General features: G+C 68.4%; 54 protein-coding genes (2 of these 54 cut by a window edge). 39 read left to right on the top strand and 15 right to left on the bottom strand.

All coding sequences use genetic code 11. The features are described 5' to 3' along the window. From tsf to FVP33_RS11405, 8 genes are all read left to right on the top strand, one after another. Positions 1-601, top strand: partial view of a translation elongation factor Ts gene (tsf, locus tag FVP33_RS11440; protein WP_147783799.1) — the 3' portion only. Its footprint begins 227 nt before the window's first position; 601 of the gene's 828 nt are visible here — the last part of the coding sequence; its start codon lies beyond the left edge, outside the window; its stop codon occupies positions 599-601. 304 nt (positions 602-905) lie between these two features. Then, the gene (pyrH, locus tag FVP33_RS11435) at positions 906-1,619 is read left to right on the top strand and encodes a UMP kinase (RefSeq protein ID WP_147783798.1); all 714 of its coding nucleotides are present in this window, start codon (positions 906-908) and stop codon (positions 1,617-1,619) included. Between the two features lie 43 nt (positions 1,620-1,662). Next, a complete protein-coding gene (gene frr, locus FVP33_RS11430) occupies positions 1,663-2,214 on the top strand; it encodes a ribosome recycling factor (protein ID WP_147783797.1) in 552 nt (183 codons plus the stop codon). Then, a complete protein-coding gene (locus tag FVP33_RS11425) occupies positions 2,215-3,201 on the top strand; it encodes a phosphatidate cytidylyltransferase (RefSeq protein ID WP_147783796.1) in 987 nt (328 codons plus the stop codon). It abuts the gene before it with no gap. Positions 3,202-3,243: 42 nt separating this feature from the next. After that, the gene (locus FVP33_RS11420; RefSeq protein WP_147783795.1) at positions 3,244-3,795 is read left to right on the top strand and encodes a DivIVA domain-containing protein; all 552 of its coding nucleotides are present in this window, start codon (positions 3,244-3,246) and stop codon (positions 3,793-3,795) included. 47 nt (positions 3,796-3,842) lie between these two features. Continuing rightward, positions 3,843-4,472 carry an aggregation-promoting factor C-terminal-like domain-containing protein gene (locus tag FVP33_RS11415; protein WP_246142309.1) on the top strand — a complete coding sequence of 210 codons (630 nt, stop codon included), beginning with the start codon at positions 3,843-3,845 and terminating at the stop codon, positions 4,470-4,472. Positions 4,473-4,525: 53 nt separating this feature from the next. Further along, positions 4,526-4,822, top strand: a complete 297-nt coding sequence (locus tag FVP33_RS11410) for a hypothetical protein (protein WP_147783794.1) — start codon at positions 4,526-4,528, stop codon at positions 4,820-4,822. A 6-nt stretch (positions 4,823-4,828) separates the two neighbouring features. Next, the gene (locus tag FVP33_RS11405) at positions 4,829-5,539 is read left to right on the top strand and encodes an alpha/beta hydrolase (protein WP_147783793.1); all 711 of its coding nucleotides are present in this window, start codon (positions 4,829-4,831) and stop codon (positions 5,537-5,539) included. 9 nt (positions 5,540-5,548) lie between these two features. Here FVP33_RS11405 and FVP33_RS11400 read toward each other — a convergent pair whose 3' ends face one another. Then, positions 5,549-6,601 carry an AI-2E family transporter gene (locus tag FVP33_RS11400; protein WP_147783792.1) on the bottom strand — a complete coding sequence of 351 codons (1,053 nt, stop codon included), beginning with the start codon at positions 6,599-6,601 and terminating at the stop codon, positions 5,549-5,551. Between the two features lie 22 nt (positions 6,602-6,623). Beyond that, the gene (locus FVP33_RS11395) at positions 6,624-8,609 is read right to left on the bottom strand and encodes a DivIVA domain-containing protein (protein WP_147783791.1); all 1,986 of its coding nucleotides are present in this window, start codon (positions 8,607-8,609) and stop codon (positions 6,624-6,626) included. Between the two features lie 306 nt (positions 8,610-8,915). Here FVP33_RS11395 and FVP33_RS11390 point away from each other — a divergent pair, with 306 nt between their 5' ends. Beyond that, positions 8,916-10,679 (top strand): DUF8094 domain-containing protein, encoded by a 1,764-nt coding sequence (locus FVP33_RS11390; RefSeq protein ID WP_147783790.1) that lies wholly within the window; start codon positions 8,916-8,918, stop codon positions 10,677-10,679. Then, a complete protein-coding gene (locus FVP33_RS11385; protein WP_147783789.1) occupies positions 10,676-11,590 on the top strand; it encodes a co-chaperone YbbN in 915 nt (304 codons plus the stop codon). The genes FVP33_RS11390 and FVP33_RS11385 overlap by 4 nt, the downstream gene beginning before the upstream one ends. 257 nt (positions 11,591-11,847) lie before the next feature. Here FVP33_RS11385 and glgB read toward each other — a convergent pair whose 3' ends face one another. Both glgB and FVP33_RS11375 read right to left on the bottom strand, forming a co-directional pair. Next, entirely contained in the window at positions 11,848-14,079 is a 2,232-nt protein-coding gene (glgB, locus tag FVP33_RS11380; protein ID WP_147783788.1) for a 1,4-alpha-glucan branching protein GlgB, read from the bottom strand. Then, complete coding sequence (locus FVP33_RS11375; RefSeq protein WP_147784136.1) at positions 14,080-16,056, bottom strand: alpha-1,4-glucan--maltose-1-phosphate maltosyltransferase; 1,977 nt, start codon at positions 16,054-16,056, stop codon at positions 14,080-14,082. It abuts the gene before it with no gap. A 160-nt stretch (positions 16,057-16,216) separates the two neighbouring features. Between FVP33_RS11375 and glgP the strand changes: the two genes are divergently transcribed. The 7 genes from glgP to FVP33_RS11345 all read left to right on the top strand — a co-directional run bounded on the left by glgP (position 16,217) and on the right by FVP33_RS11345 (position 23,153). Beyond that, positions 16,217-18,775 (top strand): alpha-glucan family phosphorylase, encoded by a 2,559-nt coding sequence (gene glgP / locus FVP33_RS11370; protein ID WP_147783787.1) that lies wholly within the window; start codon positions 16,217-16,219, stop codon positions 18,773-18,775. Positions 18,776-19,319: 544 nt separating this feature from the next. Further along, the gene (locus FVP33_RS11365) at positions 19,320-19,892 is read left to right on the top strand and encodes an alternate-type signal peptide domain-containing protein (protein WP_187270685.1); all 573 of its coding nucleotides are present in this window, start codon (positions 19,320-19,322) and stop codon (positions 19,890-19,892) included. A gap of 91 nt (positions 19,893-19,983) precedes the next feature. Next, a complete protein-coding gene (locus FVP33_RS11360) occupies positions 19,984-20,586 on the top strand; it encodes a hypothetical protein (RefSeq protein WP_147783785.1) in 603 nt (200 codons plus the stop codon). Then, positions 20,583-21,143: a hypothetical protein gene (locus FVP33_RS11355; RefSeq protein ID WP_147783784.1), complete on the top strand. Its 561-nt coding sequence runs from the start codon at positions 20,583-20,585 to the stop codon at positions 21,141-21,143. The genes FVP33_RS11360 and FVP33_RS11355 overlap by 4 nt, the downstream gene beginning before the upstream one ends. Further along, positions 21,143-21,607, top strand: a complete 465-nt coding sequence (locus FVP33_RS11350; RefSeq protein WP_147783783.1) for a hypothetical protein — start codon at positions 21,143-21,145, stop codon at positions 21,605-21,607. The genes FVP33_RS11355 and FVP33_RS11350 overlap by 1 nt, the downstream gene beginning before the upstream one ends. Positions 21,608-21,759: 152 nt before the next feature. Further along, a complete protein-coding gene (locus FVP33_RS19530) occupies positions 21,760-22,374 on the top strand; it encodes a hypothetical protein (protein WP_222706726.1) in 615 nt (204 codons plus the stop codon). Continuing rightward, positions 22,371-23,153 carry a signal peptidase I gene (locus FVP33_RS11345; protein ID WP_246142308.1) on the top strand — a complete coding sequence of 261 codons (783 nt, stop codon included), beginning with the start codon at positions 22,371-22,373 and terminating at the stop codon, positions 23,151-23,153. Before FVP33_RS19530 ends, FVP33_RS11345 begins: the two co-directional genes overlap by 4 nt. Here FVP33_RS11345 and ybaK read toward each other — a convergent pair. Both ybaK and glgX read right to left on the bottom strand, forming a co-directional pair. Then, complete coding sequence (gene ybaK / locus FVP33_RS11340) at positions 23,140-23,613, bottom strand: Cys-tRNA(Pro) deacylase (protein ID WP_147783782.1); 474 nt, start codon at positions 23,611-23,613, stop codon at positions 23,140-23,142. The genes FVP33_RS11345 and ybaK overlap by 14 nt on opposite strands. Positions 23,614-23,638: 25 nt before the next feature. Next, positions 23,639-25,714: a glycogen debranching protein GlgX gene (gene glgX, locus FVP33_RS11335; protein ID WP_147784134.1), complete on the bottom strand. Its 2,076-nt coding sequence runs from the start codon at positions 25,712-25,714 to the stop codon at positions 23,639-23,641. 76 nt (positions 25,715-25,790) lie between these two features. On the opposite strand from glgX, the gene FVP33_RS11330 reads away from it, so the two are divergent. From FVP33_RS11330 to gatA, 8 genes are all read left to right on the top strand, one after another. Beyond that, a complete protein-coding gene (locus FVP33_RS11330) occupies positions 25,791-26,957 on the top strand; it encodes a cysteine desulfurase family protein (RefSeq protein WP_147783781.1) in 1,167 nt (388 codons plus the stop codon). Further along, positions 26,950-27,492, top strand: coding sequence for a hypothetical protein (locus FVP33_RS11325; protein WP_147783780.1), 543 nt, complete (start codon positions 26,950-26,952; stop codon positions 27,490-27,492). The genes FVP33_RS11330 and FVP33_RS11325 overlap by 8 nt, the downstream gene beginning before the upstream one ends. Positions 27,493-27,532: 40 nt before the next feature. After that, positions 27,533-28,159 carry a DinB family protein gene (locus FVP33_RS11320; protein ID WP_187270684.1) on the top strand — a complete coding sequence of 209 codons (627 nt, stop codon included), beginning with the start codon at positions 27,533-27,535 and terminating at the stop codon, positions 28,157-28,159. Between the two features lie 183 nt (positions 28,160-28,342). Continuing rightward, entirely contained in the window at positions 28,343-29,452 is a 1,110-nt protein-coding gene (mnmA, locus tag FVP33_RS11315) for a tRNA 2-thiouridine(34) synthase MnmA (protein WP_147783779.1), read from the top strand. A gap of 68 nt (positions 29,453-29,520) precedes the next feature. After that, positions 29,521-31,776 carry an NAD-dependent DNA ligase LigA gene (gene ligA, locus FVP33_RS11310; RefSeq protein WP_147783778.1) on the top strand — a complete coding sequence of 752 codons (2,256 nt, stop codon included), beginning with the start codon at positions 29,521-29,523 and terminating at the stop codon, positions 31,774-31,776. Between the two features lie 280 nt (positions 31,777-32,056). Beyond that, a complete protein-coding gene (locus FVP33_RS11305) occupies positions 32,057-33,373 on the top strand; it encodes an alpha/beta hydrolase (protein ID WP_187270683.1) in 1,317 nt (438 codons plus the stop codon). A 118-nt stretch (positions 33,374-33,491) separates the two neighbouring features. Then, positions 33,492-33,785: an Asp-tRNA(Asn)/Glu-tRNA(Gln) amidotransferase subunit GatC gene (gene gatC / locus FVP33_RS11300; protein ID WP_147783776.1), complete on the top strand. Its 294-nt coding sequence runs from the start codon at positions 33,492-33,494 to the stop codon at positions 33,783-33,785. After that, positions 33,785-35,296, top strand: coding sequence for an Asp-tRNA(Asn)/Glu-tRNA(Gln) amidotransferase subunit GatA (gene gatA, locus FVP33_RS11295; protein ID WP_147783775.1), 1,512 nt, complete (start codon positions 33,785-33,787; stop codon positions 35,294-35,296). Before gatC ends, gatA begins: the two co-directional genes overlap by 1 nt. Positions 35,297-35,299: 3 nt before the next feature. Here gatA and FVP33_RS11290 read toward each other — a convergent pair whose 3' ends face one another. Then, positions 35,300-35,851 (bottom strand): CGNR zinc finger domain-containing protein, encoded by a 552-nt coding sequence (locus FVP33_RS11290; RefSeq protein WP_147783774.1) that lies wholly within the window; start codon positions 35,849-35,851, stop codon positions 35,300-35,302. Between the two features lie 73 nt (positions 35,852-35,924). On the opposite strand from FVP33_RS11290, the gene FVP33_RS11285 reads away from it, so the two are divergent. The 4 genes from FVP33_RS11285 to FVP33_RS11270 all read left to right on the top strand — a co-directional run bounded on the left by FVP33_RS11285 (position 35,925) and on the right by FVP33_RS11270 (position 39,849). Next, positions 35,925-36,896, top strand: coding sequence for an EamA family transporter (locus FVP33_RS11285; RefSeq protein ID WP_147783773.1), 972 nt, complete (start codon positions 35,925-35,927; stop codon positions 36,894-36,896). After that, entirely contained in the window at positions 36,889-38,418 is a 1,530-nt protein-coding gene (gene gatB / locus FVP33_RS11280) for an Asp-tRNA(Asn)/Glu-tRNA(Gln) amidotransferase subunit GatB (RefSeq protein WP_147783772.1), read from the top strand. Before FVP33_RS11285 ends, gatB begins: the two co-directional genes overlap by 8 nt. A gap of 53 nt (positions 38,419-38,471) precedes the next feature. Next, positions 38,472-39,446: a PfkB family carbohydrate kinase gene (locus tag FVP33_RS11275; RefSeq protein WP_147783771.1), complete on the top strand. Its 975-nt coding sequence runs from the start codon at positions 38,472-38,474 to the stop codon at positions 39,444-39,446. A gap of 112 nt (positions 39,447-39,558) precedes the next feature. Then, the gene (locus tag FVP33_RS11270; protein WP_147783770.1) at positions 39,559-39,849 is read left to right on the top strand and encodes an antibiotic biosynthesis monooxygenase family protein; all 291 of its coding nucleotides are present in this window, start codon (positions 39,559-39,561) and stop codon (positions 39,847-39,849) included. Between the two features lie 486 nt (positions 39,850-40,335). Here FVP33_RS11270 and FVP33_RS11265 read toward each other — a convergent pair whose 3' ends face one another. Beyond that, positions 40,336-41,283: a DMT family transporter gene (locus FVP33_RS11265; protein WP_147783769.1), complete on the bottom strand. Its 948-nt coding sequence runs from the start codon at positions 41,281-41,283 to the stop codon at positions 40,336-40,338. A 72-nt stretch (positions 41,284-41,355) separates the two neighbouring features. Between FVP33_RS11265 and FVP33_RS11260 the strand changes: the two genes are divergently transcribed. From FVP33_RS11260 to FVP33_RS11250, 3 genes are all read left to right on the top strand, one after another. Then, entirely contained in the window at positions 41,356-42,270 is a 915-nt protein-coding gene (locus tag FVP33_RS11260) for a LysR family transcriptional regulator (RefSeq protein WP_147783768.1), read from the top strand. A gap of 44 nt (positions 42,271-42,314) precedes the next feature. Next, a complete protein-coding gene (locus tag FVP33_RS11255) occupies positions 42,315-42,752 on the top strand; it encodes an SRPBCC family protein (RefSeq protein WP_147783767.1) in 438 nt (145 codons plus the stop codon). Positions 42,753-42,914: 162 nt separating this feature from the next. Next, positions 42,915-43,535: a PadR family transcriptional regulator gene (locus tag FVP33_RS11250; protein ID WP_147783766.1), complete on the top strand. Its 621-nt coding sequence runs from the start codon at positions 42,915-42,917 to the stop codon at positions 43,533-43,535. A 78-nt stretch (positions 43,536-43,613) separates the two neighbouring features. Here the strand turns inward: FVP33_RS11250 and FVP33_RS11245 are convergent, their stop codons facing one another. After that, positions 43,614-43,901: a YciI family protein gene (locus FVP33_RS11245; RefSeq protein WP_147783765.1), complete on the bottom strand. Its 288-nt coding sequence runs from the start codon at positions 43,899-43,901 to the stop codon at positions 43,614-43,616. 1,054 nt (positions 43,902-44,955) lie between these two features. On the opposite strand from FVP33_RS11245, the gene FVP33_RS11240 reads away from it, so the two are divergent. After that, the gene (locus FVP33_RS11240; protein WP_147783764.1) at positions 44,956-45,507 is read left to right on the top strand and encodes an OsmC family protein; all 552 of its coding nucleotides are present in this window, start codon (positions 44,956-44,958) and stop codon (positions 45,505-45,507) included. 6 nt (positions 45,508-45,513) lie between these two features. Here FVP33_RS11240 and FVP33_RS11235 read toward each other — a convergent pair whose 3' ends face one another. Then, positions 45,514-46,299: an alpha/beta fold hydrolase gene (locus tag FVP33_RS11235; protein ID WP_187270682.1), complete on the bottom strand. Its 786-nt coding sequence runs from the start codon at positions 46,297-46,299 to the stop codon at positions 45,514-45,516. A 67-nt stretch (positions 46,300-46,366) separates the two neighbouring features. Between FVP33_RS11235 and FVP33_RS11230 the strand changes: the two genes are divergently transcribed. Beyond that, the gene (locus tag FVP33_RS11230; protein WP_147783762.1) at positions 46,367-46,951 is read left to right on the top strand and encodes a GNAT family N-acetyltransferase; all 585 of its coding nucleotides are present in this window, start codon (positions 46,367-46,369) and stop codon (positions 46,949-46,951) included. A 3-nt stretch (positions 46,952-46,954) separates the two neighbouring features. On the opposite strand, the gene FVP33_RS11225 is transcribed toward FVP33_RS11230, so the two are convergent. The 3 genes from FVP33_RS11225 to FVP33_RS11215 form a co-directional block, all read right to left on the bottom strand. After that, on the bottom strand, positions 46,955-47,383 hold the full coding sequence (locus FVP33_RS11225; RefSeq protein WP_147783761.1) for a DUF1761 domain-containing protein: 429 nt from the start codon (positions 47,381-47,383) through the stop codon (positions 46,955-46,957). A gap of 39 nt (positions 47,384-47,422) precedes the next feature. Then, on the bottom strand, positions 47,423-48,802 hold the full coding sequence (locus tag FVP33_RS11220) for a pyridoxal phosphate-dependent decarboxylase family protein (RefSeq protein WP_147783760.1): 1,380 nt from the start codon (positions 48,800-48,802) through the stop codon (positions 47,423-47,425). A gap of 206 nt (positions 48,803-49,008) precedes the next feature. Then, positions 49,009-49,908 carry an NYN domain-containing protein gene (locus FVP33_RS11215; protein ID WP_147783759.1) on the bottom strand — a complete coding sequence of 300 codons (900 nt, stop codon included), beginning with the start codon at positions 49,906-49,908 and terminating at the stop codon, positions 49,009-49,011. A 165-nt stretch (positions 49,909-50,073) separates the two neighbouring features. Here FVP33_RS11215 and FVP33_RS11210 point away from each other — a divergent pair, with 165 nt between their 5' ends. The 3 genes from FVP33_RS11210 to FVP33_RS11200 all read left to right on the top strand — a co-directional run bounded on the left by FVP33_RS11210 (position 50,074) and on the right by FVP33_RS11200 (position 52,870). Further along, entirely contained in the window at positions 50,074-50,946 is an 873-nt protein-coding gene (locus tag FVP33_RS11210) for a septum formation family protein (RefSeq protein WP_147783758.1), read from the top strand. Positions 50,947-51,011: 65 nt separating this feature from the next. Next, entirely contained in the window at positions 51,012-52,043 is a 1,032-nt protein-coding gene (locus FVP33_RS11205) for an NADPH:quinone reductase (RefSeq protein WP_147783757.1), read from the top strand. 53 nt (positions 52,044-52,096) lie between these two features. Continuing rightward, positions 52,097-52,870: an alpha/beta fold hydrolase gene (locus tag FVP33_RS11200; protein WP_147783756.1), complete on the top strand. Its 774-nt coding sequence runs from the start codon at positions 52,097-52,099 to the stop codon at positions 52,868-52,870. 20 nt (positions 52,871-52,890) lie between these two features. Here FVP33_RS11200 and FVP33_RS11195 read toward each other — a convergent pair whose 3' ends face one another. Next, complete coding sequence (locus FVP33_RS11195; protein ID WP_147783755.1) at positions 52,891-53,553, bottom strand: NAD(P)H-hydrate epimerase; 663 nt, start codon at positions 53,551-53,553, stop codon at positions 52,891-52,893. 153 nt (positions 53,554-53,706) lie between these two features. On the opposite strand from FVP33_RS11195, the gene FVP33_RS11190 reads away from it, so the two are divergent. Both FVP33_RS11190 and acs read left to right on the top strand, forming a co-directional pair. Next, positions 53,707-54,204, top strand: a complete 498-nt coding sequence (locus FVP33_RS11190) for a tetratricopeptide repeat protein (protein WP_147783754.1) — start codon at positions 53,707-53,709, stop codon at positions 54,202-54,204. Between the two features lie 78 nt (positions 54,205-54,282). Next, positions 54,283-56,259 (top strand): acetate--CoA ligase, encoded by a 1,977-nt coding sequence (gene acs / locus FVP33_RS11185; RefSeq protein ID WP_147783753.1) that lies wholly within the window; start codon positions 54,283-54,285, stop codon positions 56,257-56,259. 135 nt (positions 56,260-56,394) lie between these two features. Here the strand turns inward: acs and FVP33_RS11180 are convergent, their stop codons facing one another. Further along, positions 56,395-57,382, bottom strand: the 3' portion of a protein-coding gene (locus FVP33_RS11180) for an acyl-CoA dehydrogenase family protein (protein ID WP_147783752.1). Its footprint extends 257 nt past the window's final position; the window shows 988 of its 1,245 coding nt (coding positions 258-1,245); the start codon falls outside the window, past its right edge; its stop codon occupies positions 56,395-56,397.

The following is a 57,382-nucleotide window of genomic DNA, read 5'->3' as shown; positions in this document are numbered from 1 at the left end:
GTCCTGCGAGACCGACTTCGTGGCCAAGGGCGAGAAGTTCGTCACCCTCGGCAACACCGTGCTCGACGCGATCGTCGCCGCTGGCGCGACCACGCCGGAGGAGGGCCTCGCGGCTCCCGTGAACGGCGAGACCGTCGCCGACCTGATCGGCAACGAAGCGGCCATCCTCGGCGAGAAGATCGTTCTCCGCCGTGTTGCCGTCATCTCCGGCGAGAAGTTCGCCGTCTACCTGCACAAGACCAACAAGGACCTGCCACCGCAGGTCGGCGTGGTCGTGGGCTACTCGGGTGACGACGCGGAGACCGCTCGCAGCATCGCGCAGCACATCTCCTTCGCCGACCCGCTGTACCTCAGCCGCGACGAGGTCCCGGCCGAGCAGGTCGAGGCCGAGCGTCGCATCGTCGAGGAGATCAGCCGCGGCGAGGGCAAGCCGGAGGCCGCGCTTCCGAAGATCATCGAGGGCCGCGTCAACGGCTTCTTCAAGCAGGTCGTGCTCCCCGAGCAGGACTACGCCCGCGACAACAAGCAGTCCGTCGCCAAGGTGCTGAAGGATGCCGGACTCACCGTGAGCGGCTTCGCCCGTTTCAAGGTCGGCGCTTAAGCACGTCGCACGACGCGAGAGCCCGGACCACGTCTGACCTGGTCCGGGCTTTTTCGCGCCCGCGCCGCATCCGTCGATGCCACGCCCGCATCATCTCTCCGGCCCGCCAGCCGAAAATGCAGGAGATTTCACCCGAAACGACGACGGACGCCGCCGATCGGCGCACGTCGAGCGAATAGTCCTGCGTTTTCAGTGCCGGGGCCGCACGTGAGGCGGCGGGGCGGCGGGGCGGGGAGCGAGACGACGGGGAGTGGGCGGGCCCGCATCCGATAGCCTGTAACGAGCCACAAACGAAGGAGACAGCATGACAGCCGAGCGCAAGAGACGGGTTCTGCTGAAGCTCTCCGGTGAAGCATTCGGTGGCGGCGCCATCGGCGTCAACCCGGATGTCGTGAGCGAGCTGGCGAAGGAGATCGCCGCGGCGGCGCAAGACGTCGAGGTCGCGATCGTCGTCGGCGGCGGCAACTTCTTCCGCGGAGCCGAGCTCAGCCAGCGCGGCATGGACCGTGGCCGCGCGGACTATATGGGCATGCTCGGCACCGTGATGAACGCCCTCGCCCTGCAGGACTTCATCGAGAAGGCCGGCGTGCAGACGCGCGTGCAGTCCGCGATCTCGATGACCCAGGTCGCCGAGCCGTACATTCCGCGTCGGGCGGAGCGCCACCTCGAGAAGGGCCGCGTCGTGATCTTCGGCGCCGGCGCCGGTCTGCCCTACTTCTCCACCGACACCGTCGCGGCCCAGCGCGCCCTCGAGATCGGCGCCGACGTGGTGCTCGTGGCCAAGAACGGGGTGGACGGCGTCTACGACGACGACCCCCGCACCAATTCTGACGCCCAGAAGCTCGAGCATGTCACCTACCAGGAGGCTCTCGTGCAGGGCCTCAAGGTCGTCGACTCGACCGCCTTCAGCCTGTGCATGGACAACAGGATGCCCATGGTCGTGTTCGGCATGGAGCCGCACGGCAACGTGACCGCCGCCATTCGGGGCGATCGGATCGGCACGCTCGTCTCCGTCTAGGCCGATAAACTCAGTTAGTCCCAATCCCCTGAAGGAGACCTCAGTGATTTCCGACGTCCTGGCCGAAGCAAAAGAAAAAATGCACAAATCGGTCGAAGCCGCCAAAGACGACTTCAGCAATGTCCGCACCGGTCGCGCGAATCCGGCTCTCTTCCAGAAGATCCTGGTCGACTACTACGGCTCGCCGACCCCGCTCGGGCAGCTCGCCGGAATGAGCAACCCCGAGGCGCGCACCCTGGTGATCACGCCATACGACAAGGGCGCGCTCCGCGAGATCGAACGGGCGATCGTGAACGCGCCCAACCTGGGCGCCAGCGTCGGCAACGACGGCGTCATCATCCGCGCCACCCTGCCGGAGCTCACCGAGGAGCGCCGCAAGGAGTTCGTGAAGATCGTCCGCGCCAAGGGCGAGGACGCGAAGATCTCGATCCGCAACATCCGGCGCAAGGCCAAGGACGACCTCGACGCCCTCAAGGAGGTCGGGGACGACGAGGTCGCCCGGGGCGAGAAGGATCTCGAGGCCATCACGAAGAGCCACATCGACGCGATCGACGACGCCTTGAAGAAGAAGGAAGCCGAGCTTCTCGAGGTCTAGATGACGGATCCCCCCGAGGGCGAACCGCCCGCGCCGAAGAAACGACTTCGCTTCTTCAAACGCGAAGACATTGAGGCGCGTGCACACGCGTTCGAGGAAGACTTCAAGACCCAGGTCGCCGTGACGCGGGCCCAGATCGACGCGACCAACGTGAAGATCGAGGCGCGAACCGGGCGCAATCTGCCGCTGGCGATCCTCATCGGGGTGGGGCTGGGGCTCGCGCTCGTGTTCAGCCTCGTCGTCAACAAGGCGTTGTTCATGATCTTCGCGGGCGCGCTGGTCGGATTCACCTCGTTCGAGCTCGCGAGCGCGCTGCGTTTCGCCGGCCGGGACGTGCCCCGCTGGCCCACGCTCGTCGCCGCGCTCGCCACGGTACCTGCGGCGTATTACTGGAGCGACGAGGGAAAGTGGCTCGTCACCCTCGCCGGAATCGTCTTCGTGGCCCTGTGGCGCATCGCCGAGCTCGCCGGTGCGAGCCATCGGGCCCGCTCCCGCGAAGTGCTGGCGGATGTCGCGGCCGGTGCCCTGGTGCTGGTCTACGTGCCCTTCCTCGGCAGCTTCGCGGTGCTACTCACCGCCCAGCCCAGTGGCGAGTGGTGGACGCTGGCCTTCCTGCTGCTCGTGATCGCGATCGACACCGGGGCCTACGCGACCGGGCTCTCGTTCGGCAAGCATCCGATGGCTCCGCGCATCAGCCCGAAGAAGACCTGGGAGGGCTTCGCAGGCTCGGTGACGACCGCTCTTGTCGGCGGGGTGCTGCTCGCGGTGTTCATGCTTCACGAACAGTGGTGGTTCGGGCTCATCTTCGGGGCGGTGATCGTCTTCACCGCCACGGTCGGCGACCTCACCGAATCGCTGATCAAGCGCGACCTCGGCATCAAGGACATCAGCACGTGGCTTCCCGGTCACGGAGGGTTTCTCGACCGGCTCGATTCGATCCTGCCGAGCGCGGCGGCCGCCTACATCCTCTATCTCTTCGTGCATTAGGCCCTAGCGCCGGTTCTCTGGCGCATAGGGCAGAATAGGCGCGTGAGCACTACCTTTCCCCGCACCCGAAACTCCCGACGCGGCTACAGCATCGACCAGGTCGAAGACTTTCTCGAGGACGCCCGCCGCGCATACTCCGCCGAGTTGACGGGGCTCGCGGTCGTCACCTCGGAGAGCATCCGCCGGACGGCCTTCGAGATGCAGAAGGGCGGATACTCGCCGGTGCACGTCGACGCGGCGCTCGAGCGCCTCGAGGACGCCTTCGCCAGCCGCGAGCGGGAGCGCGCGATCCAGCTCATGGGTGACGAGGCCTGGTACACCGAGGCCAAGGCGATCGCCCAGGAGATCCTCAATCGTCTCGCGCGGCCGGCAGGCCAGCGCTTCGATCGCGCGAACTTCCTCAGCAACGGGTACAACCGCAAAGACGTGGATGCGTTCGCCGATCGGCTGGTCAAGTACTTCCAGGAGGGCAAGCCGATGAGCATCGAGGAGGTGCGCACAATCGCCTTCCGACCGGGGAAGGGCGGCTACCGCGAGGCGCAGGTGGACCTGCTCATCGACTCCGTCGTCAACGTCATGCTGGCGGTGCGCTGACCCCTCGATGGGCTTTTTCGGCTCTTCTGGGCTAAAATCGAAAAATCGTGGGTAGCCGTCAGAGGATTTCGTCGCCCCAGGTTCCCGCAACCGGGACCGGGGCCGGGCCTCGTGGGCACCACATCGGCCGCCGCAACGTCCTGCCGGCCTTCGCCTTCATGGCCGCCACGGCCTTGATGCTGGTGCTGACTCTCGCCCCCGACCGCACCCCTTCGGTCAGCGCGGAGCCCGCGGCCTTCGCCCCGGGCGAGGTGCAGACCCTCAGCGTCTCCGCCGATCTCGCGGTCAGCATCAGCCGGGACAGCTACAAGGTCACCAAGAAGGTCGTCGCCGTTGCCAAGCCGGCATCCGGGGCCCCGGCCGTCGGAGTGCCGGACCCCGGCACCGCCCAGGCGATCGGCTACGAGCTGGTGCACGCCAGGGGCTGGGGCGACGACCAGTACGCCTGCCTCGTTTCGCTCTTCAACAAGGAATCGCACTGGAACGTGTACGCGAGCAACCCGAGTGGTGCCTACGGCATCCCTCAGGCGCTCCCGGGGTCCAAGATGGCCTCGGTCGGCGCCGACTGGGCCACCAACCCGAGAACGCAGATCACCTGGGGACTCAACTACATCCAGGGTCGCTATCTCACCCCGTGTGGGGCGTGGGGCCACAGCCAGTCGTCCGGCTGGTATTGATCCGTCGCTCGTCTGCTCACCGTTCGGCCGGGTCCAGAGCTTAGAGTTAAGCAATGCCCAGATCCAATCGCCCTCGAGGGGCGCGCCCGGCAGATGACGAGTCGGAGATCGACCTGAATCGCGCCCTCTACGGCAGCCTGCGCTCCGAGACGCAGCGTGACGGCGCCTGGAACGTGCAGCCGGTGTCTGCGACGTCGGCGGCGAAGACCTACATCTGCCCGGGCTGCCGTCTCGACATCACGCCGGGCACGGCCCACATCGTGGCCTGGCGCGCCGACGGTCTCATGGGCGAGGCCGACGACATCGCCGCCCGGCGACACTGGCACGCGCACTGCTGGAAGATCAGGTAGACCGCCGTGGACATCAAGGCTGGCGTGATTCTCCCGGCCCGCCGGGAAAACGTGGAGTTCCGCACCTCGGACGGGCTCACCCTGGTGGGGGAGCTGTCCCTGCCGCTCTCCACGGCCCCTGTGGCCACCATCGTGGCGCTGCACCCGCTGTCGACCCACGGCGGCTTCATGGACTCCCACATCATCCGCAAGGCCGCCGCCCGGCTGCCTGCCCTGGCGGACCTCGCCGTGCTGCGGTTCAACTTCCGTGGGGTCAGCTCCCCGCGCGGGGCATCCGGGGGAGAATTCGGCCACGGCGTCGACGAGCGGCACGACCTGGCGGCGGTGATGGCGTTCGTCGCAGAACGCGGCCTGCCGCACCCCTGGCTCGTCGGCTGGTCCTTCGGCACCGAGGTGGCGCTCAAATACGGCCTCGAGTACCCGATCGACGGCGCGATCCTGCTCTCGCCGCCGCTGCACAGGACCTCGGATGCCGAGCTCGCGGCGTGGGCCGGCAGCGGCAAGCGGCTGGTCGCCGTGATCCCCGAACTGGACGACTACCTGAGGCCCGCCGAGGCGGCCGCGCGCTTCGCAGTGGTGCCCGAGGTCGAGTTCGTGGCGGTGGAGGGCGGCAAACACCTCTGGGTGGGGGAGAGCCAGACCACACGAGTGCTCAGCGAGATCGTGCGGCGGCTCAACCCCGCGGCCCTGCCGTTGCCGGCGACCTTCGACGAGTAACCTCGCCGGTTACAGTTCGTTCTGTCTCGGCACCAGGACCTGGTCGACGATGAGCAGTACGGCGGCGGCCACCGGGATCGCGATGAGCGCCCCGAGAATGCCGAGCAACGATCCGCCGGCCAGGGCGGCGATCACGACGACCGCCCCTGGCACCTTGACCGCTCGCGACATCACCCGCGGGTTGATCACGTAGGCCTCGACCTGCATGTACGCGAGGTAGTAGATCGCGACCCAGAGTGTGATGCCCGGCCCGCTGAGCAACAGGGTGGAGAGCACGATGATCACGCTACCGGTGAGGGTTCCGACGAGCGGCACGAGCGCGAACAGGAACGCGATGAACGCGAACAGCGCGGGGTATTTGAGGCCGTAGATCGACATGATCGACAGGAAGATGAAGCTGAAGAGGCCATTGGCGAAGGCGATGCTGCCCTGGCCGACGACGTAACGGCCGACGGATGCCGTGATCTGCTCAGCGAGGTCGGAGAACGCGGCGCGCTTCGACGCCGGCACGAGACGGTAGAGCCCGCGCTTCATGTTGGAGAGCGACGCGACGAAGTAGAGGGTGAGGATGAGGATGATCACGAACCCCGCCGCCCCGCTGAAGATGCCGATGCCCACGGAGAGGATGCCGCCACCGATCGTCGCCACGTTGTTCTTCAGCCAGGTGCCGGCGTTGGTGAGGATCTCGTTGAGGTTGATCCAGCTCGGGAGGGTCTTCTGGGTGTCGGTGATCCAGGTCGACTCGGTGACCGTCTTGATGAAGTCCGGCAGGTTGGAGAGGAGATTGCTGACCTGGTCGGCGATCACCGGCACAACGGCGAAGACGAGGCCGACGAACACGGCGATGATTCCGAGGAGCACCGTGAGGATGGCCAACCAGCGCGGAAACCTGTGCTTCTCGAGCCATGACACTGCCGGGTCGATCCCGAGGGCCAGGAAGAGCGCTGCGCCGATGTAGGTGAGGATCGTGGAGAGCGTGGTGACGGCGGAGCCGATCCCGATGGCGACGATCACGCCGAGGCCTCCGAGGAGTCCGACCCGAAAAGCGTTCTGAATCTTCACGGCGACTCCCCCGGATCGTGGACTACTTGTCGGTAGCGACCTTCTCGGCCTGGGTCAGAACGCTACGCAGGCTTTCGAAGTAGCCGGCGACCGCTTCGCGTTCGATTCTAATTTGTGAGAGCCGCTCTTCTGCGTCGGACACGAGCTTCGCCGTGCGCTTTTCGGCGTCCTTGACCATGGCCTTCGCGCGCGCCTCGGCATTGGCGAGGATCTCCGCCGCCTCGTCGCTGGTGCTGGCGCGCAAGGCCTTGGCCTCGGCGCGGGCGTCCACGTCCACGGTGTCGGCCTCCTTGCGTTTCGCAGCGGCGGCCTTCGTCGCCTCGGCGAGCTGCGCGTTGGCCTCCTCGAGGTACTTCTGGGTCTGGGCGACCGCCTCCTGGTGCTTGGCCAGGAATTCCCTCTCCGCCTCGTCCCGGCGCGACTTGAGCTCCACATCCAGGTCGGTGCGGGCCTGCTCGGCGTCGAGCGCGAGTCGAGTGCGGGTCTCCGCGGTGTCGTGCTTCAACTGCGCGGCGGTCTGCTCGACCTCGCGGGTGACGTCGGCCAGCTTCTGCTCGACCTCGCGGCTGACGTTGGTGCGCTGCTGCTCGATGTCGTGGGCGAGGCTGGCGCGCTCGGCGGCGATCTCTGCCTCGACGATGGCCTTCGCCTCCGTCACCTCCTGAGCGAGCTGCTTGCGAGTGCGCTTGACCTCGAGGTCGACCTTCGCCCTGGCGGACTTGGTCTCCTGCTCGACCTTGGCGCGGGCGGTCGAGGTCTCCAGTTCGAGGGCGTCGCGTGCCGTCGTGGTCTCGAGCTCGATCGTGGCGCGGGCCGCTGCCGTCTCCTCCTGGAGCGTGGCATGGGCGAGGGCCATCTCCTGTTCGAGGGCGTTGCGCGCCGCGTTCGTCTCCTCTTCGAGGGCGTTCCGCGCGGCGGTGGTCTCCTCCTCGAGGGTGTTGCGCGCGGCGGTGGTCTCCTCCTCGAGGGCGTTCCGCGCGGCGGTCGTCTCCTGTTCGAGGGCGTGCCGCGCGGCGATGCTGTCCTGGTCGAGGGCCGCGCGCTCTGCAGCGGTGTCCTGCTCGAGGGTCGTCCTGGCGAGCGTGATCTCCTGCTCGAGGCTGGACCGCGCCTCGGCGATCTCCTGTTCGAGGGCGGTGCGTGCCGCCGCGGTGTCGTGCTCGAGCTGGGCTCGGGCCTCCTCGATCTCGCGCGTCAGCTCGGCGCGACGGGTCTCCGTGGTCTGCTCGAGCTCCACGCGAGACGACTCGATGTCCCTCGCGAGGTCTGTGCGCTGCTGCTCGACGTCGCGGGCGAGGTCGCCCCACTGCTTTTCGCTCTCGCTCGTGAACTCCGCGCGGCCGATCTCGGTCTCGCGGGCCAGCTTTGCCGCGGCATCCCTCGCCTCGGTGGTCTCGCGCACGGCGACGAGCCTCAGCTCGGCCGATTCGCGCTCCGCCTCCGCCCGCACCGCGGCGGCCTCGCGCTTGGCGGTCGTCCTGGCTTCTGCTGCCTCCGTCGCGACGGCGCCCCGGATGGCCGCAGCCTCGCGCAGGGCGTCCTGGGTGACGATCTCGGCCTCGTCCCGCGTACGTTCGAGCAGCTCCGAGGCCTCGAGCGTCGCGGCGTCGAGGATTCCGTTCGCCTTCGCGTGGGCATCCGAGACGACCTTCTCCGCGTTCTCCACGGACTCGACCCGCAGACGATTGATCTCCGCTTGCACGCCGTTTCGCAGGCGTTCCGCGTCGATGTCCGCCTGGCTGATCAGCCGGGTCGACTGCTCCTCGGCGACCCGGAGGGTGTTCTCGAGTTTGGTGCCCAGGCCACTGTAGGTGGGGCTTCCGGTCTCTTCGATCTCCGCCTGGAGGTCCTCCACGGTCGCATTCAGCCGCTTGAGCTCCTTGGCCGCTTCCGCCTTGTCCTGGTTGGCCTTGATCAGCTCGCGCCGAAGGTCCTGGATGGCACTGTCCACCTCGTCGCGGTTGTAGCCGCGCATTGCAGTGGTGAAGGTTTCGTCGTCGGTAGCCACGGTGTCTCCTCGTGCGTTTGTGGTCGGACGCCGGGCAACCCGGGCCGAGCCATTCGAGTTTAGCCTGAGGCAACGACGGCCATGGGGCCGAATCTGCCGCCCGCCGAGCGGCCGATTCCCCGAATTTCGGGGCCTCAAGGCGTCTCTCAGGGTGGCTGCGCTAGTCTGGGTTGTCTTTGTCTGTTGCCACCCCGGGCACTTTGCCCGTGGCCGCCGGGGCTGAACCCTCGGTGAGAGCCGTCGCCATCATCGCGATTGGGGCTGTCGACCGCCGGTCGAGCACGGCAACACGAGAGGAGTAACCCAGTGCGATTTATCGCGGCCATCGTCACATTCGTGATCGCTTTCGGAATGATCGCCTACGGCATCGCCCAGCGAACCATTCTGGCCGAGCCAGACAGCATCACCGCCTCCACCGTCGTCCCGAACGACGCGACGGTCTCCGTGATCAGCAGCAAGACCCTCAAGGCCCTCGACGGCCGCCAGAGCGTCACCATCGAGGGACCGGGCAAGGTGTTCGCCGCGTACGGCCGCACCGAGGACGTGCTCGCGTGGGTGGGCAAGGCGAGCTACAACCGGATCGGCATCAACTCCGCCAAGACCGCGCTCACCAGCAAGCTGGTCACCGGCACGGAGACCAAGGTGCCCGATCCGCGCGGATCCGATCTCTGGCTCGACGAGTATTCGCGGTCCAAGAGCCTCAACTTCTTCGTCAACGTTCCGGACGACATCTCGATCGTCGTGGTCTCGGACGGCACGAAGCCGGCCCCCAACCACCTCACCATCAGCTGGCCGCTCGACAACCGCACCCCGTGGTCCGGTCCCCTCCTGGTCGGCGGTGGACTGCTGCTGCTCATCGGAATCGGCATCTACCTGTGGGCCCTCGCGCACCTGCGACGATCGCGCGGCCCGCGTCGCAAGTCGCCGAAGATGCCCAAGGTTCCTCGTCAGCGCGGGTACAAGCCGCGAAAGACCGGGGCGATCGCCGCGAAGGGCGGACGCCGGTCGACTTCACGGCGGATGATCGCGATCGTGCCGATCCTGCTCGTGGGCAGTGTGGCCCTGAGCGGATGCTCGGCCGACCTCTGGCCGGAGTTCATGACCGGAGGCTCCAGCCCCTCCGCCACGCCGTCGCCGACCGCGACGGTGCCGGTGGGGGAGAAGCTGCAGGCGCCGTCGGTGACGCTCCCGCAGCTCAAGAACATTGTGGCGCGGGTGTCGGCGGTCGCCGCGAAGGCGGATGCCGCAATCGACCCGGAGCTGCTGAAGAGCCGATTCGAGGGCCCAGCCCTCGAGTTGCGCAGGGCCAACTACGCCATCCGCAAGGTCGACAACACCTACAAGGCCCCGGCGGCCATCCCGGCCGGAGAGGTGAACGTCACACTGCCCCAGCAGTCGAACACCTGGCCGCGCACCGTCTTCACCGTGGTGACTCCCACCGACAAGACCGTGCCGCCGGTGGCGCTGATGCTCGTGCAGGCCACCCCGCGATCCGACTTCAAGGTGGACTATGCCACCGAATTCGAGGCCGGCGCCAAACTACCCGGCGGTGTGGCCCCCGCGAACATCGGGGCTCCGCGACTGCCCGACGAGACGAAGCTCTTCACTCTCGCGCCGGCAAAGCTCGCCCTCGCGTACGGCGACATCATCGAGAAGGGGCCGACGAGCGAGTTCGCGAAGTACTTCGACCTCAAGAACGACGCGCTCCTCACGCAGATCGGTTTCGACAAGCGCAAGGAGCTGCAGGCCAAGGTGCCCGCGACTGCTGCGCTGACGTTCGCCAACGGCAACGGTCCCGGGGAAAACATCACCCTGGGAAGCAACAACGCCGGCGCGATCGTCACGGTCTATCTGAACGAGACCTTCACGGTCAAGCCGGTCGAGGCCGGAGCCTCCGTGAACCCGGAGGGCGCCGTGAAGTCACTGTCGGGCATCACGGGCACCACAAAGGGTACGGTTGCGGTATACGGCGACCAGCTGCTGTTCTACCTGCCGCCTGCGTCAAGCAAGAACAAGATCGTGCTGCTCGGTTTCGCCACTGGACTCATCTCGGCTAAGGAGCTTCCGTGACCAACACCCCGCCATCCTCGGCCAACCTCCGGGGGGCAGTCGACCTGTCCTCCCTCGTTCGGCCGCCTGCCCCGCCCGCGGGAGCTCCGGTCGCCCCCGCGGCCGTTCCCTCCCTCGTCGTCGACGGCACCGATGCCAACTTCACGGGCATCCTGGATCTCTCGCAGACCGTGCCCGTGGTCGTGGAGCTCTACGTGGGCACACCATCGCCAACCCTCACCCGGGTCGTGACGGAATACGCCGGTCGATTCGTCCTGGCCACGGTCGATGCCGCCGCGAACCCGCAGCTGCAGCAGGCGTTCCACGCCACGGCGGCTCCAACCGTCGCCGCGGTGATCGGCGGACGCCCCATCGCCCTCTACGAGGGCGAGCTATCCGAGGCGGATGTCCGGCAGGTGCTCGAGCAGCTCGCGACCCTGGCCGCGCAGAATGGCGTCACCGGCACCGTGTCCCCGGACGCCGCGGGCGCCGTCCCGGCGGAGCCGGAGGAGTTGCCTCTTCCGCCGCACCACCAGGAGGCCTACGACGCCATCGCCGCCGGCGACTACGGCACCGCGATCGCCGAGTACAAGACGGCGATCGCGCAAGATCCGCGCGATCGGCTCGCCGTGGCCGGGCTCGCCCAGGTGTCGCTGCTCGCCCGACTCGGCACGGCGACGGCCGCCGACATCCGTTCGGCCGCCGCCGCAGCGCCCGGCGAACTCCCCGCGCAGCTCGCCGTGGCCGACCTCGACGTGTCCGGCGGCCATCTCGAGGACGCGTTCGCGCGCCTCCTCGACCTGTTCCCGACCCTCGATGCGGCTGGCAAGGATGCGGTGCGCACCCGGCTGCTCGACTACTTCGAGATCGCCGGAGTGGACGATCCTCGGGTGGTGGCGGCCCGCCGTCGCCTCACGACGCTGCTCTACTGACCCGCGCGGACATCCGCCCGCCGTCCCGCCCCGTCCTCTCCGTCCCGCCCTCCCCGGCCTACTCTCTCCGGCCTACTCTCTCCGGCCTGCCCTCCCCGGCCTACTCTCTCCGGCCTGCCCTTCCCGGCCTGCCCTTCCGAAATCCATGCAATCCGGTCTGACTCGCCGCTCAACTAGGCCGCCAGACGGCGTGTCGAGCAGGAATGCATGGATTTCGGAAGGGGAAGAGGGGGGCGACGGGCGCGGGGGAGCGGCGCCTAGCGCTTGAGCTTGAGCCAGAGGCCGGCCAGCGGGGGCAGGGTGAGTTCCACCGAGGCCGGACGCCCGGCCCAGGACTGCTCGACCGCGGTGACCGAGCCATAGTTGCCCACGCCGGATCCGCCGTACTCCGAGGCGTCCGTGTTGAGGATCTCCTCCCACTCGCCGGCGAACGGCAGGCCGACCCGATAGGGGCCGACCGGATTCCCGGAGAAGTTCATCAGGATGGCGATCGGATTGCCGTCGTTGTCCCAGCGCAGGAACGACACCACGTTGTGGGCCGCGTCGCTCGCGTCGAGCCACTCGAACCCGCCCGGGTCGTTGTCGCGTGACCACAGGGCCGGCTGCTCGCGGTACACCCGGTTGAGGTGCCCCACCATGGTGAGCAGCCCGCGGTGCACCGGCTGGTCGAGGATCCACCAGTCGAGCCCGCGCTGCTCGGACCACTCGCTCGGCTGCCCGAACTCCTGGCCCATGAACAGCAGCTGCTTGCCGGGGTGCGCCCACATGAAGGCGAGGTAGGCGCGCAGGTTCGCGAGCTTCTGCCACTGGTCGCCCGGCATCTTGTGCAACAGCGACCCCTTGCCGTGCACGACCTCGTCGTGGCTGATCGGCAGCAGGAAGTTCTCGGTGTACGCGTAGACCATGCTGAAGGTGATCTCGTTGTGGTGATACGAGCGGTACATGGGGTCTTCCTCCATGTACGCGAGGCTGTCGTGCATCCAGCCCATGTTCCACTTGAGGCCGAACCCGAGACCCGGTGCGTCGGTCGGCTTCGTGACACCCGGCCACGCCGTCGACTCCTCCGCGATCATCAGGATGCCCGGATTGCGCTTGTATGCCGTGGCGTTGACCTCCTGCAGGAAGCCGATCGCCTCGAGGTTCTCCCGGCCGCCGAACTTGTTCGGCTCCCACTGGCCCTCCTCGCGCGAGTAGTCGAGGTAGAGCATGGAGGCGACGGCGTCGACGCGGAGGCCGTCGATGTGGAAGTCCTCGAGCCAGTAGAGCGCGTTCGCCACGAGGAAGTTGCGCACGTGCGAATCGCCGAAGTTGAAGACGAGCGTTCCCCAGTCCGGCTGCTCGCCGCGGCGCGGATCGGAGTGCTCGTAGAGGGGCTGGCCGTCGAAGTTGGCGAGCGCCCACTCGTCCTTGGGGAAGTGGGCGGGAACCCAGTCCATGATCACGCCGATGTCGGCGTTGTGCAGGCGGTCGATCAGGTAACGGAGGTCGTCGGGATGCCCGAAGCGGCTGGTCGGGGCGAAGTACCCGGTCACCTGGTAGCCCCACGACCCGCCGAACGGGTGCTCGGCGAGCGGCATGAACTCCACGTGGGTGAAGCCGGTCTCGTGGATGTAGTCGATGAGCTCGTCGGCGAGTGCGCGGTAGCCGAGTCCCGGCCGCCAGGAACCGAGGTGGATCTCGTAGACGCTCAGCGGCGAGTTGTGCGGGTCGCGGGCGCCGCGGGCCGACAGCCAGTCGCCGTCGCTCCACTCGAAGAGAGTCTGTCCGACCTTGGACGCCGTCGCCGGCGGCACCTCGGTGTAGCGGGCCATCGGGTCGGCGCGGGTCACCCAGTTGCCCTGGGCGGTGCGCAGCTCGAACTTGTAGGCGGTGCCCGGGGTGAGCCCGGGAACGAAGAGTTCCCAGACACCGTTGTCGTCGAGTCGGCGCATGGCGTGGCCGACGCCATTCCAGCCGTTGAAGTCACCGAGCACCCGCGCGGCCGTGGCGTGCGGGGCCCAGACCGAGAAGCTGGTCCCCTCGATGTCCTCGTGCGGACGGAAGTGCGCCCCGAAGACCTGCCAGAGCTGCTCGTGGCGGCCCTGGCCCCACAGGTAGAGGTCCACGTCGCCCACCGAGGGCACAAACCGGTAGGGGTCGTCGGTGATCCAGTCCGGTCCGTTCGCGTATTTCGTCTCGAGCGTGTACGCCTGCCCCTCACCGGGAGCCAGTCCCTGCCAGAGACCGTCGGCGAGATGCTCGAGCGGCACCCGGGAGCCGTCGGCGCGGATCGCGGTGACCGCCTCGGCGAGCGGCCGCACGGTGCGGATCACGAATCCGCCGTCGACCGGATGCTGGCCGAGGGTCGCGTGGGGCTGCGGGTGCACCGCATCCACCAGGGCGCGCACGAGGCCCGGGTGCAGCTCGGGCAGCGTGGACGCCGCGGACTTCGCCTTCGCCGTCGCTGGAGCGGTGATCTTGGGCGACTTCTTGTCGACGTCCTTGGCCATTTACTTGCCTCTCGGGAGTTCGACTCGCAGGATATGCACCGGTTCGGTGAAGGCATCGAGCCTGACGTAGTTGTCTGTGCCCCAACTGAACTTCTGTTTCGTGATGAGATCCGTCACCTCGAATTCCTCCCCGGGCTCGAGGCCGAAACGGGTCGGATCGAGGTGCACCGTCGTCTCGCGCACCGAGTGCGGGTCGACGTTCGCCACGATGATGAGCGCGTCCCCCCGGCCGGAGCGCGTGAAGCGGCCGTCGAGGTACTTGCTGTAGACGAGGATCGAGTCGTCATCGCTCCAGTGCACGTCGAGGTTGCGCAGCTGGCGAAGCGCCGGATGCTCGGCCCTGATCGTATTGAGCCGGGTGATGTAGGGGGCGAGCGAATGGCCCTCCGCCTCGGCCTTCGCGAAGTCTCGGGACTTGTACTCGTACTTCTCGTTGTCGATGTTCTCTTCCGAGCCCGGCCGCGCGACGTTCTCGTAGAGCTCATACCCCGCGTACACGCCCCAGGACGGGGAAGCCGTCGCGGCGATCGCCGCGCGGATCTTGTACGCGGCCGGGCCGCCGAACTGAAGGTATTCGGTGAGGATGTCCGGGGTGTTCACGAAGAGGTTCGGCCGGAAGAAATCCGAGAGTTCGTGCGAGAGGCCGGTGAGGAACTCCTCGAGCTCGAGCTTCGTGTTGCGCCAGGTGAAGTAGGTGTACGACTGCTGGAAGCCGACCTGCCCGAGCGAGTACATCATCGCCGGCCGGGTGAACGCCTCGGCGAGGAACACGACATCCGGAAACTCGGTGTTGACCTCGTGCAGGAGCCATTCCCAGAACTGCAGCGGCTTCGTGTGCGGGTTGTCCACGCGGAAGATGCTGACGCCGAGCCCGATCCAGTGCTTGACGATCCGCAGCACCTCCTCGCGGATGCCGATCGGGTCGTTGTCGAAGTTGAGCGGGTAGATGTCCTGGTACTTCTTGGGTGGGTTCTCCGCGTACGCGATAGTGCCGTCGGGCAGGGTCGTGAACCACTCGGGATGCTCGGTGACCCACGGGTGGTCGGGGGAGCACTGCAGAGCGAGGTCGATCGCCACCTCGAGGCCGCTCTTCCTGGCCGTGTCGACGAAGGTGGTGAAGTCGACCACCGTGCCGAGGTCGGGATGGATGGCGTCGTGCCCGCCCTCCTTCGATCCGATCGCCCAGGGGGAACCCGGGTCGGCCGGCGTGGGGTTGAGGGTGTTGTTCGGTCCCTTGCGGAAGCTCACGCCGATGGGGTGGATGGGCGGCAGGTAGATCACGTCGAAGCCCATGCCGGCCACTGCCGGGAGCCGCCGGGCGGCGGTGCGGAAGGTGCCGCTGGTCCAGGTGCCGTTCTTGGCCTTCTTGGCGCCCTCGGAGCGGGGGAAGAATTCGTACCAGCTCCCGGCGCCGGCGCGGGTCCGTTCGACGCGCACCTCGAGCGGTGCGCTCTTGGTGACGAGGGTGGCGAGCGGTTGCTTCTCGATCTCCTCGGTGACTCGCGGATCCGTCGCGGCGGCGAGGCGCAGGAGCGGGGCGACGCTCTTGCTGGCGATCACCTTCGCGGCATCCTTGAGCACCTTGTTCTCTGGGTCGGCCTTCGCCGCGCGGGCGAGGAGCCGGCTCCCCATGAGGAGCATGAGAGACACGTCGATGCCGGCCGGCACCTTGATCTCGGCGTTGTGCAGCCAGGTGGCCCACTCGTCGTTCCAGGCCTGCACGCGGTAGACCCAGGTGCCCTGAACATCGAGAAGGGCGTGGGCCTGCCACCGGTCGAGCCCCTTGCCGACCTCAACCATGCGGTGTTTCGACTGCACCCCGTCCGGGCCGGTGAGCAGGAGGTCGACGCCGAGAACGTCGTGGCCCTCCTTGAACACGGTGGCCTCGAACGGAACGACTTCGCCGACGAAGGCCTTCGCCGGCCAATTGTTCTCGGGCTGTTGCGGGGAGAGTGCCCTGATCGGGATTCGGCCCATCTTCGGTTCGTATGCCACTGTCACACTCTGACCGTAGCGTCTTGGCAACGAAATCGCTCCCCCTTGACGAGTGGCCCCCGCGTCCCCAGAGTTCCGGTCACGGGTGGATCGATTGAAACAACGTGATCCATCGGTTGGTTGGCTCCCTTAGGGTGTAACGGTGAAGGCTATCCGTCGATTTACCGTCCGCACCGTTCTGCCCGATTCGCTCGGCGCCCTCGAGGAGCTCGCGACAAACCTCCGTTGGTCCTGGCACCTTCCCACCCGGGAACTTTTCGAATTCATCTCGCCAGAAACGTGGGAGTCGAGCGGACACGACCCGATAGCCCTACTCGGCGAGATCGAACCGGATCGGCTGGCCGAGCTCGCGGTGAACGGCGAATTCGTGGCGCGGGCGAACGCCCTGCGCGACGACCTCCACCGGTATCTCGGCGAACCGCGCTGGTACCAGCAGTCCTGTTCGAGCGATGCGCCGAAGGCGATCGGCTACTTCTCCCCGGAATTCGGCATCGCGGCCGCACTTCCGCAGTACTCAGGAGGTCTCGGCATCCTTGCCGGCGACCACCTCAAGAGCGCCTCCGACCTCGGAGTGCCCATCATCGGCGTCGGACTGTTCTACCGGTCGGGCTACTTCGCCCAGTCGATCTCCCCCGATGGCTGGCAGGAGGAGGCCTACCCCGTTCTCGACCCGGACGGCCTGCCCCTGTCGGTGCTCCGTCATCCGGACGGCACGGCAGCCCAGGTGGCGCTCGCGCTCCCCGGCGGCGGCGCCCTGTACGCGCGCATCTGGCAGGTTGCGGTCGGCCGCATCCCGCTCCTGCTGCTCGACACGGACATCCCGGAGAACGACGACGCGATGCGCTCGGTCACCGATCGCCTGTACGGCGGCGGCGGCGAACATCGCCTGCTGCAGGAACTCCTTCTCGGGATCGGGGGAGTGCGCGCCATCAAGCTGCTCTCCGAGCTCACCGACGCAGAGGTTCCCGAGCTTTTCCACACCAACGAGGGGCACGCCGGCTTCCTTGGGCTCGAGCGCATCAGCGACCTCATCGGCGACGGGCTGTCGTTCAGCGAGGCGCTCCAGGTGGTGCGGGCCGGCACGGTCTTCACCACCCACACGCCGGTGCCGGCCGGAATCGACCGCTTCGACTCCGCGCTCATCGAGCAGTACTTCTCCACCGACCTGCTGCCGGGAGTCGACGTGGGCGATGTCCTGGCCCTCGGCGCGGAGAACTACGACGGCGGAACCCCCAACACGTTCAACATGGCCGTGATGGGACTGCGCCTCGGCCAGCGTGCGAACGGGGTGTCCCGGCTGCACGGAGAGGTGAGTCGCGGCATGTTCGGGGCGCTCTGGCCCGGTTTCGACAACGTCGATGTGCCCATCACGTCGGTGACGAACGGCGTGCACGCGCCCACCTGGACCGACCCGTCGCTCGTGGCGCTCGCCGAGGAGAAGCTCGGCACGTCGGACACGACTCTTGCCGATTGGTCGTCGCCCGCGGTCGGCGACGGCGACCTGTGGAGGGTACGCAACGGAATGCGGGCGCAGCTCGTGAAGGACGCGCGGCACCGGGTGGCCAAGGCGTGGGGCGTGCACAACCCCGGTGTCGGCGATCCGGCGTGGGTGGCGGACATGCTCGACCCGGAGGTGCTGACGATCGGGTTCGCGCGGCGCGTGCCCACCTACAAGCGGCTCACCCTCATGCTTCACGACCCGGAGCGGCTCCGCTCGATCCTGCTCGATCCGCAGCGCCCGGTGCAGATCGTTATCGCGGGCAAGTCGCACCCCGCGGACGACGAGGGAAAGCGGCTCATCCAGCGTCTCGTGGAGTTCGCCCAGGAGCCTGATGTGCGCAAGCGCATGGTGTTCCTGCCCAACTACGACATCGGGATGGCGCAGTTGCTCTATCCGGGAACGGACGTGTGGCTCAACAACCCGCTGCGCCCGCTCGAGGCCTGCGGCACATCCGGCATGAAGGCGGCCCTCAACGGCTCCCTCAACCTGTCGATTCTCGACGGCTGGTGGGCCGAGTTCTACGACCAGGAGAACGGCTGGGCCATCCCGAGCGCCGATTCGGCCGGGGACGCCGCCGAGCGGGACAAGCTCGAGGCGGACTCGCTCTACGACCTCATCGAACATCAGATCGCGCCGCGGTTCTACGACCGCAACGCCGACGGCGTGCCGGTGCGGTGGGTGGAGGCGATCCGCCACACGCTCGCCACGCTCTCGCCGGAGCTGTCCGCCGACCGCATGGTGCGCGAATACGTGGAGCGCCTGTACCTGCCGGCCGCCGCGGCGGCCCGCACGATCTCGGCCGACGCTTTCGCGCCCGCGCGCGCGCTCGCCGAGTGGAAGACGAAGGTGACGGCCGCCTGGCCGCGCATCTCGGTGTCGCACGTGGAGTCCGGGGGCGTGGATGCCGTGCCCCAGGTGGGCGACGAGCTGCACGTGCGGGCGCACGTCAACATCGACGGGCTCAGCCCGGACGATGTGGCCGTGGAGGTCGTCTACGGTCGCGCCCGCGAGGGTGACCAGTTGGAGAACCCGGAACGGGTCGAGCTCGTCGCGACGAAGGGCACCGGCAATCCCGTGCAGTTCGCCGGCACCGTGGTGCTGTCGCGGGCGGGAAGCTTCGGCTACAACGTGCGCGTGGTGCCGCGGCATCCGTTGCTCGCCAGTCCGGCGGAGCTTGGACTGATCACGGTCGCCAACTAGAGCTCGACCTCTCCGGCCCGTCTCGCGCTCAGGCGCGGGGCGGGCCTTTTCGCTCTTCTGCGCCTCGGCAGGCCTCGGGTGTCCCCTCGGTGTACCCCGGTAGACGGACCCGCCTCGACGGGTTGCTGTACCCCGATTTTGATGTACCCCACTTGGGAACGTCACGCCTCTTAAGTCTGCGAATTGCGTTGTAGATTGCCACCTCAACTACGCATTCCGTAGTTGATTGACGTCTTGACGCCGATTTGGGCAGCGAGACCGGTATATCGGTGTGCCTCGCACTGGGGACAAATAGAGGATAGACAAGTGTGTCTGTCCGTATGAGGATTCGTCTGGGGGAAGTTTTCACGCTCGGCCAATACCCACGAAGCCGGCCGACCAGGGGAACCACCACAAGCCAGTACGACGGTGCAGCCGGAGCGCTCACCCACTGCGCCCAGGGACGGGCGAGGCCGCACCAGCGGCGCCCCAGCTCGACTCGCATTCCGATCAGCGGACTGCAATGACCCGACATCGCTCAGCAGTTGTCGCGAAAGGAATCATCATGAACAAGCTCCTCAAAGGCGCAATCGCCGGTGCAGCCGGTGTCGCCCTCCTCCTCGGCGGCGCGGGTACCTTCGCGCTCTGGAACGACGCGGCAGTCGTGAGCGGCGGAACCATCGCCACCGGCACACTCGCCATCGCCAAGTCGGGCACGGCCACGTGGACAGACATCTCGCCGGGCGTAGCCAACGGCACCACCTTTGACCCGGCAACGCAGAAGATCGTTCCCGGCGACAAGGTCAAGCTCACCCAGAAGGTCGTCCTCTCGACCACGGGCAAGAACCTCAAGGCGAGCTTCGGCTTCGATCCGGCCTCGGTGACGACCGACTCGGCGCTCGCGAGCGTGCTCAACTACAACCTGACTGCTACCCCGGTCGTGACGGCCGGCTCCGCCGCGGTCACCGCGAATGGTGCGAACACCTACACGATCACACCAGGGTCGGATGCGACGACGACGGTCGACGTGACCTTCACGGTCGAATTCCTCGACACGACCGGCACGACCGGTCAGTCGGTGGCCTCAGCCGCGGACCTCTCGAAGCTCGCCTTCACGCTCGCTCAGATCCGTCCGTAACGGATCGGCGGGTGCGCCGGGGATCCGACCCGTCGCACCCGCCCCAGCAGTGACAACGACCCGAACTGGCACAAGGCAGGAGGTGATGACCATGAGGAAGAAGTCCCGCAGCGGAGCGGATGGTGCGCGGGAGCCAGCCTCCAAGACGCGTTCCATCGCCAACAGCATCGCCTTCCTCGTCGCGGTCCTCACCCTGTCGCTGCTGGCCACGAGCGGCACATACGCCCTCTGGAATGGCGCTGCCCACATCGACGGCTCGACGGTCTCGACCGGGAGCATCGGGGTCACGGTCAACGGCGTCACGAGCTACTCGCTAGTCGGGTTCAACGCCGCTCTGCTCGCTCCCGGACACTCGGTGGTCACGCCGATCACGATCGCCGACACGGGCACGACGCCGATCGCTGTCACTCTCTCGTCCGTCGGAATCGTGACAAACACGAACGGCCTTGCGGCGTCACTCACTCTCACCGCCACGCCGGTTGCCACGACGGGAGCCTGCGTCGGCGGGCTCACTGGCGGCGTGTCCGCACCGCTTGGCGCATTCACGACCTCCGGTTCTCCCTCGCTCATGGGGGCCGGCACGAGCAAGGCTCTGTGCCTCGAGCTGGGGCTCTCCCCGACGGCGCCGGCGATCGCCCAGGGCGGCTCGACGACCTTCACGATCAACGTCACCGCGCTCCAGAGGCGGCCATGAGGGTGCTGACCAAGGGCCGCAAGGCGGCGATCCTGGTCGGCATCGTGGTCTTCATCATCGGCTCGAGTACCGGCGTCAGCTTCGCCCTGTGGAGTGTCGGGGCGTCGACGAATGCGGTGGTCGCCGCTGGCACGGTCGGCATCACCGCGAACGGTGTCGCCTCCGCCTCCCTGGCGGGCCTCACCAATGCGCAGGTCGGGCCGGGCGCGACCGCGACCACCTCCGTCACCGTCACCAACTCCGGCACCCTTCCCCTCACCTACACGACTTCGATGGCGAACACGCTGACGCCCTCGACCGCGGTGATCGGCGCCAACATCGACTATGTCGTGTGGGTCAGCGTCGCAGCCTCGAACTGCACGACTGCCGCCGCCGTCGGCGCCACATCGTGGGCTGGCAACCTCGGCGCGGCTGCCGCGGTGCTCGGCACGAACCGCCCCCTCGCGGCGGCGGCAAGCGAAGTGCTGTGCGTGCGGACCACGGTCAAGGCCGCAGCTCCATCCCTCGGCGGCCAGACCGTCGCGACCGTTCTCACCTTTTCCGGATCGAGCATCTGATGCGCTTCTCGCGACAGGCACTCATCACGGCCGCGGCATCCGTCGTTGCGGCGTCCATCCTCTCTTTCGCCGCGCCATCGGCCCTCGCGGCCTGGACGGCATCCGGCAGCGCGAGCTTCACCCAGTCGGCCCCGACCGTCCCTACGGCGACCTTCGTCTCCTGCGTGACCGACAAGTCGAAGAAGAACGCGCTCCTCACCTGGTCGGCCGCACCGCCCACCTTCAACGGCAGCGCCTTCTCGAGCTACCTGATCGAGTGGTTCTATAACAACGGCACGGCGATCACGACGTCATCGAGCGCCACGCCCGTCGCCACCCTGGCCGGTCAGGGCCTCGCCGGCAACTCCACGGTTCGGGTGACCGTCAGGTATTCGAACGGCTCAACGTCGACGGCTCCCGCGATCTACCCGTTCGTTCTCAGCAACAATGGCCTGCTGTCTCCGCAGTGCAGTCCGGACTTCTGATGAGCGTTCACGGTCTCGGGCAACGATGGTCACGCCGTGGGCGCGTGAATCTGGTCGCGACGTCCATCGCAGCGATTGCCGCCGTTTTGACGGTGCCGGCCGTGCCGGCGCAGGCCGCCGACTCTACCCCGATTCTGCTTAGCCGGGATGGAGTGGTCTGGTCCACGACGCTCCCGGGCGGCCTCTTCGACGAGTTCCAGGGCGCCGTTCCCGGCGACATCGTCTCGAAGGCGGTGTGGGTGCACAACCCGCTCTCCGAGCCGGTGACTCTCTCCGTGCGCGCCATCAACGTGTGGGAATCGTCCGGCGAGGTGGGCAGGTCCATCACGGTGGACGGCGCAGCGGGATCGGTCTCCCTTCCCGCCGCGGTGACGCTCGCGTCCCTCGCGAACTGTTCGACGCTCGCGCCGCAGTCCATCGTGCAGGCGAGCGGAAGCGCGCGGATCACCCTCACCCTCAGGATGCTCGACGTCGGTTCCAAAGTCGCCCAGGCGGGAACCGGCGGTTTCAACGTGTTGCTCACCGTGACGCAGGGGAGCCGCATCGAGGCGCTGTCGGCCTGCGATCCCGGCACCCTGGTGTCGTCGCCCGGCCCGAGGCCGGCGAGCCCGGCGGATGCCGCGGGCCCGGTGGCCCTCGCGATCAGCGGTGCGTTGGCTTTCACGGGGGCCAACCCCGCCGTGCCGCTCCTGGTCGGCGGCGGACTCCTCGGCATCGGATTCCTGCTGCTGGTGGTGCGACGCCGCACGAGGGAGCCGGGCGAGTGAAGGACAGCCCGACCTCCGCGACCCTCCAGACGGCGCCCGAACGAAGCCTGTGGTTCTTCCTGCGCACGGCGCTGAGTCTGGCCGTGCTGCTGCTCGTGGTCGGGGCCGGGACGGTTCTGATCGTGCTCCCGAAGGTCGCCGGGGCGATCCCACGCACCGTGCTGACCCAGTCGATGGAGCCCGTCCTTCCGCCCGGCACCCTCATCGTGGTGCGGCCGGTCAAGCCGGACCAGGTCGCCGTGGGAGACGTCGTCACCTATCAGATCGAGTCGGGCAAACCCGATGTCATCACCCACCGGGTGATCGCGATCGACTTCACGCCGAGCGGAACGCGCTCGTTCACCTTCAAGGGCGACAACAACGCCGTCGCCGATGCCGATCCGGTCAGGGAGGTGCAGATCGTGGGCCGACTGTGGTACAGCATCCCCCTCATCGGCTACCTGAGCCTCTGGCTTAACGGCGACGCCAGGGCCGTCATCGTGCCGGTGCTCGCGGGTCTCCTGTTCCTCTTCGCCGCCTACATGTTCGCCAGTGGGATCGTCGGCGCCGTGCGGGGTCGTCGCCGCGAGCGCGACGATGCTCCGGTCGATGTCCCGGGCGCGGAGGCCGGTCTCACGCCCCCGGTCGACGAGACTCCCGTCGTGACGCCGGCCACGCGTCACCCGGCGTCGCCGGCGCGGTTCCTGGCGCCGGTCGCCGTCGGGCTTCTTCTCGGCGCCGCCGCCTATCTGCTCATCACCGGCGGCTCCGGCCGGGGTGACCGGCTCAGTCGCGACTGATCGCCGCGAGGAGGGCGCCGGTCGCGGCCACGAGGTCGGCGGGGGAGAGCTCGAGCTCGAACCCGCGACGTCCACCCGAGACGAACACCGTGTCGAAGAGTTCGGCGGTCTCGTCGAGCACCATCGTGAGACGGGTCTTCTGCCCGATCGGGCTGATGCCGCCCACGACGTAGCCGGTCTTGCGTTCCGCGACCGCGGCATCCGCCATCGTCGCCCGCTTGGCGCCTATCGCCGAGCTCAGCGCCTTGAGGTCGAGCTTGCCCACGACCGGCACGATGCCGACCACGAGCGCTCCGTCGGCCTCGGCCAGGAGGGTCTTGAACACCCGGTCGGGCTGCACGCCGAGAGCCTCGGCCGCCTCGAGACCGAACGACGCCGCCGCCGGGTCGTGCGAATACTCGTGGGTCGTGAAGGGGATGCCGAGGGCCGCGAGCGCGACGGTGGCCGGGGTGCCGGCCACGGCTAGCGCTCCCGCCGCGTTCGCATCAGTGCGCCCGGAAGAGCTGCATCGAGGCCGGCGCGAGAGTGAGGGCCGTGCCCGGCGCGTGCACCTCGCTGGCCGCCGAGTCGTCGGCGCTGTTCCAGAGCAGTTCGTAGGACGTGACTCCCTCGTGCTCCGGCAGGCAGACGGTCTCCTCCGCTTCCAGCCCGTGCACGATCAGCAGGATGCGGTTGAACTCCTCGAACTCGGGCGTCGACGCCGCGAGGTATTGCAGGGTGCGCTCCTGGGGGGAGTCCCAGTCCTCGATCGACATCGACGCACCCTCCTTGTTGAACCAGTCCATCTGGGTGGCGGAGGGCACAGTCTCGCCGAAGATGCCGAACCGCACCGGCCGCAGCGCCGGGTTCTCGCGGCGCAATCGCAGGAGTTTCTGCGACACCTGAAGCAGTTCGTCCTGCCAGTCCTCGTGCTCCCACGGCAGCCAGGTGAGCTCGCTGTCGTGGCAGTAGGCGTTGTTGTTGCCTCGCTGGCTCCTGCCGAACTCGTCGCCGGCCGTGATCATCGGCAGCCCGGCCGAGAGCAGGAGCGTCCCGAGCAGGTTGCGGATCGCCTTCTCCCGTGCAGCGAGGATGACCGCGTCGTGGGACGGTCCCTCCACGCCGTAGTTGAACGAGTGGTTGTTGTCCGTGCCGTCTCGGTTGTTTTCGCCGTTGCCGAGGTTGTGCTTCTGGTTGTACGCCGTGAGGTCGGCGAGAGTGAACCCGTCGTGAGCGGTGACGAAGTTCACGGACGCGAGCGGTCCGCGTTCCTGCGAGAAAACGCCGGCTGACCCGGAGAGCTTCGAGGCGAGCTGGCCGATGCCGATCGGTGCGCTGCCGGTGGCCCGGGCGGCGGCGATGTCGGAAAGCCAGAAGTTGCGCGCACGGTCGCGGTAGTCGTCGTTCCACTCCGACCAGCCATCGGGGAAGTTGCCGACCTGCCAGCCGCCCATCCCCACGTCCCACGGCTCGGCGATCATCTTCACGCCGGCGAGCTGGGGGTCGCTGACGATCGCCTCGAGGAGCGGATGATTCCGGTCGAAATTGACGTCGGAGTCGCGTCCCAGGGTGGCCGCGAGGTCGAACCGGAAGCCGTCGATCTGCACCTCGTTCGCCCAATACCGCAGGCTGTCCAGCACGAGGCGCTGCGCCGCCGGCAGGGCGAAGTTGACGGTGTTGCCGCATCCCGTGACGTCGATGTACCTGCCCTTGGCGTCCTGGCGGTAGTACAAGGCATTGTCGAGGCCGCGCAGAGAGGTTGTCGGGCCGCCGCGCCCCTCCTCCGAGGTGTGGTTGTAGACGACGTCGAGGATCACCTCGAGGCCGGCCTCGTGCAGCAGCTTCACCATGCCCTTGAACTCTCGGAGCACGGCGCCGGTTCCGCCGAACTGCGCCTCGCGGCTCGCGTACGCCGCGTGCGGGGTGAAGAAGTTGAGCGTGTTGTAGCCCCAGTAGTTGGTGAGGCCCTGCTTGATCAGCCGCTGTTCGCTCACGAACTGCTGCACCGGCAGCAGCTGCACCGTCGTGACGCCGAGATCCTTGAGGTAGTTGATGGCCGTCTCGTGGGCGAGGCCCGCGTAGGTGCCGCGCAGCTCCTCCGGCACGGCCGGGTTGAGCTTGGAGAGGCCCCGCGCGTGCGCCTCATAGAGCACCGTGTGGTCGAGGGGAATCGCCGGCTTGGTGCTGCCGGCCCAATCGAATGCATCGTCCTGCACGTAGCAGCGCCACTCGCCGTTCGGGGTCCTGGCGAGCCCCCTGGCGTAGGGGTCGATGAGCTGGAGCGACGGATCGAACGCGTGCACCGGTCCCTTCGGCCCGGCCGCCCGCAGCGAGTACCGCGTGCCGGCCACGAGGTTCGGGGAGACCCCGGACCAGACGTCGTGATCGTCCCTGGTCAACGAGACGGTCTCCGAGGCCCAATTCGGGTCCTTGTCGCTGACCAGGGCGAGCTCGATCGAGGTCGCGTTCGCCGACCAGACGCGAATCTCTCCGCCCTCCGGGGTCGAGCGCACTCCCAGGTCGCGCAGCGGATCGGCGAGGGGCTCCGGGTCGAGCGTGGCCCCGGGAACGTTCACGGGCATCGGATCAATCACAGGCACGAGTTCTAGAGTAATGAACGCGTGAGTCACACTTGTTACGGACGTGTAAGGAGCGAATGTGACCGTCTATCTCGATCACGCGGCGACGACCCCGATGCTTCCCGAGGCGATCGCGGCGTACACCGCGGCCCTCGGCGTTGTCGGCAACCCGTCATCCATCCACACCCCTGGTCAGAATGCCAAGCGGATGCTGGAGGAGGCGCGCGAACGGGTCGCCGAATCCCTGGGCTGCGATCCGATCGAGATCGTCTTCACCTCGGGTGGAACCGAATCGGTGAACCTCGCGGTGAAGGGACTGTGGTGGGCCAGGCGGGAGTCGTCGCCCGGGCTGCGACGCATCCTGGTTCCGCGCGGCGAGCACCACGCCACGATCGACACGGTCGAGTGGCTCGAGCGCTACGAGGGGGCGGTGGTCGAGTGGCTCCCGCTCGACGCGAACGGGCGCCTCTCTCTCGAGTCGCTCGCCGCCGCGCTGGACGACCACGACGACATCGCCCTGCTCACCCTGCTGTGGGCGAACAACGAGGTCGGCACGATCCAGCCCGTGGCGGAGGCCGTGGCGCTCGCGGCCGCGCGCGGCGTGCCCGTGCACGCCGACGCCATCTCCGCCTATCGCCACGTGCCCATCGACTTCGCCTCCACCGGCCTCGCCGCGCTCTCGGTCTCGGCCCACAAGATCGGCGGCCCGCTCGGCATCGGGGCTCTCGTGCTGGCGCGGCGCGCGGCCGTCGTGCCGCTCATCCACGGTGGCGGCCAGCAGCGCGACGTGCGATCGGGCACCCAGGATGCGCCGGCGGCCATCGCGTTCGGGGTCGCGGCCCGGCATCCGGCCCCGTCACTCGTCGCGCTTCGGGACCGTGTCATCGCCGGAGTGCTGGCGGCGGTGCCCTCGGCGGTGCTGCGTGGCGACCCGTCCGATCGCCTCGACAATAACGCCCACTTCACCTTCCCGGGCTGCGAGGGGGACTCCCTGCTTTTTCTGCTCGATGCCGCGGGCGTCGCCGTCTCCACCGGCTCGGCGTGCCGAGCGGGAATCCCCGAGCCGTCGCACGTGCTCCTCGCGCTGGGGCTCACCGAGGGGGAGGCCCGAGGCGCCCTGCGCATCACGGTGGGCCACACCACGACCACCGACGACGTCGACGCCTTCCTCGCCGCGCTTCCCGAGGCGGTCGGCCGGGCCTCCCGGGCGGGATTCGCCGACCGGCAGGTGCGAGTCGGTGCCTGAACGCCGACCGCTCGCCCTGCTCGCGGCGGTCGGCGTGGCGATCGCGCTCGCCGGCTGTACGCCGACGGCGGCCGCGCCATCCGGCTCACCTACCCCCTCGTCGTCGTCCGTTGCCGCATCGCCGCTGCGGCCGGTGTTCCCCGATTCCTTCGACGCGACGACCACCGGAAAGGAGTCCACCCGGCTCGGCGACGCGATCGATGCCACCGTGCCCACGGCATCCATCGTGTACGTGGACAAGCACGACCAGCTCGTCGCCGCGACCTCCCAGGCGCCGAGCTACTTCGGCGTGCTGCGGGCCATGACCCTCTCGCCCTCGATCGACCCGGTCGCCACCGCCGGCTCCATCGTGACGAAGCTCAAGGCCGCCGGATGGATGCAGCTGTCGAGCAAGGACACCGGCGGAGTGCACCTCGTCACCCTCTCGAGCGGCACTCTCGCCAGCGAGTCATGGTTCGCGGTGGTGAGCGGGGACCCGTCGACTCCCGGCCAGTCCGTGGTCGTCGTGCAACTCGCGAGCCCAGACCTGCCGTAGCGGGCTTGTCGATGTCGTCGGCGTGGTGCAGGGTCGGGGCATGGCTGAACTTCGGATTGACGAGAAGGCGACACTGCACAGATACCTGCGGACCCAGCGCGAGAACCTGCTCGCGAAGATCGACGGGTTGGGCGAATACGACGCCAGGCGTCCGCTGACCCCAACCGGCACGAACCTGCTCGGCCTCGTCAAGCACGTGGGGAGCGTGCAGCTCGGCTACTTCGGGCTGGTGTTCGGCAGGCCGGCCGAGCGACAGCCGGCGTGGATGGCCGATGACGCGCCGATGGATGCCGACATGTGGGCGTCGGCCGACGAGTCGCGCGACGACATCGTCGACTTCTATCGTTACTCGGCGGAGCACAGCGACGAGACGATCGGGCTTCTGCCGCTCGACGCGACAGGGAGAGTGCCGTGGTGGCCGGAGGAGCGCCGAGATGTGACGCTGCACCAGATCCTCGTGCACCTCTGCGTGGAGATCGCCCGTCACGCCGGGCACGCTGACATCCTCCGGGAGCTGTTGGACGGGTCGGCGGGCAACGGGCCGGCGGATCCCAACCTGCCCCGCCGTTCGGCGGCGGAGTGGGCCGAGTACCGGTCGAGGCTCGAGGCGGCGGCGCTCGAGGCAGCGACTGCGGCCGGCGGTTCGGCCGACCGGCGATCGGTCTAGCGGCGACCGGCTTGCGGGTGCCGCGCCATGCCGTGAGCCGCCACGAGTCGGGCCGGGTGTCGAACGCGAGGGCGTAGCCGGCCGGCCTCAGTCTTGACATTGCCTCCATTTTGGTTCGTCACGGCACCGTCGAGAAGGCCCTCACCGACATCCTCACCGACATCCCCGCTTAGACTCGAAACCATGAAGGTTTTGGCGGCGATGAGCGGCGGTGTCGATTCGGCCGTGGCCGCAGCGCGCGCGGTCGAGGCGGGCCACGAGGTCGTCGGCGTGCATCTGGCGCTCAGCAGGATGCCCGGCACCCTGCGCACCGGAAGTCGCGGATGCTGCACCGTCGAGGACTCGATGGACGCGCAGCGAGCCGCCAACATCATCGGGATCCCCTACTACGTGTGGGACTTCTCGGAGCGCTTCAAGCTCGACGTCGTCGACGACTTCATCGCCGAGTACACGGCCGGCCGCACACCGAACCCGTGCATGCGCTGCAACGAGCGGATCAAGTTCGCCGCCCTGCTCGAGAAGGCCATCGACCTGGGCTTCGACGCCGTGGCCACCGGCCATTACGCCACGATCCTCACCGACGAGAACGGCAACCGCGAGCTGCACCGAGCGGCCGCCTGGGCCAAGGACCAGTCCTACGTGCTCGGGGTGCTCACCGCCGAGCAACTCGCCCACAGCATGTTCCCGCTCGGCGCGACGCCGAGCAAGGCGGAGGTGCGTGCCGAGGCGGCCGAACGCGGCTTCAGCGTGGCCACCAAGCCGGACTCGCACGACATCTGCTTCATCCCGGATGGCGACACCCGCGGCTGGCTCGCCGACCGGGTCGGCGCCGAGGCGGGGCTGATCCGCGAGCGCGACGGCTCTATCGTGGGCAGCCACGACGGAGCGCTCGCCTTCACGATCGGTCAGCGCAAGGGACTGCACCTCGGCGTCCCCTCCCCTGACGGACGCCCCCGCTTCGTGCTCGAGGTCAAACCGTCCACCAATGAGGTCGTCGTCGGGCCCAGGGAGGCCCTCGACCTCGCCGAGATCTCGGGGGACCGGTTCAGCTGGGCCGGACTCCCACCGACAGACCCGCACACCCCGTTCGACTGCCACGTGCAGATCCGCGCGCACGCCGACCCGGTGGCCGCGGTCGCCGTGGTGCGGGATGGCTCCCTCGTGATCACGCCGAACGTGCCGCTCAACGGCGTCTCGACCGGCCAGACGGCCGTGGTCTACCTCGGCACGCGCGTGCTCGGCCAGTGCACCATCGACCGCACCGTCTCCGCGGTTCCGCTTCCCGTCGCCTGACTCCGTTCCTTCCGAGCGAAATAGGGCCGGGGGCTGGCCACGTCGGTGGTACTGCCTAAGCTAAAGCCGTGCCGAACGACGACGAACTTCAGCAGGCGGGCGCCGAGGCTGCCGCGCTCACCACTCGCATCCTCGAACTGCGCGACGCGTACTACGAGCGCGACGAGGTGCTCGTCAGTGACGACGAGTACGACCACATGCTGCGCCGCCTGCAGGAACTCGAGCGCCTCTTCCCCGAGCTGCAGAGCCAGGATTCGCCCACCCAGACGGTGGGAGGACGCGCCGAGACCACGCTGTTCGACCCCGTGCGGCACGCCGAGCCGATGCTGAGCCTCGACAACGTCTTCTCGATCGACGAGTTCGAGTCCTGGGCCGCGAAGGTCGAACGCGACTCCGCCCGCCGGGTCGACTACCTGTGCGAGCTCAAGATCGATGGCCTCGCCATCAACCTCCGCTACGAGAACGGCACCCTGGTGAGCGCGGCGACGCGGGGCGACGGCGTCGTCGGCGAGGACGTGACGCAGAACATCGCCTACGTCCCCAGCATCCCGGCCCGTCTCTCCGGAGTCGGGCATCCGCCCCTCGTCGAGGTGCGCGGCGAGGTCTTCTTCGAGGTGGCGACCTTCCGCACGCTCAACACCGAACAGGCAGAGGCGGGCGAGCGCATCTTCGCGAACCCGCGGAACGCGGCATCCGGATCCCTGCGCCAGGTGGCCGAGAACAAATCTCCCGCGCGACTCGAACTCATGTACAAGCGGCTCAGCCGGCTGAGCATGCTCGTGCACGGCATCGGCGCCTGGGCGAACCCCCCGGTGGCGTCGCAGTCCGAGACCTATGAGCTGCTGAAGACGTGGGGGCTGCCGACGAGCACCCACTACCGCGTCACCCGCACTGCGACGGATGCCGCGGAGTTCATCGAGTACTACGGGCAGCACCGCGACAGCGTGGAGCACGAGATCGACGGCATTGTCGTCAAGGTCGACGAACTGGCCCTGCACGAGGAGCTCGGCGCCACGAGCCGCGCACCGCGCTGGGCGATCGCCTACAAGTACCCGCCGGAGCAGGTGAACACGAAGCTGCTCGACATCGTCGTGAGCGTCGGGCGCACCGGGCGGGTGACTCCCTTCGCCGTCATGCAACCCGTGCGCGTGGCCGGTTCTGTCGTGCGCCAGGCCACCCTGCACAACCAGGACGTGGTGAAGGCCAAGGGCGTGCTCATCGGCGACACGGTCGTGCTGCGCAAGGCCGGGGAAGTCATTCCCGAGGTGCTCGGACCGGTGGTCGAACTTCGCGAAGGTACCGAACGCGAGTTCGTGATGCCCAGCCACTGCCCGGAGTGCGGCACCGAGCTTGCGCCGGCCAAGGAGGGCGACATCGACCTCCGTTGCCCGAACGCCAGGAGCTGCCCGGCGCAGGTGCGTGGGCGCGTCGAACACGTCGGCAGTCGCGGGGCGCTCGATGTCGAGGGCCTCGGCGAGGTCGGTGCGGCGGCCCTCACCCAGCCTGACTTCCCCGCCGAACCTCCGCTCGTCACCGAGGCCGGGCTCTTCGCCCTCACCCTCGAAGACCTCTTCCCGATCCGGGTACGGGTGCGGGACAGCGAGACCGGACTCGTCAAGCTCAACGACGACGGCACCGCCCGCGTCGAGACCCCCTATCGACGCAAGCGCAAGAAGAGCGGCAAGAACCCCGATCCGGCATTCGACCCGGCCGGGCCCTTCGCGGGGGACGAGGAATTCGTGCCGTCGACCGCCGCCACGAAGCTCCTCGAGCAGCTCGAACTCGCGAAGACCAAGGACCTCTGGCGCATCCTCGTCGCCCTCAGCATCCGCCACGTCGGCCCCGTCGCGGCCCGGGCGCTCGCCGCGTACTTCGGCTCGATCGAGGCGATCCGTGCGGCGGACCGCGATGAGCTCGCCTCCGTCGACGGCGTCGGCGGCATCATCGCCGACGCGGTCATCGATTGGTTCCAGGTGGACTGGCACCTCGAGATCATCCAGCGTTGGGCGGACGCCGGGGTGCAGTTCGCGACTCCCGGTCACCCGGGACCGGGCTCAGCGGTCGCCGCCGGCGGTCCGCTCCAGGGCCTGACGGTCGTGGCGACCGGTTCGCTCGAGGGTTTCAGCCGCGAGGGTGCGCTCGAGGCGATCATCGCCGCGGGTGGCAAAGCGGCGTCGAGCGTATCGAAGAAGACCGACTTCGTGGCCGCCGGCCCCGGCGCCGGATCGAAGCTCACCAAGGCGGAAGAACTTGGGGTCCGCATCATCGATGCCGGCCAATTCGCTCGACTTCTCGAGTTCGGCCCCGCGGGTCTCGAGCCCTGACGGGGGCCATCCAATCAATCGAGAAAATGTCAGAAGTGCTGGTATTTGCCCCCGCAGGCCTGACACACTGGGGTTGACGACTGGCCAGCCCTAGGCTAGGCGGCATGTTGACCCCTACTATGGGGGTAATCGTACATTTTGCGTTGCAATCGGTGAGTTTTCGGCGCCGGAACAACGATTGGATTCACCACCTTTGCTGTTTGACGTCGCAGCTTTTCTCAACTCGGGCACCCTGAACGGTGTCGCAGAGGCTTTCGTTGCGCATGAAATGCATAACCTGGTGTCCCAGATTTCCACCGCCGATCCGTCCGTCCAGGATCCGACCGGAATCTCGTCGGCGATCGGTCCGTACCTCACCCCGGCGCAACAGGGCGGTGTCACCGTCCTGCCCAGCGCGGTGGACCCGTCCCTTCTCCCCAAGCTCGGCGGAATGGCACTGCTCGACCAGCTCGCTCTGCTTCCCGGTTCGGACATCTCCCGGTTCGTCAGCCAGAACCCAGCCAAGGTGAGCCAACTGCTCGCCAACCCGCCGTCTGCCCGTTCGACCTCCGCCCTGTGGGCCGGATTGTCGAAGTCGAGCCAGAGGGCCCTCATGCGGTCGGCCCCCCAGCTCGTGGGCAACCTCGACGGGGTGCCGTTCGACGTGCGGGATGCCGCGAACCGGCGCTACCTTCACCAGTCGCTCTCGAGGCTCGAGGCCTCGATCGCCGCCGGCGCGGGCCGCGCGACGCTCGTCGCCGACCGGCACCACCTCGACATCCTCAAGCAGGTGCAGCGAACTCTGAAGCGCGCAGCGGGCGACCCTCCGCGCCAGCTGATCACCTTCGATCCCCGGGGCGAGGCACGGGCCGCCGTCGTGGTGGGCAATCTCGAGACCGCGGACTATGTGAGCTACCTCGTGCCCGGGATGTTCTTCACCGTGCAGGGGCAGATGTACGACTGGACGGCGATCGCCCAGGACCTCAACACCGAGCAGAAATCGTGGATCGCACGCCTCGCGAAGACCGACAAGTCCATGGTCGGCAAGACCACCGCCACGGTGTCCTGGATCGGCTACACCACACCCGGCGCCCTGGACATCGGGTCCCTCGACCGGGCCAACGAGGGCGCTAGGCTGCTCGGCAACGCGCTCGTGGGCATCCAGACCGTGCGCGAGGGCTCTGAGCCGTTCGTCACCCTCGTCACCCACTCTTACGGCTCGACCGCGGCGATGATCGAACTCGCCAAGGGCGGCGTCTCCGTCGACGCGCTCGCGATCGTGGGTTCGCCAGGAAGCGCCACGCAGTCGGCGGCGAAACTCTCCGTGCGCAACGACAACGTGTTCGTGGGCGAGGCGGCGTGGGACCCGGTGGTGAACACCGCGTTCTACGGGAGCGACCCCGGCTCGCCGTCGTTCGGCGCGAAGAAGATGAGCGTGGCGGGCGGAGTCGACGTGATCACCCGCAAGCCTCTTGCCGCGGCGGTCGGCCATCTCGGCTACTTCGATGCCGGCACCGAGGCGATGCGCAACCTCGCCCTGATCGGCATCGATGAGAGTTCGCTTGTCACGGATGGCACACTGGCGGATGCGAGTCGCACGATCGCGAGCGCCCGGTAGTCGCCCGGGCGATGGCCTCCCCGCGCCCGGAATAGACTGGAGCGTCATCCCCGCCGCGCTGGAACGCGCTCACACGTGCACGGAGCCGAATGTCTGAAGCTGTCTTGAGGTCCACGAAATGATCACGAACGACGTCGTGGCGCACCTCGCCAACCTGTCCAGGATCGCCTTGACTCCCGAAGAGATCGAGAAGCTCACCGGCGAGCTCGGGGTGATCCTCGATGCGATCAACAAGGTGCAGGAGGTCGCCACGGCCGACGTGCCTGCGACGAGTCATCCGATTCCGCTAGTGAACGTGTTCCGCCCGGACGTCATCGGCGACACCCTCTCCGCCGAGGAGGCGCTGAGCGGCGCCCCCGAGCACGACGGAAGCCGATTCAAGGTGTCCGCGATCCTGGGCGAGGAGCAGTAATGACCGACCTGACCAGACTCTCCGCCTCCGAGCTCAGCGAGAAGCTGCAGTCCCGGGAGATTTCCAGCGTCGAAGTGACGCGGGCCCACCTCGACCGCATCGCCGCGGTCGACGGCGACATCCACGCCTTCCTGCACATCTCCAAGGACGCCATCGACACCGCTGAGGGCATCGACGTGTTGCGCCGCATCGGCGAGGACCTCGGCCCGCTCGCCGGCGTGCCGATCGCGATCAAAGACGTGCTGTGCACGCTCGACATGCCATCGACCGCCGGCTCGAAGATCCTCCAGGGCTGGATTCCGCCCTACGACGCGACGGTCGTGCGCAAGCTGCGCGAGGCCAACCTCGTGCCGCTCGGCAAGACGAACATGGACGAGTTCGCCATGGGCTCCTCGACCGAACATTCGGCATACGGCCCGACCCACAACCCGTGGGACCTCGACCGGATCCCCGGCGGTTCCGGCGGAGGCTCGGCGGCGGCGGTCGCCGCATTCGAGGCTCCGCTCGCGCTCGGCTCCGACACGGGAGGCTCCATCCGCCAGCCCGCGGCCGTCACCGGAAGCGTCGGCGTCAAGCCCACCTACGGCGGCGTCAGCCGTTACGGTGCGATCGCCCTCGCGAGCTCGCTCGACCAGGTGGGGCCGGTGACCAGGACGGTTCTCGACGCCGCGCTCCTGCACGATGTGATCGGTGGTCACGATCCGCGTGACTCGACCTCCCTTCGGGACGAGTGGCCCAGCTTCGCCGACGCGGCCCGCGCCGGCGCCCGGGGTCGCTCCCTCGAGGGGGTGCGCGTCGGAGTCGTCAAGGAACTCGACGCCCCCGGCTTCCAGGCCGGAGTGAGCCAGCGATTCCACGAGACCCTCGAACTGCTCGCCGCGAATGGCGCCGAGATCGTGGAGGTGTCGGCGCCCAACTTCGAGTACGCCGTCGCCGCGTACTACCTGATCCTTCCGGCCGAGGCCTCCAGCAACCTCGCCAAGTTCGACTCGGTGCGTTTCGGACTCCGGGTGAACCCCGTCGGGGGAGGGACGGTCGAGGATGTGATGGCCGCCACCCGCGAGGCCGGTTTTGGTCCCGAGGTGAAGCGCCGCATCATCCTCGGCACCTACGCCCTCAGCGCCGGCTACTACGACGCGTACTACGGCAGCGCGCAGAAGGTGCGCACGCTCATCCAGCGCGACTTCGCGAGCGCGTTCGACAAGGCCGACGTGCTCGTGAGCCCCGCCGCGCCGACGACCGCGTTCAAGCTCGGTGAGAAGCTCGAGGATCCGCTCGCCATGTACCTCAACGACGTGACGACGATTCCGGCGAACCTCGCGGGCATCCCGGGCATGGGGCTTCCCATGGGGCTGGCCCCGGAGGACGGCCTGCCGACCGGGCTGCAGATCATGGCTCCGGCCCGCCAGGACGTTCGCCTGTATTCGGTGGGTGCCGCGATCGAGGCGCTCCTCGAGGACAAGTGGGGGCGCACCCTCATCAGCCAGGTGCCGGAGCTCGTGACGCGCTAGCGACTAGGCCTCGGCGGCGCGTTCCCTGAACGCGATCATGTTCATCCGGTTGCCGCAGCGCACGCTGCAGAAGCGCTTCGAGCCATTCCGGGAGAGGTCGACGAGCACTCCGCTGCAGTCGTCGGCGGCGCATCGCCTCAGCCGGTCCACCACGCCCGAGCGGATGACGTCGACGAACGCGAGTGCGACCTCGACGCGGATGCGCTGGGCCAGCGGCGCGTTCGGGTCGGTCGCGTGCAGGTGCCACGGAGACCCGTCGTGCCGAGCGAGCTGCGGGAGGGCCCCGGCCTCGGCCAGCATCCCGTTGACGGCGTGAACGGCGTCGTCCACGTCGAGGTCCCACAGTCGCCGAATCAGGTCCCTGGTCTGAAGCACGTCCCGCAACTCGGCCGCATCGTGGTCGATCCGCCCGGAGTACGCCCAGTCGACGAGGAATCCGGCGAGTTGCCCGACCGTGCCGATCTCGTCGGACCCGCTTCTGGACGCCGCGGGGTCGGTGTTGGCCAGCGCGACCGCGAACTCCAGCGTCTCCTCGGTGTCAGGGGCTAAATGCAAATTGACCGGTGACCTCTCATGGTCGTAATGTCAGGGGCATACAACAATGTAGACCATGACGTAGGAGGATGTGGTGAAGCAGTCGTCGACGAGCCTCGGCCTGGTCATCGCGGTGATCGCGGCGGCGGCGTTCGGCGTTTCCGGCGCCTTCGTCAAGCCACTCCTCGAGGCGGGCTGGAGCCCGGCGTCGGCGGTGACGCTTCGCGCGCTCCTCGGCGGTGCACTGCTTCTGCCGTTCGCCCTCGTCGCCCTCCGCGGGCGCTGGTCGGCGCTCTGGCGGGCGCGCTGGCGCGTTCTCGCAATGGCCCTGGTGGGCGTCGCCGGAACCCAACTCGTGTACTTCGCGGCCCTCGAGAGCATCCCGGTGGGCACGGCGATCCTCATCGAATACCTGGCGCCGCTGCTTCTCGTCGCGTTCATCTGGGCGACCAGTCGCCGGATGCCCAAGCTGGTCGTGCTCATCGGCTCCGTCGTTGCGCTGGTCGGGCTCGTGCTGGTGGTGTCGCCGGGCGGCGGGGGCTCGCTCGCGGTCGTCGGGCTGCTCTTCGCCGCCCTCGCCGCGGTCGGCTGCGCCGTCTACTACGTGGTCGCCGCCCGCCCGAATGACGGGCTGCCTCCCGTCGCCCTCGCGGCATCCGGTCTCGTCCTCGGGGGGCTCGTGCTCGGACTCGCCGGCCTCCTCGGCCTCGTGCCGTTCGCCGTGACGTTCGGCACCGTGCGCATGCTCGGTACCGCGACTCCCTGGTGGGTGCCGCTGCTCATCGTCGGCATCATCGGGACCGCGCTCGCCTACGCCGCGAGCATCACCGCGAGCGGGATGCTGGGCTCCCGGCTCGCCTCGTTCGCCGGGCTGCTCGAGGTGGTCGCGGCCGCCCTCTATGCCTGGCTGCTGCTCGGCGAGAACCTGACCGTGCTGCAACTGCTGGGCGGTGTGCTCATCCTCGCGGGCATCGCCTTCGTGCGGTCGGAGAAATCCGTGCAGCCGCTCGAGGCCGCCGTGCCCACCAGGCTGGGGGCGCTCCCCGTAGAATCATCTGGTGGCTAAAGCTGAACTGATGGACTATGACAGGGCTCTCGAGCTGTTCGAGCCGGTGCTCGGCTTCGAGGTGCACGTGGAACTCAACACCCGAACGAAGATGTTCTCGGATGCTCCGAACTTCTTCGGCGGCGAGCCCAACACCAACGTGACGCCGGTGGACCTCGGTCTCCCCGGCACCCTGCCGGTGGTCAACGAGAAGGCGATCCACTACAGCATCAGCCTCGGCCTCGCGCTCGGCTGCAGCATCCGACCGTCCAGCCGTTTCGCGCGCAAGAACTACTTCTACCCCGACCTGGCCAAGAACTACCAGATCAGCCAGTACGACGAGCCGATCGCCTACGACGGCAACGTCGAGGTGGAGCTCTCCGACGGCCGCCTGTTCCAGATCTCGATCGAACGCGCCCACATGGAGGAGGACGCCGGCAAGCTCACTCACGTCGGCGGTTCGACCGGCCGGATCCAGGGCGCCGAGTACTCGCTTGTGGACTACAACCGTGCCGGTGTGCCCCTCGTGGAGATCGTCACCAACATCATCTACGGCGCGGATCGCGACGCCCCCGAACTGGCGAAGGCCTACGTCTCGACGATTCGCGACATCGTGCGGTCGCTCGGAATCAGCGACGCGAAGATGGAGCGCGGAAACCTGCGCTGCGACGCCAACATCTCGCTGCGCTCTCGCCAGTCGGTGGCCGATGCCCTGGCCGCGGGTGACCCGCCGCCGCTCGGAACCCGCACCGAGACGAAGAACGTCAACAGCCTGCGCAGCGTCGAGCGCTCCATCCGCTACGAGATCCAGCGGCAGGCCGCCATTCTGGATGCGGGCGGCACGATCATCCAGGAGACGCGACACTGGCACGAGGACACCGGCGTCACGTCGGCCGGCCGCCCCAAGAGCGACGCGGACGACTACCGCTACTTCCCGGAACCCGACCTGCTGCCGGTGGAGCCGTCCCTCGAGCTGATCGAGAGCCTGCGCGCGGCCCTGCCTGAGGCGCCGGCGATCCGCCGCCGTCGACTCAGGGAGGCCTGGGGTTTCACCGAGCTGGAGTTCCAGGACGTCGTGAACTCCGGGCTCCTGGTCGAGATCGAGGAGACAACGGCCGCTGGTGCCTCACCGGCCCAGGCGAGGAAGTGGTGGACGGGCGAGATCGCCCGGCTCGCGAACGCCGCCTCGGTGGATGCCTCGTCCCTCGTGTCCTCGATCCACGTGAGCGAACTCATCGGGCTGATCGAGGCCGGAGAGCTCACCGACCGCCTGGCGCGCCAGGCGCTCGAGGGAGTCGTCGCCGGCGAAGGGTCGCCGATCGAGGTCGTCGCCTCGCGCGGACTCGCCGTGGTCTCCGATGACGGAGCGCTCATCGCGGCCATCGACGAGGCCCTCGCGGCGCAGCCCGACGTGCTCGAGAAGATCCGCGACGGCAAGGTCCAGGCGGCCGGCGCCGTGATCGGTGCGGTCATGAAGGCGATGAAGGGCACGGCGGATGCCGCCCGCGTGCGCGAGCTGGTGCTCGAGCGGGCCCAGCAGTAGGCAGGCGCCTCCGTGATGCGCCATTGCGCCTCCGCACCCAATAGGGTCGAGGCATGACTGAGATGCCCCGCGCCGTTTGTGTTATCGGGGAGGCGCTCATCGACATCGTGCGCACCTCCGACGCGACCACCGAGCTGCCGGGCGGCAGCCCAGCCAACGTCGCATACGGGCTCGGGCTGCTCGGTGTGGACACGACCTTCCTCACTCATCTCGGGGACGACGAGCGCGGCCGCCTCATCGCCGAACACCTCGCGGGTGTGCGGCTCGCGGCCGGTTCCCAGTCCGCCGCGCGCACGTCGACCGCCGCCGCGACCATCGGGGCGACCGGCGCCGCGAGCTACGTGTTCGATCTCGACTGGAGCCTGCCCGCCGATGCCTCGACGCCGCCGGCGCGAGTGCTCCACACCGGGTCGATCGCGAGTTTCCTCGCGCCGGGGGCGGACACCGTGCGTTCCCTGCTCAAGGCCGCCGAGGCCGGCACGATCGTCACGTACGACCCCAACATCCGCCCGAGCATCATCGGCAGCCGCGACGACAACATCGGCCGCTTCGAGGCGATGGCCTCCCTGGCGAGCGTCGTGAAGCTTAGCGACGAGGATGCCGCGTGGCTCTACCCGCACCTGACAGTCGACGAGGTGCTGCCCCAGGTGCTCGCTCTGGGTCCGCGTCTCGCGATCGTGACTCTCGGGGGCGACGGATCCATCCTGGCGACCAGGGAATTGCGAGTCCAGGTGCCGTCCGCCAGGGTGACGGTGGTCGACACCATCGGCGCGGGGGACACCTACATGGCGTCGCTCGTCTACTCCCTCCTCGACATCGACCCGACCGCCGTGTCTGAGGCCGAATTGCTCGGGATGGGCCGCCGGGCGGCCGCCGCCGCCGGCATCACCGTGTCCCGAGCGGGTGCCGACCTGCCGACCCTCGCCGAGGTGGAGGCTGCGCTCGAGGCCCTTGCCGAATCGGAGACCGAACTGGAAACCGACCCGGAGACCGAGACCGCGCCGGAGCCGGAAGCCGACCAGCCGTAGGGCATCGGTGCCGCGCACGCGGGACGCCTGGCCCTCGCGCCGGGGGCGCCGCAGGAGTAGCGTTCGCTCACGTCCTTGAAGCGCGTTACCCGAACCGCACCCGGAGGCACCCATGATCGTCGAACACGCCCTGATACCCGTTGGACCGGGAGAGGAGGCCGACTTCGAGCGGGCATTCGCCGCGGCCAGAAAGCTCATCGAGTCGAGCCCCGGATTCCTCGGACTCACCCTCTCGCGCGGCGTCGAGGCGCCGACGACGCACCTACTCATCGTGCAGTGGGAGAACTCCCGGATGGTGGGGGCCGGCTTCACGATATCGCCGGCGTTCCGGCAGTGGAGCACCCTGCTGCACGACTCCTACCAGCAGTTTCCGGTCGTGGAGCACTTCAGCTTCATCGCCTAGCTGTCCTGCCCAGGGACGTTGATTAGCCAGCTGAATTTACGGGTGTCCGCCCCACAGCCTCCAGTTGTGCAGGACGTCTCCGGTCCAGGGCGCCCATCCCGCAGACTCCAGTTGTGCAGGACGGCACGACGGGTTGTGCAGGACGAAAGGTGCAGAATCGACGGGAGCGTCCTGCAGATCGGGACCGTTCTGGTCGCCACACCCCTAGCCTGTCCTGCAGACGCTGTCCTGCACAACTGGAGTCTGTGGGGTAGGCACCCACATCACCACGGCCCGTCCTGCAGAACACGGCCCGGCCAACGCGGGCGGCAACGCTAGAGGGCCGAGAAGGTTCAGCCTCCGGCATCGCGACCGGCATGCGGCGGAGGGCGTCCCGGGCGGCCGCGAGGGGGTCGAGGTCCACGACCACGAGATCCGCAACGTCACGCCCCGAGGTCGCCGTGGGACTGCGTCTGACCTCAGGCCAGGAGGATGCTGGAGTTCCCCTCACAGTGGTTCTGGAGTCCCGCTGTCCCTTGTCGGCGACACCTCGGTGTCGGCGGCGAGGCGGTGGCTTTGCTCGACGGAGCGACCCCAGGCTGTTCCGGCGAGGATGAGGGCGATACCGAAGTATCCGGCAACGGCCACGCTGTCGTGGGCGATCGTGATGCCGATGATTGCGGCCCAGATGGGCTCGGTTCCCAGAAGGAGGCTGACCCTGGAGGGCGATGTGCGCCGCACCGCCCAGGTTTGCACCAGGAAGGCGAAGACTGTGCAGGCGAGCACGAGATAGAGGAAGAGCATTCCGCGTCCGGGGTCGAACTGGGCAAGGAAGTGGGGGATCGAGTCGCCGTAGAACAGTGACGTCGCCGTGAAGAGAACAGCGCAGGTGGCCAATTGCACCGTCGTGAGGTGCAGCGAGTCCATCGCTCTGCCTGCGGTGAGCTTGTGCATCGACGTGACGTGAACGGCCCGCACGATTGCAGCCGCGAGAACGAGCAGGTCGCCGAACGTCGGCGGACGGAGTGCGCCGTTGCCGGCGAGAAGGAGGACACCCAGTACGGCGATCAGGGCGGCGAGGACGAACCTGCCGGGCAGCCGTCGACCGGACACGACGGATTCGAGAATCGGGGTGAACACTATCGTCAGGCTGATGATGAGTCCGGCATTCGTGGCCGAGGTGTGGGCGATGCCGAAGGTTTCGAAGCCGAACACCGCGGTCAGCAAGACTCCCAGGATCACGCCCACACGCAGCTCGCCTGCCGTCACCTGGTTTCGCCGCGCTGTCACGAGCGCCATCATGATCGCCGCGGCAAGCAGCATGCGTAGCGCCAGGAGTGCCACCACCGAACTCGGAGAGACGAGTTCCTTGGCCACCAGGTACGTCGATCCCCAGGAGACGGCAACCACAAGCAGGAGCAGATCGACGCGGAATCGGGCGAGAAGAACAGTCACCCCTCTATGGTCCGGTGCACAGTTCTGTAAGACAAGACTGGTATTTCAGGACAAATAGATTAGTTTGAACTTATGGAATTGGGCCAGCTACGCGCGTTGAGAGAGTTGGGGGAGCGAGGCAGCCTTGCCGCCGTGGCGCTGGCCATGCACGTCACGCCGTCATCAATCTCGCAGCAGATCAGCGCTCTGCAGCGTCAGTCGTCCGCCCCACTGACGTTCAAGGACGGACGGCGAACCGCGCTCACCGAGGCCGGGCGCGCCCTGGCTGCGGCGGCGATCGACGTGGAGGTGGCGCTCGAGCGTGCGGCGCAGTCAGTGACGCGTTTCCAGAGCGACCAGTCGGGCACCGTCTCGGTGGCGGCCTTTCACAGTGCTGGATCGGCCCTCTTCGGTCCGCTGATCACCGCCTTGAGCGCTCCGGATCAGCCGCACGTGCGCCTGAGCGACTTCGATGTGGCGCAGGAAAGGTTTCCCCGGCTCACCTCGGACCATGACCTCGTCCTCGCGCACCGCTTGGTGGGTAGTCCGCCGTGGCCAGCGACTGTGCGTGTCGAACCGCTCCTGTTCGAGCCGCTGGACATCGTGGTTCGACGCGACCATCGCCTGGCGGCGAAAGTCTCGATCGAACCCAGGGATCTGCACGACGAATCCTGGGTAGCCGTGCAGGAGGGATTCCCCCTCGAACAGGCCATCACCGTGATCGCGGGCATCGGCGGCAGCGAAGCGCGCATCCTGCATCGAATCAACGAGTTCCTCGTCGCCGCCGCCGTTGTCGCCGCGAGCGGCTGCATTGCGCTGATGCCTCGCTACACCGCGGACCTCCACGACCACCCGGAATTGGTTCGCCGCCCCCTCATCCACCCCGGGCTCGGCCGACACATCGATTGTCTCGCTCGACCGGAGACTCTCGAACGCACCAATGTGCAAGCTGTCCTGTCGCAGATCAGGACGATCGCACTGGGGCTCACTCAGCACCGCACCAGCTAGTCCGGCGCTGGTGCGGGATCACGGCAGGGTGTAAAACAGGTGCCATGGTCCGGATAACGAACACCATCGACATCAACGCCCCGACCCAGCGTGTCTACGTGGCACTCCGGTCTCTCGAGGCCTACCCGACGTGGCTCAGACACTCACCGGTGTATCACGGAACGAAGATGCGAACCTCCCCGGCGGCAGGCCCCCTCACTTACGAAGACTCGACCATGGTCGGCCGAATGCGCGGCGAACTCGTCGAAGACGTGCCAGATCACGCGCTTCAGTTCCATCAGAACAAGCCGTCCGGCAGCCTCGACGCGCTCATTCGATACGACCTGGATGACGCCGGGGGAGGCACTCACCTCACCCGGGTCGGCGAGCTGACCACCCGCGGGATGTTCCGGATCGTGCAGCCGATCCTGCTGCGGATGGCCGCCGCCGAGAGCGAGCGGACGATGAAGTCCCTCAAGGCCCACCTCGAACAACCAGTGTGAATGCCGGACGGGTGGCAGCGCAGTCTCCTTGGCGGAGACTTCCCGTGGGGTGAGCCCCGGCGGTTGCACTTTCGTTTTAAACGATATATCGTAAACACATCGCAGAAGTTCTGCGATGGCTCAGTGAATAGACCTGAGCAGACAGAAAGGGTGTCTGCGATCATGAAACGCAACCACTACACACACGAAACACATCACGACCCATCGGGTCGCTTCCATCACGACCCCTCCCAGCACGGTGGGCGAGGCCACGGCTTCCCCGGCGGCCCCGGGTTCGGTGGCTTCGGCCCCGGCGGCTTCGGCGGCCCGGGATTCGGCGGCGGGTTCGGTCCACGCGGCCCGCGTCGCGCCAGCAAGGGCGACATCCGCTCGGTGATCCTCTCGCTGCTGGCAGAGGGCCCATCCAACGGCTACGGCCTCATCAAGGCGATCGCCGAGAAGACCGGCGGAGCCTGGCGGCCGAGCCCGGGCTCGGTCTACCCCACCCTGCAGCAGCTCGTCGACGAGGACCTCATCGTCTCCACCGGCGAGGGTCGCAAGACCGAGTTCGAACTGACGGATGCCGGAAAGGCCTACGTGGCCGAGCACGAGGACGACTTCGCCAAGGCCTGGGATGCCACGCCCGGCCAGAGCGAGTCCGGCGGGCAGTTCTTCGAGAGCGTGGGCAAGCTCATGGGAGTGGTGCAGCAGTTCCGCCACTCGGCGACCGACGCGCAGCGCGCCGCCGCCATCGAGAAGCTCGACGAGACCCGTCGCGCCCTCTACCTCATCCTCGCCGATTGAGCGAGAGCACTGTGAACGGCGAAACGGCCGGCTGGGCAACCAGTCGGCCGTTTCGCGTCGGCGGGTGTCGCGCGAGGCTCACATCGCGATGGGCTGGCCCACCTCGACGCTGCCGCCGTACTTGAGGCCGGGGCATCCCTTCGCGATTTCGACCGCTCCCGAGAAGTCGGACGCGTCGATCACCGAGTAGCCGGAGATCTGGTTCGCGCCCGCACCCTCGCCGAGTAGCGTCACCTCGCCGATGCGATTGCCCTTGTCGACCACGCTGCCGCCCAGCTTCTGGAACCAGGCGTTCCAGTCGCTGATCTCCTCCTCGGTCGCCATCACGTCGGGCTTGCTGCGAAACGCCAGAACGAAGTTGGACATCTGTTCCTCCTTGAATCAGCGGGTCGGCCGTGTTGCCGACTCGTCACTACGACGGTCGGGGGAGGCCGGAATCGACACCGGCCGTCGTCGCGCTCACCATGATCGTGCGCCTCGCGCTTATTCCCGTCGGCGTGCGCGTCGCCGCCACGGCCATCACGAGGACGGCCGCGCATTGCCAAGATTGCGCCGTTTTCTGACTCTGGTGAGCACAACCGCCGTGGTCCGGACTCAGATCGGCGTGTTCGTACCGATCGCGTCGACCCTCCGCGGTGCACAACTCCGGCAATTTGCCGGGTGGGGGTGGTCCGTCCCAAGTGATTGCTGGCCGCGGCGGTCGAGTGTCCGAGAATTGCAGGAGTTGTGCACGCGGGGCGGGCCCGCAGCTCGGCCGTGCCGCTCGGCCGCGCAGCTCGCCCGCGCAACTCGTCCGCGCAGCTCGGCCGCGCTGCTCGGCGCCCGCACTGTATGGCTCGCCCACAGAGTGGTCCGCGGTCAATCCGGCGCGCGAGCGGAAGCGGTGTCGCCCCTCCGCGGTGCACAACTCCGGCAATTTGCCGGGCGGGGTGGTTCGTCCCGCGTGATTGCTGGCGCGGCGGTCGAGTATCCGAGAATTGCAGGAGTTGTGCACGCGGGGTCGGCCGCGCAACTCGGCCGCGCAACTCGGCGCCCGCACTGTATGGCTCGCCCACAGAGTGGTCCGCGGTCAATCCGGCGCGCGACTCGGCAGCGATGTCGCCCCTCCGCGGTGCACAACTCCGGCAATTTGCCGGGTGAGGGTGGTCCGTCCCACGTGATTGCTGGCCGCGGAGGTCGAGTATCCGAGAATTGCAACTCCGGCAATTTGCCCGGTCGAGTGACCCGTCCCACGTGATTGCGGGCCGCGGCGGTCGTGTATCCGGGAATTGCAGGAGTTACGCACGCGGAGCCCGCCCGCGGCTAGGGCGCGGTCAGGCAGATGGCGCGCCGACGCTCCGCATGGCGCGGTATTACGCCGGGAGTCGCCGTGTGACGCGAGGCTCGACGGGAGCCGCGGCATCCGAAGTATTGTCGGCGCATGACACTCCTCGACGCATCCCCCGTAACCTCCGTCACGGCCGAAGAACGCGCCACGCGGCTCACCGAAGCCGGCGCTGCCTGGGGCGAGCGCATCGCCGCCGATGTGGCGAACGGGCAGCTGACCTACCGGGTGCGCGGCACCGGTGAGGGCTCGGTTGCATCGACGATCACCGCCGGAAAGCACAGCTTCCGAGTGGATGAGCCTGCCGCGCTCGCCGGGGACGACATCGCCGCCAGCCCGGTGGAATTCGCGCTCGGCGCGCTCATCTCCTGCCAGGTCGTCGTCTACCGCCTCTACGCCCAGGCCCTCGGAATCCGGGTGGACGAGATCGACGTGAAGGCCGAGGGCGACCTCGACGCCCGTCGCCTGTTCGGCATCGAGGAGTCCGTTCGCGCCGGCTTCACCGCGGTGCGCCTCGACATCACCATCACGGGACCGGAGACGGACGCCCGCTACCAGGAGCTGCGGGCCGCCGTCGACGCCCACTGCCCCGTGCTCGACCTCTTCGCGAACGCGACGCCGGTGACGGTGAGTGTGGCCAAGGCCTAGTCCGAGCTACGCTTCCTGGCCGGTGAGGAACCCGACCGCCGCCTCCCTGAACGCCCGGGACGTCGGCGCGTTGAAGTGGTGCCGTCCGGGAATCTCGAAGAACGACCCGTGGGGGGCCGCCGCCGCGAGCGAGCGGGACCCGTCGATGATGCGGTCCTCGACTCCCGTCGCGAAGAGGATGGGCTGCGTCGGCGGGTTGGCCGGGTCCGGCTGCTGCCCGCCGCGCATCCCCTCGACGAGGGCGATCAGGGCCGCCAGGTCGTTGCCGGGGATGCTCTCCGCCATCGTCAGGTAGGTGCGGGTGAGGCGATCGGCGATCTCCGTGCCGTCGGCGACGAAGGCGCGCGCCTCGTCGAGCCGAAAGCTGGTCAGGGGGTCGCCGGAGGGGATGCCGCCCAGCACCGCCCGATCGATCCGCTCGGGGAGTTGGAGCGCCGCATGCCAGCCAACCCGGGCGCCGAGCGAATAGCCGATGTAGTGCGCCCGGTCGATTTCGTAGGCGTCCAGCACCGCAACCACGTCCGCGACCAGCGCCTGCATCGTGTAGCGCTCCGGCTCGTGCGGCTTGGCGCTCGCGCCGTGCCCGCGCTGATCGAGGAGGATCACTCGGAAGCCGGCGCGCAGCAGGTAACGCACCCAGCCGGACGAGAACCAGTTGAGCAGGGCGCTGGAGGCGAAACCATGCACCGCGATCACGGTGGGGTGTTCGACCGCGCCGAACTCGTAGCTGGCGAGCGCGAGACCGTCTGGGGAGGCGACGAATCGGATCGGCGGGGTTTCTGAGGTGAGCATCGGCTCTATTCGACCACGTTTGCCCACCCGAGCGCGCGATGCCGGTGCCCGGGAGTATCGTGCCGGCATGACCGTCATTCGTGTGGAACGGGCCGCGGATGTGCCGTGGTCCGACGTCGAGGCCGCGCTCACTCACGGCGGCAACGGCTCGACCTGCTGGTGCCAGTGGGCCGTCAATCCGGAGTACCCCACGATGAGTCGGGACGAGAAGCGCGCCGCGCTGCGCGTCGAACTCGCCGCCGGGCGGGTGGCCTCGCCCCTCGTCGCCTACGTCGACGGGGCACCGGCCGGATGGTGCAGGATCGCGCCGCGTAGCCAACAACCTCGTCTCGCGCGGATGTCAGTGGTGCGGCGCGGCAGCGTCGAACCGATGGACGACGGCACGGTGTGGGCGGTGACCTGCTTCGTGGTGCGCCGAGAATTCCGCGGGCGTGGTCTCGCGCACACCCTGCTCGAGCACGCCGTGCGACTCGCGCGCGACAACGGTGCCCGCGTGATCGAGGGCTACCCGATCGACCTCGCCGAGCGGCCAGGGCGACCGCCCAACACCCTGTACATCGGCACGGTCGGCCTCTTCGCGTCTGCGGGCTTCGAGGTGACGGCGAGACCGACGCACGGTCGAGCCGTCATGACGCTGCGGGTGGCCGGGTAGCGGCTACGCCCCGGCGGGTGGCCAGACGCCGATGATCAGGGCCATCACGAGGATCGTCACGAACTCGTGGGAGACGTTGAGAATCGTGAGACCCCGCGGGCGCCGATCGAACGCGTCGTGCGTGATGAAACGCGCGGCCGTGAAGCCGGCCCAGAGCAGGATCCCGGTGACCAGCGCGCTGGAAAGGAATCCGCCGCCGTAGAACTTCCACGCGATGAAGGTGGCTCCGGCGAGCACCCAGGAGGTGATGAAGCTCACGATCACGGTGGCGACGATCGGACCCACCGCATCCCTCGCGTTGCCGCTCGGGGTGACGCCAGTGGCCCTCATCCAATAGGCGCCGAACACCCGGGGGGTGTACCAGATCGAGCCGACGATCATGGTGGAGACGGTGGCCAGAATCACTGCCCAGTAGTTGATCTCGGGAATCATCGCGTCCTCGCAGGCGTCGCCGGTGTTGGTGGCTGGAGTCTATTGCGCCATCGCCCTCTCGACGGCGGAAATCGCGTCCGCCACGTCGGTGTCGTCCGTGGACCAGTTGCTGACAGAGACGCGCAGGATGTCCCGGTCCCGCCAGTGCGAGCCGGACATCCAGACGAGCCCGCTGTCGATGAGGTTCTTCGTCACCCGGCGGGTGTTCTCGTCGTCGCCGAATGCGAGGCTCACCTGGGTGAAGACGACGTCGTTGAGCACCTCCACGCCGGGAAGCCGGGCGAGACCCTCGGCCAGGGCGCGGGCGTTGGCCGCGAGACCCTCCACGAGTTGCACGACGCCGGAGCGGCCGAGCGAGCGCAGCGCCGCCCAGACCGGCACCCCGCGGGCGCGGCGTGACAGCTCGGGCACCTTGTCGAACGGATCGCCGGGCCCGTGGTCCGCGTTGATGAGGTAGCTCGTCTGCACCCCAAGGGCCGCGCGCACCGGCTTGGGGTTGGCCACGACGGCGATGCCGCAGTCGTACGGCACGTTGAGAGTCTTGTGGGCATCCGTCGCCCAGGAGTCGGCCGTGTCGAGACCGTCCAGGTGGTCGCGGTACAGCGGGCTCGCCGCGGCCCAGAGGCCGAACGCGCCGTCCACGTGCACCCAGGCGCCGTGCTCGTGGGCGATCGCCACGCACTCCCGCATCGGATCGAACGCTCCGGAGTGCAGGTTGCCGGCCTGCAGGCACAGGATCGTCGGCCCCGTCACCTCGCGCATGGCCTCGGCCAGCGCGGCGGGGATGATCCTGCCCTCGGCGTCGGCGTCCACCAGCACGGGGAGTCCGAGCCCGAGATAGCGCAGGGCCAGGTCGACCGAGGCGTGTCGCTCGCGCCCCGCGAGCACCGTGATCCGCGGCCCGCCAGCGAGTCCGAGGGTGTTGAGATCCCACCCCACGCCATCGAGCACGCTCTGCCGACCGGCCGCGAGACCGACGAAGTTCGCCATCGTGCCTCCGGTGGTGAAACCCACGTCCGAACCGCGCGGCAGACCCAGGAGGTCGAGAATCCAGTCGCCGGCGGCCTGTTCGATGGCGGCCGTCGCGGGGGTGGCGTAGCGCATGCCGGCGTTCTGGTCCCAGGCCGTCACGAGCCAGTCGGCGGCCAGCGCCGCGGGCAGGGTTCCGCCGACCACCCAGCCGAAGAACTTTCCGGAAGGCATCGCCATGAGCCCCGGCTCGGCGACGGCGGCGAGCTCGTCGATCACGGCCGCCGGGTCGGACGGGCCGCCAGGTAGCGGCCCGTCGAGCGTCTTGGCCAGCTCGTCGGCGGTGGTCCGGGGTGATACTGGCCGCGTCGGTACGGACGCGAGCCACTCCGTGGCGTGCGCATGGGCGCGATCGAGAGCCGTGCTGAAGGCATTCGGGTCGGCTGTCACGATTCGAGGGTAGACCCGCGTGTCGGCCAGCGGAAGAGAGCGGCCGTGGACGCCATCCCGTGCTCCGGGTGCTCGCTCGTGAGGTGCCCACATCCGTCGCCTCGTTCGCGGTGGTAGCGGCGAATCTGGGCACCTCACGGATGGGGGAGGGGATGGGGAGCGGATGGGGGAGGGAAGGGCGCGGCCGCAGGCGCGCGGTGCGACCCTCAGGCCGTCTGGCGCAGCCGCAGCCGGCGGGACGGGTGCTTCTCGTCGAGCTCGATGCGGTCCTCGAGCGACCGCACGAAGTCCGTGAACGACTTGAAGCCGAGGGAGCGCTCCTGGAAGGTGGGGTCCATCCGCAGCATCTGGCTCTTGGCGGCGGCGCTCGACAGCCATTCGTCGTCGTTCTTGGCCTGGCTGAGCTGCAGGGCGCGCACCAGGAGTTCGGTGGCGGCATCCTTCTCGCTCAGCGGCTTCGAACGCCGACCTCGGCGCGTGGGGGCGTCGGTGGGCGGCGTGCTGCTCGGCGCGGGACCCGACGGCTCGTCGGCCGACTTGACTCCGGGCAGCGCGTCGTAGTCGGCGAATTCGTTGCAGGCGGCGGCGAGGGCCTTGCTCGTGGCGCCGGCCACACCGATGCCGACCACGTATCGGCCCAACTGTTTGCAGCGCTGGGCGAGCGCGATGTAGTCGGAGTCGCCGGCCACGATCACGACGTGGGTGAGGTCGGAGAGCCGGAACAGGTCTTCGACCACGTCGACGGCGAGCCGGATGTCGGCCCCGTTCTTCATCGACGCGACGGTGGGGAAGAGTTGCACGAGATCGACGGCCCGCTCGATGAGCTGCTTCTGATAGCTCGCGTTCACGGCGACCGACCAGTCCGCGTAGGCGCGGCTCACGGCGATGGTTCCGAAGGACGAGGCGAAGTCGAGCACGGCACTCAGGTCGACCGTGGCATCCTCGAGCCGTTTCGCGATCTCGGTTCCCGCGTTCGCCCTGGCGTCGAAACTGCGGGCCTCATCCTTGTGAAACTGCCCGCGCTTACTCCGTTGGTCGTAGCGGGAAATGATGATGTTGTCGAAGTCGATGTAGACGGCGACGCGAGCGTCAGTCTGATCTGCCATTGCGGCGCCTCTCGGTACGGTTCCCCCAGTCTGCCGGTTCGTCACCCAAACGGGTAGCCGCGCCGGGGGCGCACGGATGTCGACGGTCATAAGTCCCTAGTGTCGGCCCACGGGTGGGACTACTCTCTCGACAAACATTCACATTGCCGTGAGGAGTGTCCCATCATGCGCAGGGCGTTCGCCGCCATCGCCGCGGCAGTGATCGTGACCCTTGCCATGACGGGATGCGCCGCCCTCGGGGCCGTGGGGACGAGCATCCGCCAGGTGGCGATCGGCGCGACGTTCCGGCCCATCGACGGGCTGTGCTGGCGGGCACCGGATTCGGCGATCGCGGCGGATCCCACCTGGACGAGTGGCCTGCCGGTGGACTGCTCGACCAGCCACACGACATACACCTTCGCCGTACCGCTGCTGTCGAAGGCCTTCTCGGGGAGTTGGCGGCGCCCGGGCTCCGCCGAGGCGTTGCGGACGGACGTCTCGGATGCGGCCTGGGCGGACTGCTCGAAGGAGGAGTCCCGCTTCCTCCCCGCCCTCGACAATAAGAGGCATCGGCTCTTTCTGAGCTACTTCGTTCCGTCGATCGCCGCCTGGAATGCCGGGGCGCGCTGGGTGCGCTGCGACATCGCGCTCGTCGGTTTCGGCAGCGCTCTCACCGCGCCGACGTTCCTTCCGCTGCCCGCCAACATCGGCGACCTCGTGCGCGACGTGACCGAACTGCCGATGAAATTCGCGCTGTGCATCGACACCTGGGACCCGAGCGGCAGCACCGATCCCTACAACGGCCCGTTCTCGACCTACTCCGACTGCACGGATCGGCCGCAGTGGCAAGAGGCCTCGACGGCGGATCTGCCGTCCGGGTCCGCGGTACTTCCCGATCTGGAGACCCTCCTGGCCTTCGAGCAGCGCTGGTGCGGCGATGCCGCGGAGGCAACGGGCAACCTCTGGTTCGCCTACTCTCCGAACGAGGACTCCTGGGCGGCGGGCGATCGTCAGGTCGAGTGCTGGGTGTCGTCCGGGCTGGGCTCGCGGGTTGCCTGACCGGCGGGATCGGTCGAACCGGGCGGGCCCGGAAGGTTTCGCACGGCATCCGCGTTGTCGCCCTCATGAAAGCAATCGTCTACAGCGAAACCGGCGAGCCCTCCGTGCTGCGCCTCATCGAGCGCGAGGCAGCCGACCCGCAGGCCGGCGAGGTACGCGTGCGCGTGGTCGTCTCCGGGGTGAACCCCACGGATTGGAAGTCCCGGCGCGGATCCCGCGCGGGCGAGCCCCTCGCGTTCGCCGACGTGGTTCCCAACCAGGATGGCGCCGGAGTGATTGACGCCGTCGGTGAGGGAGTGGACGGGTTCGCCGTGGGCGACCGGGTGTGGCTCGCGCTCGCCGCCTACGAACGGGCAGACGGCGGCACGGCCCAGGAGTTCTCGATAGTTCCGGTGGAGCGGGTCTACCGGCTGCCGACCGGCGCGAGTTTCGACCTCGGCGCGAGCCTCGGGGTGCCGGCGATCACGGCGCACCGCGCACTGACGGTGGTGGAAGGCGGCCCCGATCGGCTCGCCCCCGGCGCGCTCGCCGGCAAGGTTGTCCTGGTGGCCGGCGGGGCCGGCGCCGTCGGGCACGCGGCCATCCAACTCGCACGCTGGAGCGGAGCGACCGTGATCACCACCGTCAGCTCCGCCGCGAAGGCCGCGCTCGCGGCCGCGGCCGGGGCGCACCATGTCGTGAACTACCGGGAGTCGGATGCGGCCGCCGAGATCCGTCGTCTGGCACCCGCCGGAGTGGACATCGTCGTCGAGGTGGCGCCGGCCCAGAACGCGGAACTCAACCTGTCCGTGATCCGCAATCACGGAGTGATCGCGGTCTATGCCAATAACGGCGGGGACGAGCTCACCCTCGATGTGCGGCGTCACTTCAGCCTCAATGTGCGCTATCAGTTCCTGCTGCTGTACACCGTGGGCCAGGCCGCCCGGGATGCCGCCGCCGCCGACATCAACGCCGCCATTGCGGACGGCGCGCTGCCGGTGGGGGAGCGGTCGGGCCTGCCCCTGCACCGTTTCGACCTCGCCCACACCGCTGACGCTCATGCCACGGTGGAGGACGGCGCGGTGGGCAAGGTGCTCATCGAGATCGCTCTGGGCTGATCCGTCCGCGCGGTGGTATCTTGGCGATCACCGCGAACCGGAGGAGCTCGGAAATGGTCGAAACAGTCCAGTCCGCAGACGGAACCACGATCGCATTCGATCGGCTCGGCGGCGGGCCCGCCGTGGTGGTCGTCGGCGGAGCAATGAACACCCGTCTCTCGCCGTACCCGCTCGCCACGCTGCTCGCGGACCGGTTCACCGTGATCAGCTATGACCGACGCGGACGCGGCGAGAGCGGTGACGGCGCCACCTATTCGGTCGACCGGGAGGTGGATGACCTGGCTGCGGTCGTCGCCGCAACCGGTGGCCCCGCGTTCGTCTACGGACACTCCTCGGGCGGCATCCTCGGCCTCGAGGCGGCCGCCCGCGGCGTGCCGGTCACGAGGCTGGCCGTCTACGAACCTCCGTACACCTTCGATCCGGACGGCTCGGCGGCGGACGGCGACCCCGGAGTGGCTCGCGCGCTCGAGGCCGGTGACCCGGAGGGTGCCGTCCGGGCATTCATGCGGCTGACCGGCATGGACGACGCCACCATCGACGGGATCTCGCACGCGCCGTTCTGGGCGGGCCTCGTGGCGATCGCGCACACCCTGCCGTATGACCTCGCGCTGTCGGGCGACGGCCGAGTGCCAGCCGATCGGCTGTCCTCGATCGACGCGCCGACGCTCGTGATGGATGGCGGGGTGAGCCCCGCCTGGGCCGCCCGGGCCGCCGAGGGCCTCCTCGGCGCGATTCCCGGCGCGACCCGGGCAACGCTCGCCGACCAGAATCATGGTGTCGACCATGCGGTTCTCGCCCCGGTGCTCATCGAGTTCTTCGAGGGTTAGGCCGGGAGGGGGCGACGTCGTCAGTCGGGCAGAGTCACCGTCGGCCGGAGAGCGTCGAGATCCGGGCCGAGCCCGATGTCGATGACTCGCACGCGACCGGCGAGGCCGGCGGCGGGTTGCAGCAGCAACCCCGCCTTGTAGCCGCCGAAGGTCACCGTCAGGTCGGCGGGAAGCACGAGGGGGTCCGGCACGCTGCCGTCGTCGGGATTGATGCCGCTCGGGATGTCCACCGCCACCACGAAGGGTCGGGGCGTCACGCCCTGGACCGCCTCCACGACAGTGCGCGCGTCGCCGCGGAGGGCCGGATTCGCGCTCGTCCCCGTGCCGAGGATGCCGTCGACGACGACATCCGCCGCCGCCGCTGCCCTCGCGGTCTCGCCGAGGGGCACGACGCGGGCGCCGGCCGCGAGCGCCGAGGCCAGGGCCTGCTCCTGCGCGCGCGGACCGGTCATCACGATCGCGACATCCGCACCGCCGGCGGCGAGTTCGGCCCCCGCGTACAGCGTGTCCGCGCCGTTGTTGCCCGTACCCACGAGCAGCAGGACCCGGCCCCCGTCGGCGGGAAGCGCGCCTCGAACCTCGGCTGCGAGCCCGGCCGCGGCGCGCTGCATGAGGGGCTCGCCGGCGGCCAGGTGCGGGGCCTCCGCGTCGCGCATCTGCTGCGCCGAATAGCCGCGAATCATGATGCCTCCGTATCTGTCGTGCAGGGATGACTCAAGTCTGACGCTTCCGCGCACGCCCTCGCCCTCGATTCTGGAAACGGGGGCACGCGCACCGGGGCGGTGCATCGGGCGGCCGCCCTTCTTCGCGCGGGAGGCCTGTGACAGACTCTCGGCATGAACGACACCGAGTGGGAGAAGCGGCTGGCCGAACAGTGGGCGTCGATCGACGAACTCCCCGAGGAGGAGTTCCTGGCCGGCATGGACCGCCTGGTTGCCGAACTGCCGGCGGGGAGCGCCATCGGCAGGTTCGAGCGGGCGGGCGCCCTCGACGCCACCGACCACCCCGACCTCGCGGTTCCCCTCTACCGGGAGGCGCTCGACCTCGGACTGCACGGCAAGCGCAGACGGGAGGCCGTGATCCAGCTCGCCAGCTCGCTGCGCAACATCGGCCGGGCCGCCGAGAGCGTCGAGTTGCTCACCGCAGAACTCGCCGTCGGTTCGGAGGAACTCGAGGACGCCGTCATCGCGTTCCTCGCCCTCGCCCTCGCCGACCTCGGTCGCGAACGTGAGGGGCTGTCCCTCGCGCTCACCGCCCTCGCGCCGCATCTGACCCAGTACCAGCGCTCGCTCGGCAACTACGCCCAGGCCTTGCTCAGCGACGACTCCGGGTAGCGGCCGGCGAGGGCCACTGTTACCCACCGTGTCGGCCGCCCACGGGACACCGGCGTGACTCGGCTAGCGTCGAAGGCGATGTCAGACACGATTCGAAACCTGCTCACCGAGAACCGCCGCTACCCGGCGCCCGCCGGATTCGCCGCCGCGGCCAACGTCACCGAGGAGTGGCTCGAGGCATCCCCCGTCGACCCCGTCGAGTTCTGGGCCGAGCAGGCACGGCGACTGGACTGGGCGCAGCCGTGGCACACCGACCACAGCTGGGCGCCGACGCGAGGGGACGGCGACGAGACATCCGTTCCGCGCGCCGAGTGGTTTGCCGGCGGACGGCTCAATGTCGCGGTCAACTGTGTCGATCGCCACGTGGCGGCCGGCAACGGGTCGAAGGTCGCGTTCCACTTCGAGGGAGAGCCCGGGGACCGGCGCAGCATCGACTACGCGGAGCTGCAGCTCGAGGTGTCCCGGGCGGCGAACGCCCTCACCGCGCTCGGGATCGTGGAGGGCGACCGGGTGGTCGTCTACCTGCCGGTGATCCCGGAGACGGTGATCATCACCCTCGCGATCGCCAGGATCGGCGCCATCCACTCCCTGGTCTTCGGCGGGTTCTCGGCCGAGGCGCTGCGTTTCCGGGTGGAAGACACCGGGGCGAAACTCGTGGTCACCACCGACGGGCAGTACCGGCGCGGGGCGGCCGTGCCCGTGAAGGCGGCGGTGGATGTCGCGGTGGACGGCGTCGAGTCCGTGGAGCACGTGCTGGTGGTGCGCCGCACCGGCGGCGAGGTGCCGTGGACTCCGGGCAGGGACGTGTGGTGGCACGAGGTCGTCGACACGGCCTCGGACACGCACGAGCCGGAGTTCTTCGACGCGGAGACACCGCTGTTCATCATCTACACCTCGGGCACGACGGGCAAGCCGAAGGGGCTGGTCCACACCTCCGGCGGCTATCTCACCCATGCCTCCTGGAGCCACTGGGCCGTCTTCGACGCGAAGGACTCCGACGTGTACTGGTGCACGGCGGATCTGGCCTGGGTCACCGCCCACAGCTACGTTCTCTACGGCCCGCTCTCCAATGGCATCACCTCGGTCATCTACGAGGGCACCCCGAACACGCCGAACCGGGCCCGCCACTTCGAGATCATCGAGCGCTACGGGGTCACGACCTACTACACCGCCCCGACGCTCATCCGCACATTCATGACCTGGTTTCCGGAGGGCGTGCCGGATGCCCACGACCTGTCGAGCATCCGCCTTCTCGGTTCGGTGGGCGAGGCCATCAACCCAGAGGCGTGGGTCTGGTTCCACGAGAAGATCGGCGGGGGCCGCGCCCCGATCGTGGACACCTGGTGGCAGTCGGAGACCGGGGCCGCGGTGATTGCGCCCCTGCCCGGAATCTCCACGCTCAAGCCGGGGTCGGCGCTCGGCGCCCTGCCCGGGCTTCGCGCCCTTGTAGTGGACGGCGACGGCGACGAGGTGCCGCACGGCTCCGGCGGGCTGCTCGTGATCGACGGCACCTGGCCCGGCATGGCGCGCACCGTGTGGGGAAACCCCGGCCGCTACCGCGACTCCTACTGGACCCGATTCGCGGCGCAGGGCTACTTCTTCTCCGGGGACGGCGCCAAGTACGACGACGACGGCGACATCTGGCTGCTCGGAAGGGTCGACGACGTGATCAATGTCTCGGGCCACCGGCTCTCCACCATCGAGATCGAGTCGGCGCTGGTGTCCCATCCGCTCGTCGGCGAGGCCGGGGTCGTCGGCGTGTCTGACGCCACGACGGGGGAGGCGATCGCGGCCTTCATCATCGCCTCCGCCGACGTTCCGGGGGATCTCGTCGCCCGGCTGCGCGCCCACATCACCACCGAGATCGGGGCCATCGCGAGACCCCGCGACGTCTTCGTCGTGCCTGACCTGCCGAAGACCCGAAGCGGCAAGATCATGCGAAGACTGCTCGCCGACATCGTGGACGGCCGTGCGCTCGGCGACACGACCTCGCTCCAGGACGAGTCGGTGCCGGCCCAGATCGCCGCGATTGTCGCGGCGACCCGGAACGGCTAAGACGAAGGATCTGGCCAGTCGCGCTCGACGATGGTCGTGCCCATCACCGTCATGGTGTCGGCACCGGGTGCCGCGGACGGGGAGGAGGCGGTCATGCCCGCACTCTCCCGCACCCGCGGCAGCCCAGCCCGATGGTTAGGTGTACCAGCTCGGTTCGGGCACCTCGCCCAGCAGCACGTACTGGCCGACCTCCCGCTTCTTGTACGGCAGCGGGTCGTGCAGGCTGTGGGTGCGCAGGTTGCGCCAGAAGATGTCCAGCCCGACGGAGTTCGCGGATGCCCGAGCCCCGGTCAGCTCGAAGACCTTCGTCGTCGTCTCGAGACCGTCCTCGACGATCCGGAGTTTGGCGGCCGCGACCTGCACCGCGATCTCACCCCGTCGGCGCTCGGTGAGGTTCTCCCGCGCGTCGTGCAGCACCGCGCTGATCTCCGCGCCCGCCCGGTCGATGAGCGCCTCGTCCGCCCACAGCTTCGACTGCAGCTGGCCGTAGCCCTCGAGGATGTACCACTCGTCGCTCGCGCGCTGCTTGTCGTCTCCGCCGTACGGCCAGGCCCGGGACCTGGAACGCGTGTAGGCGGTCGCCGTCTCGAGCGCGCCCTGCGCGATGCCGAGGTAGAAGTTGGCGAACACCAGCTGGATGGCGGGCACGTTGAGCGTGTTATAGGTGAGAGGCTGGAAGACCTTGCCCACGAAACCGGCGGCGGAGGCCCAGTCGACCCGCACGCCCGTGATCTCGACCGATCCGGACTCGGTCAGACGCTGGCCGAGGTTGTCCCAGTCCCCGGCGAAGACGATGCCGGGCTGGGCCGTGGGCACGATCGCGAAGATGTGGGTGTCCGTGCCGTCGAGCACTCCCTCGAGAACTGTCAGGTCGGAGACCTGGCCGCCGGTGGAGAACGACTTGCGGCCGGTGAAGACGAGCTGGTCGCCATCCTCGGTCACGGTCAGGTCGCTGTCGCGGGGGTTGACCGCGCCGCCGAAGAGCAGGTTGCCCACGGTGTAGAGCTCCTCGACGGCGGCGATCTGCTCGTCGGTGGCGACGAGCCTGGCCGCCCAGGCCCACAGGTAGTGGTAGCCGAGAAGCTGCCCGATGGATCCGTCGCCCCTCGCGACCTCGCGGATC

Source organism: Lacisediminihabitans profunda (assembly GCF_008040105.1).
In the GTDB taxonomy this organism is placed as follows: Bacteria; Actinomycetota; Actinomycetes; order Actinomycetales; family Microbacteriaceae; genus Lacisediminihabitans; species Lacisediminihabitans profunda.
Note: the sequence above shows the minus strand (reverse complement) of the source record. Positions and strands in the feature narration are given on the sequence as shown.

Coding starts and splice junctions, on each gene's coding strand:
- pyrH (WP_147783798.1), top strand. CDS start 906: ATGACAGCCGAGCGCAAGAGACGGGTTCTGCTGAAGCTCTCCGGTGAA.
- FVP33_RS11425 (WP_147783796.1), top strand. CDS start 2,215: ATGACGGATCCCCCCGAGGGCGAACCGCCCGCGCCGAAGAAACGACTT.
- FVP33_RS11410 (WP_147783794.1), top strand. CDS start 4,526: ATGCCCAGATCCAATCGCCCTCGAGGGGCGCGCCCGGCAGATGACGAG.
- glgB (WP_147783788.1), bottom strand. CDS start 14,079: ATGGCCAAGGACGTCGACAAGAAGTCGCCCAAGATCACCGCTCCAGCG.
- FVP33_RS11375 (WP_147784136.1), bottom strand. CDS start 16,056: ATGGGCCGAATCCCGATCAGGGCACTCTCCCCGCAACAGCCCGAGAAC.
- FVP33_RS11365 (WP_187270685.1), top strand. CDS start 19,320: ATGAACAAGCTCCTCAAAGGCGCAATCGCCGGTGCAGCCGGTGTCGCC.
- FVP33_RS11360 (WP_147783785.1), top strand. CDS start 19,984: ATGAGGAAGAAGTCCCGCAGCGGAGCGGATGGTGCGCGGGAGCCAGCC.
- FVP33_RS11355 (WP_147783784.1), top strand. CDS start 20,583: ATGAGGGTGCTGACCAAGGGCCGCAAGGCGGCGATCCTGGTCGGCATC.
- FVP33_RS11350 (WP_147783783.1), top strand. CDS start 21,143: ATGCGCTTCTCGCGACAGGCACTCATCACGGCCGCGGCATCCGTCGTT.
- glgX (WP_147784134.1), bottom strand. CDS start 25,714: ATGCCCGTGAACGTTCCCGGGGCCACGCTCGACCCGGAGCCCCTCGCC.
- FVP33_RS11320 (WP_187270684.1), top strand. CDS start 27,533: ATGGCTGAACTTCGGATTGACGAGAAGGCGACACTGCACAGATACCTG.
- mnmA (WP_147783779.1), top strand. CDS start 28,343: ATGAAGGTTTTGGCGGCGATGAGCGGCGGTGTCGATTCGGCCGTGGCC.
- gatC (WP_147783776.1), top strand. CDS start 33,492: ATGATCACGAACGACGTCGTGGCGCACCTCGCCAACCTGTCCAGGATC.
- gatA (WP_147783775.1), top strand. CDS start 33,785: ATGACCGACCTGACCAGACTCTCCGCCTCCGAGCTCAGCGAGAAGCTG.
- FVP33_RS11275 (WP_147783771.1), top strand. CDS start 38,472: ATGACTGAGATGCCCCGCGCCGTTTGTGTTATCGGGGAGGCGCTCATC.
- FVP33_RS11270 (WP_147783770.1), top strand. CDS start 39,559: ATGATCGTCGAACACGCCCTGATACCCGTTGGACCGGGAGAGGAGGCC.
- FVP33_RS11260 (WP_147783768.1), top strand. CDS start 41,356: ATGGAATTGGGCCAGCTACGCGCGTTGAGAGAGTTGGGGGAGCGAGGC.
- FVP33_RS11255 (WP_147783767.1), top strand. CDS start 42,315: ATGGTCCGGATAACGAACACCATCGACATCAACGCCCCGACCCAGCGT.
- FVP33_RS11250 (WP_147783766.1), top strand. CDS start 42,915: ATGAAACGCAACCACTACACACACGAAACACATCACGACCCATCGGGT.
- FVP33_RS11245 (WP_147783765.1), bottom strand. CDS start 43,901: ATGTCCAACTTCGTTCTGGCGTTTCGCAGCAAGCCCGACGTGATGGCG.
- FVP33_RS11240 (WP_147783764.1), top strand. CDS start 44,956: ATGACACTCCTCGACGCATCCCCCGTAACCTCCGTCACGGCCGAAGAA.
- FVP33_RS11235 (WP_187270682.1), bottom strand. CDS start 46,299: ATGCTCACCTCAGAAACCCCGCCGATCCGATTCGTCGCCTCCCCAGAC.
- FVP33_RS11230 (WP_147783762.1), top strand. CDS start 46,367: ATGACCGTCATTCGTGTGGAACGGGCCGCGGATGTGCCGTGGTCCGAC.
- FVP33_RS11225 (WP_147783761.1), bottom strand. CDS start 47,383: ATGATTCCCGAGATCAACTACTGGGCAGTGATTCTGGCCACCGTCTCC.
- FVP33_RS11215 (WP_147783759.1), bottom strand. CDS start 49,908: ATGGCAGATCAGACTGACGCTCGCGTCGCCGTCTACATCGACTTCGAC.
- FVP33_RS11210 (WP_147783758.1), top strand. CDS start 50,074: ATGCGCAGGGCGTTCGCCGCCATCGCCGCGGCAGTGATCGTGACCCTT.
- FVP33_RS11205 (WP_147783757.1), top strand. CDS start 51,012: ATGAAAGCAATCGTCTACAGCGAAACCGGCGAGCCCTCCGTGCTGCGC.
- FVP33_RS11200 (WP_147783756.1), top strand. CDS start 52,097: ATGGTCGAAACAGTCCAGTCCGCAGACGGAACCACGATCGCATTCGAT.
- FVP33_RS11195 (WP_147783755.1), bottom strand. CDS start 53,553: ATGATTCGCGGCTATTCGGCGCAGCAGATGCGCGACGCGGAGGCCCCG.
- FVP33_RS11190 (WP_147783754.1), top strand. CDS start 53,707: ATGAACGACACCGAGTGGGAGAAGCGGCTGGCCGAACAGTGGGCGTCG.
- acs (WP_147783753.1), top strand. CDS start 54,283: ATGTCAGACACGATTCGAAACCTGCTCACCGAGAACCGCCGCTACCCG.